The 52,054-nt window shown below is 47.5% G+C and carries 48 protein-coding genes, 1 tRNA gene and 1 pseudogene (1 of these 50 running past the window's edge); 29 read left to right on the forward strand and 21 right to left on the reverse strand.

Annotation, left to right across the window (positions count from 1 at the left end; all coding sequences use genetic code 11):
- The 4 genes from EOO50_RS06720 to EOO50_RS06735 form a co-directional block, all read right to left on the reverse strand.
- Window positions 1-606, reverse strand: the 5' portion of a protein-coding gene (locus tag EOO50_RS06720; RefSeq protein WP_290838804.1) for a hypothetical protein. The gene continues 444 nt to the left of window position 1, outside the view; the window shows 606 of its 1,050 coding nt (coding positions 1-606); it begins with the start codon at window positions 604-606; its stop codon lies beyond the left edge, outside the window.
- Between the two features lie 27 nt (window positions 607-633).
- Complete coding sequence (locus EOO50_RS06725) at window positions 634-1,365, reverse strand: hypothetical protein (RefSeq protein ID WP_290838805.1); 732 nt, start codon at window positions 1,363-1,365, stop codon at window positions 634-636.
- Entirely contained in the window at window positions 1,352-1,912 is a 561-nt protein-coding gene (locus EOO50_RS06730; protein ID WP_290838806.1) for an RNA polymerase sigma factor, read from the reverse strand. The genes EOO50_RS06725 and EOO50_RS06730 overlap by 14 nt, the downstream gene beginning before the upstream one ends.
- A 125-nt stretch (window positions 1,913-2,037) precedes the next feature.
- Complete coding sequence (locus EOO50_RS06735) at window positions 2,038-3,015, reverse strand: polyprenyl synthetase family protein (protein ID WP_290838808.1); 978 nt, start codon at window positions 3,013-3,015, stop codon at window positions 2,038-2,040.
- 125 nt (window positions 3,016-3,140) lie between these two features.
- On the opposite strand from EOO50_RS06735, the gene EOO50_RS06740 reads away from it, so the two are divergent.
- On the forward strand, window positions 3,141-3,974 hold the full coding sequence (locus EOO50_RS06740) for a hypothetical protein (protein WP_290838809.1): 834 nt from the start codon (window positions 3,141-3,143) through the stop codon (window positions 3,972-3,974).
- Window positions 3,975-4,047: 73 nt separating this feature from the next.
- Here EOO50_RS06740 and rlmN read toward each other — a convergent pair whose 3' ends face one another.
- Complete coding sequence (rlmN, locus tag EOO50_RS06745) at window positions 4,048-5,091, reverse strand: 23S rRNA (adenine(2503)-C(2))-methyltransferase RlmN (RefSeq protein ID WP_290838859.1); 1,044 nt, start codon at window positions 5,089-5,091, stop codon at window positions 4,048-4,050.
- A gap of 320 nt (window positions 5,092-5,411) precedes the next feature.
- On the opposite strand from rlmN, the gene EOO50_RS06750 reads away from it, so the two are divergent.
- Complete coding sequence (locus tag EOO50_RS06750; RefSeq protein ID WP_290838810.1) at window positions 5,412-5,906, forward strand: hypothetical protein; 495 nt, start codon at window positions 5,412-5,414, stop codon at window positions 5,904-5,906.
- A 60-nt stretch (window positions 5,907-5,966) separates the two neighbouring features.
- Window positions 5,967-6,608, forward strand: coding sequence for an O-methyltransferase (locus EOO50_RS06755; RefSeq protein ID WP_290838812.1), 642 nt, complete (start codon window positions 5,967-5,969; stop codon window positions 6,606-6,608).
- Here EOO50_RS06755 and EOO50_RS06760 read toward each other — a convergent pair.
- From EOO50_RS06760 to EOO50_RS06790, 7 genes are all read right to left on the reverse strand, one after another.
- Window positions 6,564-7,178: a phosphatase PAP2 family protein gene (locus tag EOO50_RS06760; RefSeq protein WP_290838813.1), complete on the reverse strand. Its 615-nt coding sequence runs from the start codon at window positions 7,176-7,178 to the stop codon at window positions 6,564-6,566. The two genes, EOO50_RS06755 and EOO50_RS06760, sit on opposite strands and share 45 nt — an antisense overlap.
- The gene (locus EOO50_RS06765) at window positions 7,178-7,501 is read right to left on the reverse strand and encodes a twin-arginine translocase TatA/TatE family subunit (RefSeq protein WP_290838814.1); all 324 of its coding nucleotides are present in this window, start codon (window positions 7,499-7,501) and stop codon (window positions 7,178-7,180) included. The genes EOO50_RS06760 and EOO50_RS06765 overlap by 1 nt, the downstream gene beginning before the upstream one ends.
- 74 nt (window positions 7,502-7,575) lie before the next feature.
- Entirely contained in the window at window positions 7,576-9,795 is a 2,220-nt protein-coding gene (locus tag EOO50_RS06770) for a M1 family metallopeptidase (RefSeq protein WP_290838816.1), read from the reverse strand.
- A 33-nt stretch (window positions 9,796-9,828) separates the two neighbouring features.
- Complete coding sequence (locus tag EOO50_RS06775; RefSeq protein ID WP_290838817.1) at window positions 9,829-10,329, reverse strand: DUF6702 family protein; 501 nt, start codon at window positions 10,327-10,329, stop codon at window positions 9,829-9,831.
- Between the two features lie 12 nt (window positions 10,330-10,341).
- On the reverse strand, window positions 10,342-11,082 hold the full coding sequence (locus EOO50_RS06780; protein ID WP_290838818.1) for a hypothetical protein: 741 nt from the start codon (window positions 11,080-11,082) through the stop codon (window positions 10,342-10,344).
- Window positions 11,066-11,827: a carboxypeptidase-like regulatory domain-containing protein gene (locus EOO50_RS06785; RefSeq protein ID WP_290838819.1), complete on the reverse strand. Its 762-nt coding sequence runs from the start codon at window positions 11,825-11,827 to the stop codon at window positions 11,066-11,068. The genes EOO50_RS06780 and EOO50_RS06785 overlap by 17 nt, the downstream gene beginning before the upstream one ends.
- Window positions 11,824-12,570, reverse strand: coding sequence for a hypothetical protein (locus EOO50_RS06790; protein WP_290838820.1), 747 nt, complete (start codon window positions 12,568-12,570; stop codon window positions 11,824-11,826). Before EOO50_RS06790 ends, EOO50_RS06785 begins: the two co-directional genes overlap by 4 nt.
- A 178-nt stretch (window positions 12,571-12,748) precedes the next feature.
- On the opposite strand from EOO50_RS06790, the gene pepE reads away from it, so the two are divergent.
- Window positions 12,749-13,459, forward strand: a complete 711-nt coding sequence (gene pepE / locus EOO50_RS06795) for a dipeptidase PepE (protein ID WP_290838821.1) — start codon at window positions 12,749-12,751, stop codon at window positions 13,457-13,459.
- A 10-nt stretch (window positions 13,460-13,469) separates the two neighbouring features.
- Window positions 13,470-14,119 (forward strand): annotated as a pseudogene (locus tag EOO50_RS06800) (DUF1349 domain-containing protein).
- A gap of 317 nt (window positions 14,120-14,436) precedes the next feature.
- On the opposite strand, the gene EOO50_RS06805 reads toward EOO50_RS06800, so the two are convergent.
- Window positions 14,437-14,509, reverse strand: a tRNA-Gly gene (locus EOO50_RS06805).
- Between the two features lie 185 nt (window positions 14,510-14,694).
- On the opposite strand from EOO50_RS06805, the gene EOO50_RS06810 reads away from it, so the two are divergent.
- Entirely contained in the window at window positions 14,695-15,132 is a 438-nt protein-coding gene (locus tag EOO50_RS06810) for a GNAT family N-acetyltransferase (protein WP_290838822.1), read from the forward strand.
- A 4-nt stretch (window positions 15,133-15,136) separates the two neighbouring features.
- Window positions 15,137-16,711, forward strand: coding sequence for a L,D-transpeptidase family protein (locus EOO50_RS06815; RefSeq protein WP_290838823.1), 1,575 nt, complete (start codon window positions 15,137-15,139; stop codon window positions 16,709-16,711).
- On the opposite strand, the gene EOO50_RS06820 is transcribed toward EOO50_RS06815, so the two are convergent.
- Complete coding sequence (locus EOO50_RS06820) at window positions 16,700-17,407, reverse strand: murein L,D-transpeptidase catalytic domain family protein (RefSeq protein ID WP_290838824.1); 708 nt, start codon at window positions 17,405-17,407, stop codon at window positions 16,700-16,702. The genes EOO50_RS06815 and EOO50_RS06820 overlap by 12 nt on opposite strands.
- 324 nt (window positions 17,408-17,731) lie before the next feature.
- On the opposite strand from EOO50_RS06820, the gene EOO50_RS06825 reads away from it, so the two are divergent.
- From EOO50_RS06825 to EOO50_RS06835, 3 genes are all read left to right on the forward strand, one after another.
- Entirely contained in the window at window positions 17,732-20,092 is a 2,361-nt protein-coding gene (locus EOO50_RS06825) for a DUF5916 domain-containing protein (protein WP_290838825.1), read from the forward strand.
- 71 nt (window positions 20,093-20,163) lie between these two features.
- Window positions 20,164-21,681, forward strand: coding sequence for a 2,3-bisphosphoglycerate-independent phosphoglycerate mutase (gpmI, locus tag EOO50_RS06830; RefSeq protein ID WP_290838826.1), 1,518 nt, complete (start codon window positions 20,164-20,166; stop codon window positions 21,679-21,681).
- 56 nt (window positions 21,682-21,737) lie between these two features.
- Complete coding sequence (locus EOO50_RS06835; protein WP_290838827.1) at window positions 21,738-22,337, forward strand: thioredoxin; 600 nt, start codon at window positions 21,738-21,740, stop codon at window positions 22,335-22,337.
- Window positions 22,338-22,539: 202 nt separating this feature from the next.
- Here the strand turns inward: EOO50_RS06835 and EOO50_RS06840 are convergent, their stop codons facing one another.
- Window positions 22,540-23,817 carry an acetyl-CoA hydrolase/transferase C-terminal domain-containing protein gene (locus tag EOO50_RS06840; protein WP_290838829.1) on the reverse strand — a complete coding sequence of 426 codons (1,278 nt, stop codon included), beginning with the start codon at window positions 23,815-23,817 and terminating at the stop codon, window positions 22,540-22,542.
- Window positions 23,818-23,935: 118 nt separating this feature from the next.
- Between EOO50_RS06840 and map the strand changes: the two genes are divergently transcribed.
- Together map and EOO50_RS06850 are read left to right on the forward strand one after the other, a co-directional pair.
- Window positions 23,936-24,757, forward strand: coding sequence for a type I methionyl aminopeptidase (gene map / locus EOO50_RS06845; protein ID WP_290838830.1), 822 nt, complete (start codon window positions 23,936-23,938; stop codon window positions 24,755-24,757).
- Entirely contained in the window at window positions 24,757-25,521 is a 765-nt protein-coding gene (locus EOO50_RS06850) for a class I SAM-dependent methyltransferase (RefSeq protein WP_290838831.1), read from the forward strand. The genes map and EOO50_RS06850 overlap by 1 nt, the downstream gene beginning before the upstream one ends.
- 299 nt (window positions 25,522-25,820) lie before the next feature.
- On the opposite strand, the gene EOO50_RS06855 is transcribed toward EOO50_RS06850, so the two are convergent.
- Together EOO50_RS06855 and EOO50_RS06860 are read right to left on the reverse strand one after the other, a co-directional pair.
- Window positions 25,821-26,273: an SRPBCC domain-containing protein gene (locus EOO50_RS06855; RefSeq protein ID WP_290838832.1), complete on the reverse strand. Its 453-nt coding sequence runs from the start codon at window positions 26,271-26,273 to the stop codon at window positions 25,821-25,823.
- Complete coding sequence (locus tag EOO50_RS06860; RefSeq protein ID WP_363331726.1) at window positions 26,270-26,839, reverse strand: SRPBCC domain-containing protein; 570 nt, start codon at window positions 26,837-26,839, stop codon at window positions 26,270-26,272. Before EOO50_RS06860 ends, EOO50_RS06855 begins: the two co-directional genes overlap by 4 nt.
- A gap of 123 nt (window positions 26,840-26,962) precedes the next feature.
- Here EOO50_RS06860 and EOO50_RS06865 point away from each other — a divergent pair, with 123 nt between their 5' ends.
- The 5 genes from EOO50_RS06865 to EOO50_RS06885 all read left to right on the forward strand — a co-directional run bounded on the left by EOO50_RS06865 (window position 26,963) and on the right by EOO50_RS06885 (window position 34,295).
- The gene (locus tag EOO50_RS06865) at window positions 26,963-27,940 is read left to right on the forward strand and encodes a helix-turn-helix domain-containing protein (protein ID WP_290838833.1); all 978 of its coding nucleotides are present in this window, start codon (window positions 26,963-26,965) and stop codon (window positions 27,938-27,940) included.
- Between the two features lie 293 nt (window positions 27,941-28,233).
- A complete protein-coding gene (locus EOO50_RS06870) occupies window positions 28,234-29,481 on the forward strand; it encodes a DUF5103 domain-containing protein (RefSeq protein WP_290838834.1) in 1,248 nt (415 codons plus the stop codon).
- Window positions 29,482-29,565: 84 nt separating this feature from the next.
- Window positions 29,566-29,952, forward strand: a complete 387-nt coding sequence (gene apaG / locus EOO50_RS06875) for a Co2+/Mg2+ efflux protein ApaG (protein ID WP_290838835.1) — start codon at window positions 29,566-29,568, stop codon at window positions 29,950-29,952.
- A 906-nt stretch (window positions 29,953-30,858) separates the two neighbouring features.
- Window positions 30,859-32,487 carry an L-glutamate gamma-semialdehyde dehydrogenase gene (gene pruA, locus EOO50_RS06880; protein ID WP_290838836.1) on the forward strand — a complete coding sequence of 543 codons (1,629 nt, stop codon included), beginning with the start codon at window positions 30,859-30,861 and terminating at the stop codon, window positions 32,485-32,487.
- A gap of 830 nt (window positions 32,488-33,317) precedes the next feature.
- Window positions 33,318-34,295: a T9SS type A sorting domain-containing protein gene (locus tag EOO50_RS06885; RefSeq protein ID WP_290838837.1), complete on the forward strand. Its 978-nt coding sequence runs from the start codon at window positions 33,318-33,320 to the stop codon at window positions 34,293-34,295.
- A 50-nt stretch (window positions 34,296-34,345) separates the two neighbouring features.
- Here the strand turns inward: EOO50_RS06885 and rsmG are convergent, their stop codons facing one another.
- Window positions 34,346-34,981 (reverse strand): 16S rRNA (guanine(527)-N(7))-methyltransferase RsmG, encoded by a 636-nt coding sequence (gene rsmG / locus EOO50_RS06890; RefSeq protein WP_290838838.1) that lies wholly within the window; start codon window positions 34,979-34,981, stop codon window positions 34,346-34,348.
- A 101-nt stretch (window positions 34,982-35,082) separates the two neighbouring features.
- On the opposite strand from rsmG, the gene EOO50_RS06895 reads away from it, so the two are divergent.
- The 9 genes from EOO50_RS06895 (at window position 35,083) to EOO50_RS06935 (ending at window position 44,742) form a co-directional block, all read left to right on the forward strand.
- Window positions 35,083-36,177: an acyl-CoA desaturase gene (locus EOO50_RS06895; RefSeq protein ID WP_290838839.1), complete on the forward strand. Its 1,095-nt coding sequence runs from the start codon at window positions 35,083-35,085 to the stop codon at window positions 36,175-36,177.
- Between the two features lie 194 nt (window positions 36,178-36,371).
- Window positions 36,372-37,559, forward strand: coding sequence for a pyridoxal phosphate-dependent aminotransferase (locus EOO50_RS06900; protein ID WP_290838841.1), 1,188 nt, complete (start codon window positions 36,372-36,374; stop codon window positions 37,557-37,559).
- A 230-nt stretch (window positions 37,560-37,789) separates the two neighbouring features.
- Window positions 37,790-38,956: a formate-dependent phosphoribosylglycinamide formyltransferase gene (purT, locus tag EOO50_RS06905; RefSeq protein ID WP_290838842.1), complete on the forward strand. Its 1,167-nt coding sequence runs from the start codon at window positions 37,790-37,792 to the stop codon at window positions 38,954-38,956.
- 182 nt (window positions 38,957-39,138) lie between these two features.
- Window positions 39,139-39,813 (forward strand): response regulator transcription factor, encoded by a 675-nt coding sequence (locus EOO50_RS06910; RefSeq protein ID WP_290838844.1) that lies wholly within the window; start codon window positions 39,139-39,141, stop codon window positions 39,811-39,813.
- The gene (locus EOO50_RS06915) at window positions 39,813-41,198 is read left to right on the forward strand and encodes a HAMP domain-containing sensor histidine kinase (protein ID WP_290838845.1); all 1,386 of its coding nucleotides are present in this window, start codon (window positions 39,813-39,815) and stop codon (window positions 41,196-41,198) included. The genes EOO50_RS06910 and EOO50_RS06915 overlap by 1 nt, the downstream gene beginning before the upstream one ends.
- Window positions 41,199-41,273: 75 nt before the next feature.
- Window positions 41,274-41,990: a hypothetical protein gene (locus tag EOO50_RS06920; RefSeq protein WP_290838847.1), complete on the forward strand. Its 717-nt coding sequence runs from the start codon at window positions 41,274-41,276 to the stop codon at window positions 41,988-41,990.
- A gap of 143 nt (window positions 41,991-42,133) precedes the next feature.
- Window positions 42,134-43,057 carry a bestrophin family ion channel gene (locus EOO50_RS06925; protein ID WP_290838848.1) on the forward strand — a complete coding sequence of 308 codons (924 nt, stop codon included), beginning with the start codon at window positions 42,134-42,136 and terminating at the stop codon, window positions 43,055-43,057.
- A gap of 103 nt (window positions 43,058-43,160) precedes the next feature.
- Window positions 43,161-44,036 carry an ACP S-malonyltransferase gene (gene fabD, locus EOO50_RS06930; RefSeq protein ID WP_290838849.1) on the forward strand — a complete coding sequence of 292 codons (876 nt, stop codon included), beginning with the start codon at window positions 43,161-43,163 and terminating at the stop codon, window positions 44,034-44,036.
- A gap of 112 nt (window positions 44,037-44,148) precedes the next feature.
- Complete coding sequence (locus tag EOO50_RS06935) at window positions 44,149-44,742, forward strand: dihydrofolate reductase family protein (RefSeq protein ID WP_290838850.1); 594 nt, start codon at window positions 44,149-44,151, stop codon at window positions 44,740-44,742.
- Between the two features lie 676 nt (window positions 44,743-45,418).
- Here the strand turns inward: EOO50_RS06935 and galE are convergent.
- The 3 genes from galE to EOO50_RS06950 are packed head-to-tail and all read right to left on the reverse strand — an operon-like array spanning window position 45,419 to window position 47,716.
- Window positions 45,419-46,432 (reverse strand): UDP-glucose 4-epimerase GalE, encoded by a 1,014-nt coding sequence (gene galE / locus EOO50_RS06940; protein WP_290838851.1) that lies wholly within the window; start codon window positions 46,430-46,432, stop codon window positions 45,419-45,421.
- Between the two features lie 4 nt (window positions 46,433-46,436).
- Window positions 46,437-46,586 carry a hypothetical protein gene (locus tag EOO50_RS06945; protein WP_290838853.1) on the reverse strand — a complete coding sequence of 50 codons (150 nt, stop codon included), beginning with the start codon at window positions 46,584-46,586 and terminating at the stop codon, window positions 46,437-46,439.
- Window positions 46,586-47,716 carry a DegT/DnrJ/EryC1/StrS family aminotransferase gene (locus tag EOO50_RS06950; RefSeq protein WP_290838854.1) on the reverse strand — a complete coding sequence of 377 codons (1,131 nt, stop codon included), beginning with the start codon at window positions 47,714-47,716 and terminating at the stop codon, window positions 46,586-46,588. The genes EOO50_RS06945 and EOO50_RS06950 overlap by 1 nt, the downstream gene beginning before the upstream one ends.
- A gap of 95 nt (window positions 47,717-47,811) precedes the next feature.
- Between EOO50_RS06950 and EOO50_RS06955 the strand changes: the two genes are divergently transcribed.
- The 3 genes from EOO50_RS06955 (at window position 47,812) to EOO50_RS06965 (ending at window position 51,804) form a co-directional block, all read left to right on the forward strand.
- A complete protein-coding gene (locus EOO50_RS06955) occupies window positions 47,812-49,056 on the forward strand; it encodes a glycosyltransferase N-terminal domain-containing protein (protein WP_290838856.1) in 1,245 nt (414 codons plus the stop codon).
- Window positions 49,040-49,486 (forward strand): GNAT family N-acetyltransferase, encoded by a 447-nt coding sequence (locus EOO50_RS06960; protein WP_290838857.1) that lies wholly within the window; start codon window positions 49,040-49,042, stop codon window positions 49,484-49,486. Before EOO50_RS06955 ends, EOO50_RS06960 begins: the two co-directional genes overlap by 17 nt.
- A gap of 176 nt (window positions 49,487-49,662) precedes the next feature.
- Window positions 49,663-51,804: a S46 family peptidase gene (locus tag EOO50_RS06965; protein WP_290838858.1), complete on the forward strand. Its 2,142-nt coding sequence runs from the start codon at window positions 49,663-49,665 to the stop codon at window positions 51,802-51,804.
- The last annotated feature ends 250 nt before the right edge of the window (window positions 51,805-52,054 follow it).

Genomic DNA, 52,054 nt, shown 5'->3' on the forward strand with positions numbered 1-52,054 from the left:
CCATTGCATCGACAAACCGTATTTCAAGTGCAAAAGGTTGTTGTTTTTTAGCAGACGCGTGTTCGCCGTAAGCCCGAGTTCGTAGAAATGCGAACCCCAGACGCGGTAGTCGGAATGCGCCATCGCGCCGTCGGTGAGAAAATGGTTGAGACCGAATGCGAAAACCAGTTGCGAAGTCGTGCGGTTTTCGCCTTTCATCGTATCGCGTTCCGTCGTGCTCGTTTCTACTTTGAAACCGCCCATCGGACTTGCCATTAACCGGTAACGGCGTGTCGAATCGCGCTCGGTGACTTTGCCTTCGACTTTTTCCTGAACGAGTTTCTTGAGCTCGTCCTGCGCGGCGGCCGTACGGCGTTCGATGTTGGCGGCGCGGACTTCAGCGAATTCGAGTTTCACCGAATCGGCTTGTTCAGACGTGATCTGACCCGATTCGAGTTGTTTGTTGACGCCGTCGACTTCTTCTTTCAAAGCCGATTTCTCCTCTTTTGTGATCAACGCGATCTTGTCTGAAATGACTTTGATCCGGTCTTCAAAGGTTTGCTGCGCGACCGATTTGCTAACAAAAAGGCACAGCGACATTGCTACGTAAATAATAACGCTTTTCATGGTGTTCGTGATTTTAATTGATGATGATTAGTGGTTTTCGTCGAGGTTGCGGTTCTCGACAGCTACTTTTACCTGTTGGTAATTCTTGTTGAGCGCGCGAAGTGCTTTTTGGCGCAACGTGAGTTTCTCCTCGGCCTGGCTGTCTACCTGCGACAATAAACTGCGCGCATTGACCTTTACCGAACCTTTGTTTTCCTCGCGTTTTGCCTGTGCAGCCGCCAGAAGCTCGTCAGCGTTCGGGCCGGTTGCAGCTTGATTCAACTGCGTTTTTTGATTGATGATTGCGTCGGGTTGACGTTCGGGCTGCTTTTCATTTTGATTGATGATCGTGTTGTCGGCGATCAGTTGCTTTTGCGATGAACGCGTTATCGCTTTTACTTTCCTGACCGATGGTTTCTTACTTTCGATTCCGCCCGACGAAGCGGCGATTTGCGCTTTCGGAATCACCGTCGTCACCGAATCGACTATCGCGGGTGCTTGCACTTCAGGTTTCTCAGCCGTTTGCGTCGCGATTGTGGTATTTTGATCAGGCGCCGTTGCCGTTCCTTGACGGAAAAACAGCGTCCCGATGAACAAAAAACCTAAAAAGCCCGCGGCGATATATAACCATTTGTAATTGCGTCTGATCGCGACGACTTTGGGTTGCGCCTCAGTTGCGGTCAACATCGCGTCAAGCCTGTCCCAAGCCGCGCCGCTTGGCTGGATTTCGCGTTGATTCAATTTCTCGCCAAACTCCTTCTCCATTTTATTCCGTGCCATACTGATAATTTTTTAGTTTGGAAACCTGTTCCTGCAATAGTCGGCGGGCGTGCGACAATTGCGATTTCGACGTGCCTTCGTTTATGCCCAACATCTCGGCGATTTCGCGGTGTTTGTAACCTTCGACGGCGTACAGGTTAAAAATCATTTTATATCCGTCGGGCAAATTGTCGATCAAACTTTGGATGTCGTCAACGCTCAATCCTGATTCGATGTTGTTGAAACTGTCTTCGACATAATAATGGTCGTCGAGAAAACTCACTTTCTTTTGGACGCGCAGCCACGAAATGCATTCGTTGACCATGATGCGTCGGATCCAACCTTCAAAACTTCCTTCGTGTTTGAAATTCTTGAGGTTCGCGAACACTTTCATGAAAGCCGTGATCATCAAATCCTCGGCGTGCTGTATGTCTTTTGCGTATTGTCGGCAAACGCTGAGCATTTTGGGAGAATACTGAGAGTAGATTTTTTGCTGCGCGTGCCGATTGTTTTCGACAGCCAGTGCGATGATCTCGTGTTGCTCCTGATGTAATGCGATTACCTTCAAAATGTTTTAGCGTGTTTCTATTGGCATAGACGATGGCTTTCAAAAAAGCGTTGCATTGAAGTGGCAAAATTTTTTGAAATAATTTACGAAGCCTTTATTTGCAAGGGTTCGCGTCAATAAAAATTTTATTTTTTTCGTTCGATGACGTAATTGACCATGAGTTCGAGCGCACTTTTGAACTCCGATTCGGGATATTTTTGCAACAGCACGAGCGCTTCTTCGCGAAAAGCTTCCATTTTTTGCTCGGCGTAGGCCAATCCGTTTTTTTCTTTGACGAAATTAATGACTTCCTTGACGCGCTTCTTGTCTTTGTTGTGGTTCTTGACCGAATTGATCACCCAACTTTTTTCCTTTGCCGAACAATTGTTCAACACATGGATCAGCGGAAGCGTCATTTTTTGTTCCTTGATGTCGATTCCGGTGGGTTTCCCGATCGCTTCTTCAGAATAATCGAACAAGTCGTCTTTGATCTGGAACGCCATTCCGATGAGTTCTCCGAACTTGCGCATGTTCTCGACGTCGGCTTCATCGTCAGTAACCGAACGGGCTCCGAGCGCGCAGCAGGAAGCGATCAATGTCGCAGTCTTCTTTCGGATGATTTCGTAATAGACATCTTCAGTAATATCGAGCCTTCTCGCCTTTTCTATCTGAAGCAATTCGCCTTCACTCATTTCACGGACCGCGACCGAAATTATCTTGAGCAAATCGAAGTCGCCGTTGTCGATCGACAGCAATAAACCTTTCGAAAGCAAATAATCGCCCACGAGCACTGCAATTTTATTCTTCCAAAGCGCGTTAATAGAAAAGAATCCGCGGCGTCGGTTACTGTCATCGACCACGTCATCGTGTACCAAAGTTGCCGTATGTATGAGTTCGATGACCGAAGCGCCCCGATAAGTGCGTTCGTTTACGTCACTCCCGGAAACCATTTTGGCGACGAGAAATACGAACATCGGCCGCATTTGCTTGCCTTTCCGATTGACGATATAATACGTGATGCGGTTGAGAAGTGCGACTTGTGAAGACATCGCCTCGTAGAACTTCGTTTCGAAAAGTTCCATTTCCTGCCGGATGGGTTGCTTTATTTGCGCGGTGACGTTCATTTACCTTTCAAAGATAGTCGATACGGGTAAAAGTTCAAAGGTTATATTCGTTGCGTTTTTTTTTAATCGCCTTAAACCAAATGCCAAAAGTTTCGTCTAGAAGCCAAACCGTAAACCAAAAAAATATGAAAACTAAATTTTTACTCGCAGTTGCTGCGCTTTCAATCGCTTTCGTTGGCTGTAACCGTGAAGACGATCCGGTGTTTAACGCGCAAACCGCCAAAGTAAGTGCCGAGATGGACGTCATTGCCGACGATGTTTCCCAAATTGCTGAAGAAGAATACAAAAATCAGGAAGCGAACGCCGGTCGCCCCGATAACGTCACGGCATTACTCCCGGCCTGCGCTACCGTAACCACTACTTTTGACGACTTTACCCAAACCTGGACGAGCGTGATCGATTTTGGGGATTCGAACTGCTCGCTCGCCAACGGAAATTCGGTAAGAGGCGAAATTACGGTTAGCGGAAGCTCAAATTTCGACCAGACGTCCTATGATGTCAGCTACACATTTAACAATTTCTATCACAACGACCGATTAGTCCAGGGAACTCGCGATGTCACGTTTACTTGGGAAAGCACGGCCGCACAGGCGGATCAGCACACCGTGGCGAACATCGACCTCGATTTGACCGTTACCTATCCGAATGGAAACGAATACCACAGGACCGGACATCGCATCCGTGAACTTATCGCAGGTTACGGCACGCCATTCAACTGGATCGACAATACGTATCAGGTTTCAGGACAATGGACGACTACAGGACCGAACGGAAGCTGGTCGAGTACTATCGGAACACCATTGGTTTACAACGTACAATGCGGCTACATCGCCAGCGGAACCCTCGAATTCACCACGGATTCGAACAACGCGCTGCTCGATTACGGCGACGGGCTCTGTGACTGGTTCGCCACTTTGACCATAAACGGCGGCAACGAGACCACGATTACTCTGAATTAATTAAGGTTAATTATATTCAACGAAAAACGCCCTCAGGACTGGGGCGTTTTTTTATGGTGTAAATTGAGGTAATTTATTCTTCTTTGTTGGCGAGTTGCCCGCAGGCCGCATCGATGTCTTTGCCTCGGCTGCGACGCACCTTTGCGACAATGTCGGCACGTTCAAGCGCTTTGATGTATGCATTTATCGATTCGTCCGACGCCTGCTGGAATTCTCCGTCGTCGATCGGGTTGTATTCAATCAGGTTTACTTTGCACGGTACGTATTTGCAGAATTTGACGAGCGCGTCGATTGAAGCCTTATCGTCGTTGATTCCGCCCCAAACCACATATTCGTATGTCACGCGACTCTTGGTTTTCACATACCAATATTCAAGTGATTCACGCAGTTCGGTCAACGGGAAATTGGTCGTGAACGGCATGATGCGGTTCCGGGTTGCTTCGATCGCCGAATGTAAAGAAACCGCGAGCTTGAATCTCACTTCGTCGTCGGCGAGTTTCTTGATCATTTTTGGGATGCCCGAAGTGGAGACCGTGATGCGTTTCGGCGACATGCCCAAACCTTCGTCCGACGTGATTTTCTCGATCGCCTTCATCACGTTCGGGTAATTCATAAGCGGCTCGCCCATTCCCATGAATACGATGTTCGACAGCGGACGGTTGTGGTACAATCGGCTCTCTCGGTCAATTTCGACGACCTGGTCATAGATTTCATCGGGATTCAGATTGCGCATGCGTTTCAATCGTGCCGTCGCGCAGAAATTGCAATCGAGCGAGCATCCGACCTGACTCGAAACACAAGCCGTCGTCCGCGTCTCGGTCGGGATCAAAACCGATTCAACAAGCAAACCGTCGTGAAGCCGCACGGCGTTCTTTACCGTTCCGTCTTCGCTTTGCTGCATCTTATCGACCTTGATGTGGTTGATCACGAAGTGTTTCTCGAGCATCGAACGCGTATCTTTCGACACGTTCGTCATGTCTTCAAAATTGCGCGCGCCCTTACTCCAAAGCCATTCGTAGACTTGGTTGCCACGAAACGCCTTGTCGCCGTTGGCCACAAAAAAATCGCGGAGTTTTTCCTTCGATAATGCGCGTATGTCTTTCTTTTCGATTTCCACGGTGCAAAGATAGGTAAAGTTAGGCGTTTGGAGTTTAGCGGTTAACATTTGCTGTTTTGACGGGAAACCTGTAGAAAATGGTAATCGGATTTAAGGCGTTTGTGTAGGCGGGCCAAATCGAATTGGTTTTGTCACTGTGAAAATACGATGGGGAAAAATGAGGGTAAATACTTCATAATCCCATAGAAAACAACAACTTAACGAACACCCTGTCAGGGTCCTTTTTATATTTTGTATTTTCAAAAAGTATCCGACCCACGCCAAAAACTTCCTCAAAAAAATAATTCAAAAATTAACTTTCATAACTTTGAAAAAAAACTATGCCACTTCGATTCTTATTCCTTGCGTTCATAATTTCATTCAGCGCACAAGCGCAAATCTCAGTTTCGTATTCCGAAAAACAAGATAAAACGATCCTGTTCTACAAAGTAAAAGGCATAGACAGCGTCAAGATTCCGGGAAAATGGGACGAAGACGTGCGCGATCTGACAAAGGCATTTTACCTAAAAAAAGACGACAAACACATTGCATTCCGCATCGATCCGAAGAAGAAAAAATACGCGACCGATTGCCTCAAATCCTACGTCTCCGACAAAACAAAATCCCTGAAAAGCTGGAAATACGATTTACTTTCCACCGACGGGTCAACTTATCAACTCTATAAGGTCACGAGCGAACGCCATCCCGATTTCAATCAAGTCGCAATATTGGCATGCCGAGGCGAATATACATACAACATAATCGCCTACGGTCCCGCCGATGATGCGGCCAAATCCCAATTCCTGATCGATCTCTTCCAACAAATTACACCTTAAAAAACTTCGCAGCCTTGCGCCTCCGTGTCAAATCGGGGGCAAACAAAAAAACATAACGACATGCATTTCATATCTGAAGAACTCGAAGCCTACGCTGAAAACCATTCCCAACGGGAACCGCAACTTTTGGCCGAACTCAACCGCGAAACCCACCAGAAAATCCTGCAACCACGAATGCTCAGCGGCCATTTGCAAGGACGCGTTTTGAGTATTTTGTCGAAGATCGTCCGGCCTGAAAACATCCTCGAAATCGGAACGTACACAGGTTACGCGACGCTTTGTCTCGCTGAAGGCCTGCGCGAGAAAGGAACCATCGACACACTCGACAACAACGAGGAACTGTTCGATTTCCAACGCAGATATTTCGACAAATCAGATTGGGGAACACAGATTCTCCAACACTTGGGAAATGCGCTCGAGATCATTCCGAACCTCAACAAGAAATACGATCTTGTCTTCATCGACGCCGACAAGGAAAACTACGCGAACTATTTCGAACTGATCGTCCCGATGATGACCAAAGGCGGCATCATTCTATCGGACAACGTTTTGTGGAGCGGAAAAATTCTGGAACCCGTAAAACCAAACGACAAGAGCACGATTTCGCTCCTCGCCTACAACGAAATGATCAACAACGATTCGAGAGTGGAAACGGTATTATTGCCCATCCGCGACGGGCTCACTGTTAGTCGGGTGATCTAAGTTGCCATGTTCGGGGAAGAATCGGTTGCGCAAATAGCCGTACAACCAAACGAGTAAAGAACCCATGAGGATTCCCCAAACGTATCCGCAAAGAATGTCTCCGGGATAATGCAATCCAAGGTAAATGCGGCTGTACGCGAAGATCAACGGCCAAAGGAAAAAGAATCCCATGTATTTCAAGTACGGTTTCAGCACGCGATAACAAAAGAACGCGACCGCCATGGAATTCGAAGCATGACCTGAAATGAAACTGAACGACTTGCGCTTCTGGACGGCGCGGATCAAATCGGCGAGTTCCGGATTGCTGCCCGGTCGGAGCCGCTGGATCGTATTCTTTATAAGGTTGGTCGTCTGGTCGGTAATCAACAAAAGCAACGCGATGCAGCCGATGATAAGCAACGCGTGTTTCCAACCCAAACGTTTAAAAGTCAAGTAAAAAATTATCGCGAAAATCGGAATCCAACTCGTGAACTTCGTGATAATGAGCCACAAACCGTCGTATTTCTCCGAACCCAAACTGTTGAGCCAGATAAATACGTCGCGGTCGAAATTTACGAGCGATTCGATCATCAACCTTGCCTTTTAATTGGGCCCGACGTGATGTCCTCGATTTCCTGACGCGTTTTCTCAAGATCCTCGGAATTGCTCATCAAGCTGTCTTTCGCCTTGTTGATCTCAGAATTTATCGAACCTTTCACATCGAGAAGCGACTTGTCGAAACCGTGATCTTCCGCACCCTTTTGAATCTCGCTTTTGATGTCGTTCGTCGCATCCTTGAGCTGACGCATTCCCTTTCCGAGCGCGCGCGCCATCTCAGGAATCTTATCCGATCCGAACAACATTAGCACGATAAAAATGATAAAGATGAATTCGCCTCCGCCTATTCCAAACATGGTAATTTCAATTAAGTTGCAACAAAGGTACGAAGTTGCGCCCGTTACAGTTTCCCGTTAACAAAATTTTCCCGTTAATCGAATTTTGATTTCTGCGCCTCTTTCGGCCAGGTGTTGTTCGAAAGGTCGATGTCGGCGGTTTCCTCTTTAGGATCGACGACGATTTTCGTGACCGGTTTTTGAACCGCGAACACTCTCGAAACCTCATCGTCGTTCTTTCTCCAGATTTGCGCCGGGAACGTTTGTGTCTCCGATGTTCCGTCCTCATAAACCAATTGCACGATCAGCGGCATCACCAAACCTCCGGGCTTGTTGAACGACACTTCATAGAAATATTTCGGCTCTTTCATCGTAGCGCGTTGTTCTGCTGTGAAATTCGCTTCGAGATAATCTTTCAGCGTTTGAATATCTTTTGACTCGAACGCTTTTTTCGCACTCGCGTCGGCCGTCATGTAAACGAGCGGACCTGACATCGTGCGACGGTTCCTGCGGTTTACCTCGGGCGTATCGAAATCCTTTGGCTTGTCGGCGCTCACGTAAAATTGCTTGACTTCCTTGATGCCGATGTCGTTGAAATCAGTCGAATAAAACCAACCCCTGAAGAACCAATCCAAATCTGTTCCCGACGCGTCTTCCATCGTCCTGAAAAAATCGTCAGGCGTCGGATGTTTGAATTTCCAACGGTTCGCGTAGGTCTTGAACGCATAATCGAAAGATTCGTGGCCCATGATCGTCTCGCGAAGGATATTCAACGCGGTCGCCGGTTTCCCGTACGCGTTGTTCCCGAATTGTTTGATGCTTTCGGAATTCGACATGATCGGCTCCAAACCACTCTGCGCGCCGCTCATGTACGGAACGATAAGCCTTGCCGGGCCGCGATCCACAGGGAATTTCGGGTCGAACGAAATCTCGGCAAGATATTCCAAAAACGTGTTCAAACCTTCGTCCATCCAGGTCCATTGGCGTTCGTCGCTGTTGACGATCATCGGGAAATAATTGTGTCCGACTTCGTGTATGATCACGCCGAGCATGCCGTATTTGACGCGATCGGTATATTTTCCGGATTCATCGGGACGGCCGAAATTCCAGCAGATCATCGGATATTCCATTCCCTGATCCTGGGCGTTTACTGAGATTGCCTTCGGATATGGAAAATCGAAAGTATGGGCCGAATACGTTTTCAAAGTATGGGCGACGGCGCGTGTCGAATATTCTTCCCAAAGCGGATTTCCTTCCTTCGGATACAACGATTCGGCCATCACGACCTTGCCACCGAGTTTCACGGCCATCATGTCGCAAATGAATTTTCTCGACGTCGAAATCCCGAAATCGCGCACATTCTCAGCCTTGAATTTCCACGTTTTTTTCTTGTCCGAAAAACCTTTTTCGATTTCAGTCGCTTCAGCTTGGGTACGGATGACTACGGGTTTGTCGAACGATTTTTCAGCGAGTTCAAAGCGTTTCATTTCCTCGGCCGAATACACGTCCTTGCGGTTTTGCAACATTCCCGTCGCATCCAGAAAGTGATCCGATGGAACCGTGATATTCACCTCGAAATCCCCGAACGGCAACGCGAATTCGCCCGAACCCCAAAACTGCATGTTCTGCCAGCCTTCGACGTCATTATAGACTGCCATTCGCGGATAGAACTGCGCCAGAACGTATAATTTGTTCTTGTCTTTCGGAAACAATTCATAACCCGAACGTCCGCCGTCGACCATGTAATTATTGATGTTGTACCACCATTTTATTGAAAATGATATTTTCTCTCCGTGTTTGAGCGGCGTCGGCAATTCGATGCGCATCATCGTCCAGTTTATCGTGTACGGCATCGCTTTCCCGTTCGAATCTTTCACATATTCGATCTTGAAACCGCCATCGAATTTTTCTTCAAGATATCGACGTGAAAATCCTGATGCGCTGATCGCTTTATCGGCCTTTGTACTTTCGGCCAATGGACTCAACGACGTTCGCGACGCTTGGTTCTGGTCGAGTTGCATCCACAAGTAGTCGAGCGGTTCCTGGGCGTTGTTGTGATAGGTGATGGTTTCGACGCCCGACAAGATCGATTTCTTGTCATCAAGCTCGATGTCCATTTTATAATCGGCTTTTTGCTGATAATAAGCCGGTCCGGGAGCGCCCGACGCCGTGCGATACATGTTCGGAGTCGCGAGCAGGTCGTACATCTGGCGGAATTTGTTCACATCGACGTGTCCGGCTTCCTTGGGTTTCGGCTGTTCCTGGGCAAATGCTGAAAGTGCCGCAAACAGGGCTAGGCAGGATAATTTTCTCATAGCTTAAAAAAAGGCAATTTAGTGGTAATGGAATCAGAACGCAAGTTTTCCGTTCGGATTGTCGATCGTGAGAAGCAAATTCGCTTTCTCGCCGTTTACGTTGGTTTGTATGATGTTTTGTTGTTCCGTTACAAAATCGAACAGGATTTTATTGCTGATGTCGAGTGATTTGACTTTCGCGACATCGGTGATCCTTAAATAAACGATCAGCACGTTGTTTTCCATTTCGAAACTGCGGTACTCGAGCGGTTTTTTGACGCCATCGATCGCGATCGTGAAATTATCCGAGATATATTTCGTCAACACGGGAATTTCATCGGCGGGAACTTTTTCATCGCCGAAGTGGAATTTCTTCTTGAACTTCTTTTCGAGCGCGCTGTTCAAATCGTCTACGAAAATGCGCGATGTGACTTGGATCATTTTCTTGTCCGACGCGAAGTTCACCTGAAAGATTCCCACATAAAATTTGTGTGCGAAACTCGAAAGCGTCACGCAAAGCAAAAGAAAAACGGCAACCGATGCGATTTTTTTCATCCGATAAAAATACTATTTCTTTTCAATTTCACCCTCGGCAGGCGTTTGGATGGTTTCGAGATATGCGGGCGCGAGCTGGGAAACGCGTTCCAAAAGAGCTGGCTTGTTCTTGAGATCGAGCGCTTTCACGACGTCGGTGTTATCGAGCAGATAAAACTTGAAACCCTTGATATATTCAACCGGAATTTTAAGTCGGTCGATGTAGAAATCGTCCTCATATTGAACGTCAAGCTTTTCCATCAGGCGTTCCTTCCGTTCGACCGCGACGCCTTTCTTGAGCATTTTCGTCCGACCCGACAAACCGTTCGCGATGATATCGACCGGACCCGAAGTCGCCGTGTAAACTTTCCGCTCGGCAGGCGTGTAGCGTTTTTGGCCTTTGGGCACGAATCCCATGGTTTCCGCGTCGATGTCTTTGTTGATCGTGACTTCGTCGAGCAGAATGCCGCGCGAAATGAGTTGGACGACAATGATTGGTTTTTTGAGCGCGTCGGCGTCAACCAAGAAACGCTTGTATTCGAAATTTTCGGCCACGAATACCAGCAAATCGTCTTCTTTCGCCTGTATTTTGAATTCGCCGTTCGCGTTGCTGATCGCGGTTTGCTCGTTGACGAGGTTGACGACTTTCACGTTCACCGCCGGAAGCGAATCTGAGATCACGCGCACCGTAATCCATTGCCCTTTTTCAATTTGGGCAAAAACGCTTGCTTGCAAAAGCAGGAACGCGAAAAGGATGTTATTTCTTGGTCTCAAGCGCGATGAGTTCGTTATATTTTTGGGCAAGTTGCGTGATTTCAAGGTCGATGCTTGGCTTTTTTCCAGTTTCGAGAGCCGATGTGAAATTCGCGTCTTCTACGATATAGTAAAGGAAACCGTTAACGTAATCGGCTGGGATTTTCAGCGTATCGGTGAAATAACCGGTTTCGTACATGCCCGAAATTTTCGCCAAAAATCGTTCCTTTTTCTCGGTTTTCACGTCTTTCTTGAGCATTTTCGTTCGACCCGTGATGGCGTTGATGATCGGATCGACAGGAATCGACAAACCCGCAACCATTCCAACCCACATCTCCGGTTTGAATTCCCCGGCCTGTTTGAGTCGGCGTTCGGCAACGGTGTATTTTTTTTGTCCTTTCGGGACCAGGCCCAAATCTTCAGGATTGATGTCGCGCAAGATCACGACCTCGTCGAGTTCGGTTGGTTTATAGATGAGTTTTACGGTGATTGCGCCTTTTTTGATGTCGTCCGAATCGATCAACCGCCGTTTGTATTCGTAATTGAGATGTGAAAAAACAAGTAAGTCATCCTCTTTCGCCATGATCGCGAATTCGCCCTGGGCGTTCGTCTGGACGACTTGCTCGCTGACGAGATTCATTACCGTAACCGACGGAACTGCTGTAGAATCTGAAATTACTTTTCCGCGCAACCTTTGTTCCTGCTGGCAAAAAAGCAACATCGGGAACAAGGTCAAGGCAAAAAGAAACAATTTTTTCAGTCTCACTTTTTAAGCGTTTTCTTGTATCGGGTCGCCAAAACGCCGAGCTGAAGTTGGATTTCCTCGTCGTTCTCAGATTGCAGTGTTTCCATGAATTTCTTGTCTTCGACGGCATAAAACAAAAAACCTTCGACGTGATCCGACGGAAGTTTCAACGTATCGATAAAATACTGCTTTTCATAGCGTTCCGACAAACGTTGTTTCCACGCTTGTTTTTTCTCGACTTCGGCTTCCTTCTTAAGTTGTGCCGTACGGCCTGAAAGTTTGTTCAGAACGCCGTCGGTTCCAATGGCCGTGTACGCTTGGTCAGCGGGGCGTTGTGACTTCGTGGTTGTCGCCGATTCTAGTTTTCGTTCAGCCTGCGTGTATTCTTTTCCTTGCGGCAATCCGACGGATTCCGATGTAATCTTATTCTTATCGACGACGACTTCCTTCAATTGTGTGCCGGTGGGATCAAGGTCTACAATCACCAATTCTTCGTCCATATCAAACGATGTAATCACCATTTTTCGCGTGATCGCGTCTGGGCTTTGGAACAACAACGTGTCATTCGCCCGGGCCGCGAGCGTGAAGAAACCACCGGGAAGCGTGGCTACTTTTTCGCCCGATGACATGTTTCGGATTCTTACCTCGCCATCTTCGGCCACCAATTCCCCAATGAGGACTTTACCTTGCAAAGACTTGCGTTTTTTTTGCGACCACGATAAGGCGCAGCACAGCAACAGGGCGATGAGTAGAAAACGTTTCATGTTTAGGTGATTGAGATGTTTGGGTAAATTTATTTGAGAATTGGCGAAAATACTCACAATCGGCTGGTAAAGTTATGTTAATAGTGGCTGGAGTGCTAAAGTGCCAAGGTGCTGAAGCGCGAAAGTTTTTGCAAGGCGGATTTTCGAATTTTAAAAAGGAAAGTCCGAACTTTGGAATATGAAACGACTTATTATCGCGAGTACTTCGACTTTGCACGGCGGCGGTTACTTGGAATATCTGCTCCCGACGCTAAAAACTTTCTTCAACGGCAAAAAAACATTGTTGTTCGTTCCGTATGCGCGGCCGGGCGGGATCTCGCACGACGATTATACGAATCGCGTGCGACAGGCTTTTGCGACAATCGGAATCGAGGTAAACGGATTGCATGAATTTGAAAACCCGATCGAGGCCGTCCAAAACGCCGAAGCGATCTTCACGGGCGGCGGAAACACATTTCTGCTCGTAACCCAATTGTACAAATTCGACGTGATGAACGCGATCGCCGACGCCGTAAAAAACGGAACGCCGTATCTGGGATCGAGCGCGGGCAGCAACATTACTGGATTGACGATGCAGACGACGAACGACATGCCGATCATTTATCCGCCGAGTTTTCGAACACTCGGATTGATGCCGTTCAATCTGAATCCGCATTATCTCGACGCCGACCTGCAATCGAAACACATGGGCGAAACGCGCGAAACCCGGATAAGGGAATTCCACCAGTTCAATTCGATTCCCGTTTTGGGTTTGCGCGAAGGAAGCTGGCTCGAGGTCGAAGGCGAGAAAATCACGTTGAAAGGCGATTTGCAGGCGCGGTTATTCGGCGCCGGGAAAGACGCACAGGAATTGGAAAGTGGCTCTGATTTGAGCAACATCGGACGATAAAATAAACGACATGAAAAAAATACTGATTGCCGCAATCGCGCTGTTCGCCTTGCAAAACGCATCGGCCCAAAGCCTCGAAAAGATGCAATGGTTCAACGAGCCTGAAAAATGGGAAATCAAAAACAACGCGCTTCAAATGTTCGTGACGCCACAAAGCGATTATTGGCGCATTTCGCATTACGGCTTTACGGTCGACGACGCTCCGTTTTACTACGCGACTTACGGCGGAGAATTCGAAGCAAAAGTCAAACTTACTGGCGCATACAAAGAGCGCTTCGACCAAATGGGGCTGATGGTTCGAATCGACGAGAAGAATTACATAAAAACAGGAATCGAATTCGTCGACGGGAAATATAACGTGAGCACCGTCGTCACGCATGGCAAAAGCGATTGGAGCGTCACGACCTTAGACAAAACGCCGCCGTTCATCTGGATCAAAGTCGTGAGACGATTGGACGCCGTCGAGATTTTCTATTCGTACGACGATAAAACCTACGTGATGACGCGAAACGCGCCGCTGCGTGACAACACTCCCGTAATGGTCGGATTGATGGCCGCCTCGCCCGATGGAAAAGGCTTCGACGCCAAATTTGAAAACTTCAAGGTGACGCACTACCTGACCAACGACGATTGGAATGGCTCAAGAAAAACGCCGAGTAAATTTGACGAGCAAGCCGAACAAAAACTCGAATTCGAAACGTTAAACCAGATTTGGTATGATGTCAAGAAATGCATCCGCGTTAGGGATTTGAGTGGAAATCCTTTTGCAGTGAAGTGCAACGGCGCTGCAAAAGATTGGAACGGAAGCCCGACGGCGGCTGGAAACTCGAGCGTAGTCGAATTGGGCGACTAAAATGCGAATAGCTTTTTAGACGCCAAATGCTATCAACTTTTTTCCAGCCGCCGGAACGCCCAAAACTTTGAACCCTAAACTTTCAAACAAAAAAAATCCGAAACTTTCATTTCGGATTTTCAAGAGCGGAAGACGAGGCTCGAACTCGCGACAACCAGCTTGGAAGGCTGGAGCTCTACCAACTGAGCTACTTCCGCATTTATCTTTTGGTGGGTGCAAATATAAGGCAATACATTTCTTTGACGCAAATTTTTTTTGCAAAAAATGTAAAGTTTTTTAGTTGATAATCCTTTGCCAACGCTTATCTGATTCCGTTTTAATTTGTTATACCTTTAATTTGATTTACAGATTTACAGATTTACAGATTCCGTAGAAAATATAGATGCCAACAATACGTGAAATAACTTCGGTCGAGACTTATGCCGTGCGACATCCTGTGCTGCGCCCGGGAAAACCTGTGGAAACATGCCGTTTCGACGGTGACGATCTACATTCGACGACGCATTTCGGGTTGTTCGACGACGATACATTGGCAGGCGTCGCATCGTTGTTCCAGGCGCCGCATCCGGGTTTCAACGAACCGAAACAATTCCAATTACGCGGAATGGCCGTGCTCGAAGATTTCCAGGGAAACGGTTTCGGGGATATGCTCGTCGAGGCAGCCGAAGACCAAACGCGCCGCGCCGCAGGAACGCTTGTGTGGTTCAACGCGCGCGAAAAAGCGATCGGGTTTTATGAGAAAGCGGGTTATAAAATCACGGGGAAACCGTTCACGATCGGCGATATCGGAATCCATTATGTGATGTTCAAACGTTTGTAGCCCGATGAAAAAGCTCTTACTTTTTTTCATATTCGCGGCCGTCTTCGGATGTAATAAAGACGCGAAGACAAAATCGGGCGCCGATAGTTCCGATGTGGAAATCGAAGCCGGAGGCATCGCCTTTGATTCGTCAAGCGTTACGAAATTCGACGACAAAGCGCTCGCGGCATTCTATCGCAAACTGGATTTCCACACGTTTTGGGTCGATTCAATCAAGAGAGGAAAAGTAATTTCGGTGCTTTCCAACGCCGAAATTGACGGTTTGGATCCGAAAGATTACTTCGTTTCCAAGATAAAAGGTTACGAAAAAAAGTATGGAACGCTATCAGAGGACGACCATTTGACGTATGATTTCCTGCTCACGCAATCGCTTCGGAAATACATCATCCACATTTCGGCCGGAAAATTAAATCCATACCATTTATACGGGAATTGGGATTTAAGACGGTTTGACGTCGACGTGAACAAACTTATTTTCGACGGAACTTCAGGCGATTCTCTCCAAAAAACGATCGCCCGTGCCGAACCGCAACACATCGTATACAAGCGACTCAAGAAAGCGCTCGCGTACATCGACACGTTCGGGAAAGACACGCTAAAACAGATCGTAATCACGCAGAAAATCCGCAGGAACGATTCGTCCCAGGCCGTCTTGCGGATCAAACGCCGACTTATGTTCTGGCACGACCTTCAAAAATCGGACAGCATCACTCCTATTTACGACAGGAAAACCGCGAACGCGATGAAGAAATTCCAGTTGCGCCACGGTTTAACTCCCGACGGCGTCATTGGAACCTCCACGGTCACGGCTTTAAACATGACTAAAATCCAACGTCGGCAGCAGGTCGTCGCAAATCTGGAACGTTGGCGCTGGTTTCCGCACGAAATGGGTAGGCAGTATGTGATCGTGAATATTCCCGCATATCGCCTGCACGTGGTCAAAAATGGCGATACGGTCGATACGAGACGCATCGTCGTCGGAAAGGAAAAGCGACGCACGCCTGTGTTGACGTCGACGTTTTCAGACATCATATTAAATCCGACATGGACGGTTCCGCCCACGATCATCAAGGAAGATTTGGGTCCCGACGCCGCGAAAGACACGAATTATTTCCGCAATCGCCGACTCACGATCTACAATTCGAAAGGCGTCGTCGTTCCGGCTTCGAAATGGAATCCTGAAAAACCGAATAATTATAGGTATGTGCAGGATCCGGGCGACGACAATTCGCTCGGAAACGTGAAGTTCAATTTCAGGAATCGGTTCACGGTTTATCTGCACGACACGAACCACCGCGATTATTTCAGTTTGAATTACAGAAGTTTGAGTTCGGGTTGCGTGCGTGTACAGGATCCGTTGCCGCTCGCCGCGTACCTGATCAACGATTCGATTCGATGGAACTTCGATAAAATAAATGAGGTGGTCGCCACAAAGGAAACCACCTACATTAAGTTGCGCAACAGGACAAACGTCCATCAGCTATATTGGACCGCCTGGATGAACAAGCGTGGCGAGCTCGAATTCCGCGCCGACATTTATAATCTCGACGCCGAGCTGTACCAAAAATTACGACAATAGTCTCGAGAAATTCTTCTCTCCGGAGCTGTGATAGATGAACAGGCACGACCTTCCTTTGATCGTGTTGATGATTTCAGAAGTAAGTTCCTGCGGAAGCGCCGGACAACCTTGGCTTCTTCCCAAGCGACGGTGCATCGCGATAAACGATTCCGAAACGTAGTCGGCCGCGTGCATGACGACGCCGCGAGAACGCGCATGGTCGTTTACGCCAGGTTGCAATCCGTCAAGTTTAAGCGATTTGCCATGTTTGCCGTTGTAGATTTCGCCCGTGGCGTAGAATCCGAGGCTGCTCATGTTCGACTCGGAACGGTTCGAAAACGTCGTTGCGAATTCGTCACCTGTGTTGCGGCCGTGGGCGACAAGCGAATTGTAAAGTACGGTATTCGTGGTAAGATCGATCACCCAAAGACGTTTGGTGTTCGACGACATGCTGAAGTCAACAAGCGTAAGGATGTCCTTTGTAACCAGACCTTTTTCCTTTAGCTTGTAGAAACCTTGGAGCGCTTTGTAGAAACTTTGTTTGTTTGGCATCGAAAAACTTCCGATGTTCAAATTTCCATACACATTTTCAATTTTCATTTCAATTGCCGACTTTGTTGTCGCGGCGATAGTCTTCTCAGGTGCTTTTGTCGTTGCATTGTTCGTAGTAAAGGCAAATGCAAAAAATAGCAGAACGGGGAAAATTTTGTAAATCATTGAACTTGTTACGTTTAAATTAGATTCAGGGGACGCCAAAAATAGGAATTAAAAACTACGGAACAAGTTTTTTTTGAAAAAAATTATCGATTAACTACAAATTTAATCGACGAAAAGCATTTCGTTGCCTACTCCATATTCCGAAAATGTCGGAATTCTCTACCTATTCATTGAAACGAATAACCAAAACGGCGTTTATGTGATTTTATTGTAAAAAAATTGTTTTTAAGAATTTAATACTACATTTGTTCACCCAGACGTCCCCGTTTAATGACCCGATTCTCAGCTATCTTACCTTTTTTGCTGCTTTTGTTTTGCCTTAAAATGGCGGGACAGAAAAAATCGCTTCAAGCCGTATCTGTTACTGAAAACATTACGATTAACGGCAAACTTGATGAAACCGTCTGGAATTCCGCGCCGATAGCGACTGATTTCGTGATGTTCGAACCCGACAACGGCAAACCGCTCGATCACTCAAAAAGAACCGAAGTCCGAATCCTATACGACAACAAGGCGATTTACGTCGCGGCCGTCATGTACGATGACGAACCTCAAAAAATGTTGCGCGAGATCACGGAACGCGACGACTTCGGGACATCGGAACACTTCGGGATTTTCATAAACGGTTTCAACGACGGACAACAGGATTACCGATTCTTCGTAAGCGCCGCGGGCGTTCAAATGGATGCTTTGGCGACTGAAGCGACCGAGGATTTCTCGTGGAACGCGATCTGGGAAAGCAGCGTCAAGGTCACCGATTTCGGCTGGGTCGTCGAAATGCGGATCCCGTACGCGGCCTTGCGTTTCTCGCCCGAAGCCAAACAAACCTGGGGACTGAACTTCTTCCGGGAATTGAGACGTTACCGCCAAAAATACACGTGGAACCGCGTCAACACGCAAATCGGTGCGTTCATCCCACAGGCCGGAATCCTCGAAGGCATCGAAAACATCAAACCACCGACGCGCCTGTTCCTGATTCCGTACGCTTCCTATTATTATGATTACACCGACCACGAAGCCGGAAACACGTTCAAGGCCGGGCTCGACATCAAATACGGCATCAACGATTCGTTTACGCTCGATGCGATTCTGGTCCCCGATTTCGGACAGACCAAATTTGACAACGTCGTGTTGAATCTCACGCCATTCGAACAGCAATTCAACGAAAATCGTCCGTTTTTCACTGAAGGAACCGACATCTTCAACAAAGGTTCGCTGTTGTATTCGCGCAGGATCGGCGGTCCGCCGGTAGCCGATGTCGTTCTCTCGCCTGACGAGGAAATCATCGAAAGCCCGAACAGCGTCGATTTGTTGAATGCCTTGAAACTCTCGGGTCGCACGAAAGGCGGTCTCGGAATCGGCGTCTTGAACGCGGTTACCGAACGCACGTTCGCCAAGATCCGAAACACGGTCACGCAGGAAACGCGTGAAGCACTCGTCTCGCCATTGGTCAATTATAACTTGCTCGTACTCGACCAGCGTTTCGGGGGGAATTCATCGGTTTCGCTCGTGAATGCGAATACGTTCCGCGAAGGGAATTTCCGCGACGCGAACGTTTCGGCACTCGTCTGGGACTTGAACACAAAAGCCAACACGTACAAACTCGCAGGCGATTTCAAGTATAGCACGATCAATGAAACGGTCGGGTTTGAAAACGGGTACGACGGCTTCAAGACCGCGGTCAACTTCATAAAAACCCACGGCAACCATCGGTACGATTTGCTCGCGAAATACATTTCAAAAGACTACGACATCAACGACATGGGCATCGCGTTCATCAACAATTACTATAATTTTTACGCGAATTACAACTATCGGATCTTAAACCCGACGAAGACGTTCAACAGTTTCCGATTCGACCTTTCGTCTTCGATCGAATTCCAGAACCAGACAGGAAAAGTCCAGGATTATTACTGGATCGCGTCGACGAATTTCAACAGTAAGAAGAACGACTATTGGAACGCGTCGATAAACGTGCATCCGATCACGTCCTACGATTTCTACCAGCCGCGAGTCGATGGCCGTTACTCGTACAACCCGAGAACCGCCTCGTTCAGCACGTTGTTTTCGTCGAACTACAATCGCAAATTCGCGATCGACGTGAATCCGTACGTGAGTTTCGCCGACGAACAGGACAGAAACGTATTCGAATTCTATGTAAGCCCGCGCTATCGCATCAACGACAGGGTTTTATTGGTCTTGTCGGGCGATTATATTTTCCACACGAACGATCGTGGTTTCGTGGATTTCGACGGCACCGACATCCTGTTCGGGGAACGCGACCGCAAAACCGTCACCGCCGAACTTTCAGGCCGCTACTCGATCAACAACCGCATGACGTTCAACCTTACGGCGCGTTATTACTGGAGTTATGCCGAGTACGACGAATTGTTCACGCTCAGGAACGACGGTTTCCTCAACTATCTCACGAACAATCCTGCGACGGTTTCTCCTTACGATGAAAACCTCAACCTGTGGAATTTCGACTTGACGTATTCATGGTGGTTTGCGCCCGCGAGCCAGATTTCGGTCTTGTACCGAAACAACGCGTTGGATTATCGCACGGCGATTGAAAATAACCTTGGCCGAAACGTCGATAATCTGTTCTCGAACAACCTGAATTCGGTGTTTTCAATAAGCGTCCGATATTTTATCGACTACAATTCGCTGAGACGCAAATCTTAACGAACAATTTGCAGACGCAAGCTTTACGAGGTTTTCCAAATCCCGTATCTTTGTTCAAAACCTCTAAAGACATGAACAATAAAGTGATCCTGATGATCCTTGACGGTTGGGGAATTGCGCCCGACAAGAAAGTTTCAGCACCTGATAATGCGAACGTTCCTTTTATCAATTCCCTTTCCCAAAAATACGCGCACGCGACCTTGCGCACCGACGGACTGAATGTCGGTCTTCCCGAAGGCCAGATGGGAAATTCCGAAGTCGGACACATGAACCTCGGCGCGGGCCGCATCATTTACCAGGATTTGGTGCGAATCAACCTTGCCGTCGAAGACAAATCGATCGCGAATGAAAAACCGCTCGTCGACGCGTTCCAGTATGCGAAAGACAACAACAAAGCCGTGCATTTCCTGGGTTTGGTGTCTGATGGCGGCGTCCATTCGCACATCAACCACATAAAAGGTCTCGTCGATGCCGCCGATTCGTTCGGGCTCCAGGACGTTTTCATCCATGCTTTCACCGACGGACGCGACGTCGACCCGAAATCGGGAGCGTTTTTCCTGGGCGATCTGCAACATCACATCCAGGATAAAAGTGCGAGAATCGCTTCGGTCATCGGACGATATTACGCGATGGACCGCGACAAACGCTGGGAACGCGTCAAAAAAGCCTACGATTTGCTCGTTCATGGAATCGGAACGCCGACCACGAACATCGACCACAGCATCCATGAAAGTTATAACAACGGCATCACCGACGAATTCATCGATCCGCTCGTAGTCGTCGACGAAAACCAACAACCGATTTCAGTAATCAAGGAAGATGACGTCGTGATTTTCTTCAACTTCCGAACCGACCGCGGCCGTCAACTCACCGAAGCCTTGTCACAACAGGATTTCCACGAACAAAACATGCACAAGCTGAATCTGTATTACGTAACGATGACGAATTACGACGATACGTTCAAGAACGTGCACGTGATTTACGATAAGGACAACATTACCGAAACACTCGGGGAAGTCGTTTCGAAAGCAGGGAAAAAGCAAATCCGGATCGCCGAGACCGAAAAATACCCGCACGTGACGTTTTTCTTCTCGGGCGGACGCGAAGAACCCTTCGAAGGTGAAACGCGCATTTTACGCAATTCCCCGAAGGTCGCAACCTACGATCTTCAACCAGAAATGAGCGCATACGAACTTGCCGACGCGCTTGTTCCCGAACTCGAAAAAGAGGAAGTCGATTTCGTCTGCCTGAACTTCGCGAACGGTGATATGGTCGGACACACAGGCGTGATGGAAGCCGCGATCAAAGCGTGCGAAGCCGTAGACAAATGTGCCGAAAAAGTAATCACTGCCGCGTTGGCTCACGGCTACACGACCATCGTAATCGCCGACCACGGCAACTGCGAAACCATGATCAATCCTGACGGAAGTCCGAACACGGCCCACACGACGAATCCGGTGCCGATGATCCTGGTCGATCCCGATCGCAAACACATAAACGATGGAATTTTAGGCGATATCGCTCCGACGATTTTGAACATCTTGGGAATCCAGCAGCCTGAAGCGATGACGCGACACTCGTTATTGTAAATTTTTTTTGCCGCGATCCGAGGCTACAGCTTAAGGTCGCGGCTAATTTTTTACACATGAAGAAAATCTTGTTGTCAGCGATTTTAGCGTTCGCTTTCGGATGCAAAACGCAAAATTCAACCACAGTGAAAACCGAGTCAAAAAACGAAATTTCCAGACTTTCCAAAACGTCCGACGGTGATCTGCTTGGACAAGGAAATGTGAAAGATTTGTTCGGGGAACCGTTTCGCGCTGGGTTCTCGGCGGGTTACGACAGTTACAAACCCGATGTGGAAACCGTTTCCAAATTGCGCGATCTGACGAACGGGATCTCGGTGAAGATTTTCATGGGAACGTGGTGCGAGGACAGCCAAAACCAAGTCCCGAAATGCTACAAAATCCTGCACGATGCCGGATTCGATAAAAATGACGTTACGTTGATTTTCGTCGACCGAAGCAAAACAACGCCCGAAAAACTTGAAGCCGGATTGAACATCACGAATGTGCCGACGTTTATCTTCAACAAGACGACGCAATTGGCAGGAAAAGAAGGGCCGCGCGGAGAAACCATTGCGAAAGAACTCAACCGCATCGTGGAATCGCCTCGCGAAACCTTGGAAAAAGACATGCTTAAAATTTTGTCGAACCAGCCGTATAAACATACGTACGCCGACTGAGAAATCGCCCGATTACAAAAACGTTCGCATAGATTCCATGACGGGAACAGGATTTTACTCGAAAACGGCCTGGCGATCATCGCGTTTTACACGATCGGCAAATACAAGATCCGCGGCATTTTTTTATAAGGCTTTCGCAAGCCGAAAAAAAATCCCATCAAACCAGGCGTAAGTCAAGGGCCGTAAAATCGAACCGCTCGATTTACACACAATTGGCCAGCAACTCGAAATATTCGCGTTCGATACTTTCGCGATGCGCGGGATGTGCGATCGAAATCATCGACTTCGCGCGTTGTTTGAGCGTTTTCCCGTACAAATCGGCAATCCCGTATTCGGTAATCACATATTGGACATGCGAACGCGTCGTCACGACACCGGCTCCGGTCTTTAGGAAAGGCACGATGCGGCTTTCCCCTTTTTTAGTCACCGATGGCAGCGCGATAATCGCCTTTCCACCTTCGCTCAACGCGGCGCCTCGAATGAAATCCATTTGTCCGCCTACGCCCGAATACATTTTGCGTCCGATGGAATCCGCGCAAACCTGGCCCGTAATATCGACTTCGATTGCCGAATTGATCGCGACCATATTCGGATTCCTGCGAATCACCGACGTATCGTCCACGAATGACGATTCACGCATTTCAATAAACGGATTGTTGTCGACGAAATCGTACAACCGCTTTGACCCGATCAGAAACGTCGCAAGCGCTCGCCCTTTCAAAACCGACTTTTTGCTGCAATCGATGATGCCTTTTTCGATCAGGTCTATCACGCCATCTGAAAACATCTCGGTGTGCAGGCCCAGATTTTTGTGGTTCATCAAGTTCGACAAGGCCGCGTTCGGAATGGAGCCGATTCCCATTTGCAGCGTGCTTCCGTCATCGATTAGTGAGGCGACGTGCGCTCCGATTTTCGCTTCGACATCGGATATCACACTCATCGGCTGGCTGTACAGATCCGCCTCGGCATCGACCATGAAATCGATTTTCGACATCGGGATCAGACTGTCGCCGAACGTTCTCGGCATTTTGGGATTCACGGCCGCGATCACGAACTTCGCATTTTCGATCGCCGCCAAAGTCGCTTCGACCGAAACGCCGAGCGAACAATAACCGTGCATATCGGGCGGAGAAACCTGGATGAAGACCACGTCGAGCGGCACGACTTTCTTCCTGAACAAGCGCGGCAATTCACTCAAGAAAACCGGCGTATACGAACCGTTTCCCGCCTGCAACGTATGCCGTACGTTTTTGCCGATGAAAAATGAATTAACGTGAAAACTCTCTGACAGCGCAGGATCGGCGTAGGGAGCCGCGCCTTCGGTATGCAAATGACATAGCTCGACGTTTCGCAGTTCCGATGCGCGATCGGCCAATGCTTTCGTCAATATATTCGGCGTCGCGGCTGCGGCCTGAACGTAAACCCGCTGATCAGACTGTACGACCTGAACGGCCTGGGCCGCTGAAACAAATTTGCTCATGATATGATTTTAAAACAAAATTAGATTTCCCGCGTTTTGCAAAACATGACATTTCTCATGAACAGCATGATTTTTAATTAACTCTAAAGTTGTATTTTTGCACCCTAAATCTTTTGAGATGATTATCCCTAAAACCCGCGAACAGATCGAATTGATGCGTGAAAGCGCCTTGTTGGTTTCTAAAACCCTGGGCATGATCGCGGCCGAAATCAAGCCCGGAGTCACGACTTTGCAACTCGACAAAATGGCCGAAACGTTCATTCGCGATCATCAGGCGGTTCCCGGATTTTTAGGATTGTACGGTTGTCCGTCGACGTTGCTTACAAGCGTAAACGAACAAGTCGTACACGGTTTACCGACCGATCGCCCTATCGAGGAAGGCGACATCGTATCGGTTGACTGCGGCGTGTTGAAAAACGAATACTACGGCGATCACGCGTTCACGTTCGCGATCGGGGAAATCGCGCCCGAAACCAAGAAACTGCTCGACATCACCAAGCAATCATTGTACGTCGGAATCCGCGAACTAAGAGCCGGAAACCGCGTGGGCGATGTTGGGAATGCGATCCAGATGTTTACTGAAAAAGAAGGCTACGGCGTCGTTCGCGAGCTCGTCGGGCATGGACTCGGCAAAAAAATGCACGAAGAACCTGAAATGCCCAATTACGGGAAACGCGGGAAAGGCAAAATGTTCGTCGAAGGAATGGTTGTCGCGATCGAACCGATGATCAACATGGGCGTCCGAAACATAAAGACCTTGAAAGACGGCTGGACGATCGTAACTGCCGACAAGAAACCAAGCGCGCATTTCGAACACGACGTCGCGATCATAGACGGGAAGCCGGAATTGTTGTCGACGTTCGCTTACATCTACAAAGCGCTAGGAATCGAAAGTGATGAGGAAAACGAATTCCGTCGCGAGGCGCTCGTACTGGCGTAATGAAGAAACTTTTCAAATTCATACTCAACACGATTCCGCGCCCGATATTGATCAGGTTGAGCTACATCGCGCGCCCGATCATGGCTGCGATCTTAAGCGGGGATAAATTCACGGATCCCATCGACGGCAAGAGTTTCAAGAGCTTTTTACCGTACGGATACGGCAAGCAACGCAACAATGTTCTATCGCCGAGTACGCTATCACTCGAGCGCCATCGCCTGCTTTGGCTGTATTTGAACAACGAGACCGATTTCTTTTCGGCTCCCAAAAAAGTGTTGCACTTCGCGCCCGAACAAGCATTTTACAAGTTGTTCCGAAACCAGCAAAACCTCGATTATACGACTACCGATTTGTATTCGCCTTTGGCCGATGTGAAAGCCGACATCTGCAATTTGCCATTTAAGGATAATGAATACGATTTGATCTTGTGCAACCATGTTTTGGAACATATTCCCGACGACACTAAAGCGATGCAGGAATTGTACCGCGTGATGAAGCCCGGCGGCATGGGCATTTTCCAGATTCCGCAGGATTTGAACCGAGAGAAAACTTTTGAGGACGATTCGATTACCGACCAGAAACAACGCGCCGAGATCTTCGGTCAATACGATCACGTTCGCGTGTATGGACGCGATTATTTTGACAAGTTGCGCAGTATAGGATTTAGGGTTGTCGAGGAAGATTACACTGCGAAAATCGCACCTGAACTTGTGGAGCGGTATTGTTTGGCGCCTGGGGAGATTATTCCGGTGGTGTTCAAATAAATTCGTTGTTCTTTGTTCGTTATTGGATATTCATTATTCATTATTCATTATTCATTATTCATTATTCATTATTCATTTATTTTCTCGCCACGAAGGCACGAAGGCACGAAGGCACGAAGGCACGAAGTTTTCAAAGACTCAACGTTTTTTGTTTTTTTTGATTTGGATATTGGATAAAGGAAGCCTCGAAACGTAAGCTTTTTTTCTTGCCACGAATACACGAATTCAAATTCAAATCCTTCGCGCCTTCGTGCCTTCGTGCCTTCGTGTCAGCCCGCGGCAGCGACACACGTCCCATTTCACCGAAACATCCTAAACTTCAAACTCGGATTCCCTTTCCCACTCTCAATCAAACTTTTCAAACTCCCGATATATTCGCCCCAAGCGTTCGAACAATCTTTATAACACTCGATTTTAGGAAGCAAACCGATATGCGTAAACCCGACAATTGTCTGTCCATTTTCGGTAGAAATATCAAACACGATTTTCGTCCCGTTCCATTCCTGCTTGTTACCAACGAAATTCAACTGGCTTTCAGTCGTGAACCAAACAATTTTTTTGTCGGGAATGATTTCGATGATTTTGTGTTTCGAATAATGCACGTCCCAAAATTGCACTGAAAATTCGTCGCCTTCATTCTGGGTTTCTCCGACCAAGGAATCGGTCCACCACTCTTTTACCGAAAGGATTGCCTTGAACGCTTCACGAGCCGACGCGTTCACTTTAAAACTCACATGAAAATCCTCCATCATTTCTTTGCGGCTTTCCCGGCCAGATATTCGTTGAAACCGCCTTCTTTCGGGTTCGGCTGCCCTTTCCCGGCCACGATCAAATTGCGCAGACTGTTCTCGATGTATTGCGTCCACGCGTCGTTGCAGATTTGGAAACATTCGTCTTTAGGAGTGAGTCCGTGGTGCGTAAAGATCAGTTCCGTTTTACCTTCCTTTTGGGAGATTGCGAATTCGATTTTCGTGCCGACCCATTCCGATTGATCAGTCACAAAACTGAAATGATTTTCCAAAACTTCCCAAACTACCTTTTTGTCGGGAACCAATTCGACAATCTTGATCTTGCAGATGTGGACGTCTTTGTAATGATAATTCCAAATCGAATTAAGCTTGTCGGTTTCTCCCACGATTTCCTCGCTCCACCAGGCACGCGGATCGTTCACTGCGTCGAAAACGTCGTGAGGTGTCTGACTTACGATGATGCTGGTTCTAAAATCCTGTGTTTCCATGGCTGATTTCTTTGTTTGTGAATTGCTGTTGTTAGACGTCATAAGTAATACGACGACCGATATAATAAATTGAATTTTCATGATGATCCGATTGCGTTTCACAAAGTTAAATCTGAAATACGACCTTGATAATGTGCGAAATAGACAATCCGACGGGTTGATTTGGACAACACTTGTCGTTATCTTTGCGTAAAACCGATCGTCATGAAACATCTAACCATCGTCGTTCCGAACGGAAAAGGAAACAATCTGAGCAGCATTGTCGGCGCGTACAAGCTTTTCGCACGAGCCAACGCGTTTTTCAAGGATTCGGGAAAGGCCGAAGTTTTCAGCATCGACGTCGCGGGAATTGCGCCACAGGTCGATTATTACGATGGATTGTTCTCAGTTAATCCGCATAAAAACGTGTCCGACATCGCGTCGACCGACCTCATCATCGTTCCATCATTGAACCACGATTACGAGAATTCTGTCAGGCAAAACACCGAATTGACGAACTGGATCGCCAAACAATATAAAAACGGCACCGAAGTCGCGACGATCTGCACGGGCGCTTTTTTGCTTGCCGAATCGGGATTGCTCGACTCCAAAAGTTGTTCTACACATTGGGCAGCGGCCGACAATTTCCGTACGCGTTTCCCCAAAGTCAAACTCCAGCCCGATCAACTGATCACCGACGAGAAAGGAATCTACACGAACGGCGGCGCGTATTCGTTCCTGAACCTGATGTTGTATCTGATTGAAAAATATTATGACAGGCCGACCGCGGTTTTCCTGTCGAAGGTGTTCCAAATTGAAATGGATCGCAAGAACCAGTCGGGATTCATCATTTTCAAAGGCCAGAAACAACACGCCGACGAAGAAATAAAACAAGCACAAACATTCATCGAAAATAACTTGCAACACAAGATTTCGATCGAGGAACTTTCGTCGCGGTTTTCCATCACGCGCCGGAATTTCGACCGTCGGTTCATAAAAGCAACGGGGAACACGCCGATCGAATACGCACAGCGCGTCAGGATCGAATCGGCCAAACGCTCGCTCGAGACGAGCCGGAAAACCGTAAGCGAAGTCATGTTCGACGTGGGTTACGCCGATGAAAAAGCGTTCCGCGAAGTCTTTAGGCGAATCACTGGCTTTTCCCCAATCGAATATAAAACGAGATACAATTCCCGCCATTAAGTTTCGCGTTCGGCTAACGTAAACATGAACCGAAGATTGACGAACATCGAACCTCAAACGTTAGCCCGGATGGAAGCGGTCAGCCTTTTGCGGCGATCGCTTTTTTTTGCCGAAGCGCCGAAGCGACCGACGGAAGCTCTTGGCGCGAGTTGCAAAAAGGGCGATCGCCGCAAAAGCTGGTAGCGGACAGCCGGATCATGCTCCTGACACTAAGTAGTATATTTTGTGCGTTTTACTTTGCGCCTTGCACTTTGCACGCCATTCACTATATTTACGAATCTCAATTTTTTACCATGACAAGATTCCTCGCGGCAGCTTTGTTGTTGCTTTTCGGTCCGGCTTGGGCGCAGGTCGAAACTGAAATCCAGCCTCCGTACAATATAAAGTCGGTCGCGTTCCAGCAATCGGCGAACCAGAATACGATTCCGATTTTCGCGATGAACGATTCGTTTACGATCATGTTCGACGATTTGTTCGGCAACGAGGCGAATTATTATTACCAGATCGTGCATTGCGATTATGACTGGAAACCGTCTCAGCTCGTGAAGAGTGAGTATTTGTCGGGGTTCGACGATATCCGAATCCAAACCTATACGAATTCGTTCAACACCTTGCAGATTTATTCCCACTACACGCTTTCGATCCCGAACAGGCAGACCCAACTTCGCGTGAGCGGGAATTACGTGCTTAAGATTCTCAACGAGGATCGCGATGTCGTATTTTCACGCAAGTTCATCCTGTATGAGGATTTGGTCGCCGTTCCGATGCAGGTCAAACGCGCGCGAACCCTGGACGTGATCAATTACATGCACAACTTGGATTTTGCGGTGAAGTCCCAGACGATCGTTTTCCAGAATCCGCTCAAGAACGTCAAGGTCATGCTCATGCAGAACGGTCGTTTCGACAATGTGATCACGAACATCAAACCGCAATACACGATCGGGAACGATCTGATTTACAAGTACGACAAGGAAACCCAGTTTTGGGCCGGGAACGAATTCAATTATTTCGAGAACAAGGACGTTCGGGCCGCGGCATTCAACGTCGCGAAGATCGATTCGAACGGCTCGCTTTACAACGCGTATTTGTTTACGAACGACGCGAGAGGCGACAAACCGTATACGTATTATCCTGATCAAAACGGAAACTTCCTGCCGCTTGTCGTAAACCGCGACAATCCGAATATCGAAGCCGATTACGTTTGGGTTTACTTTAGCTTATCGGCGCCTCAGGCAATGGCGAAGGACATTTACGTAAACGGCATGTTCAACAATTATCAGCACACGCCCGAATACAAGATGGATTACGACGAAAAATCGGGTCTGTTCAGGAAAGCGATAATGATCAAACAGGGTTTTACGAACTTCCAATATGAGATCGTGAACAAGGCCGGGAAAGTCGACAATGCCAACGCGGTCGATGGGAATTTCTACCAAACCGAGAGCAATTATTTCGCGATCGTGTACTACCGAGAGAACAATTCACGTTATGATCGCGTAATCGGGAAAGGCATGGCGAGCTCGGTCGACATCATCAATTGACGAAAATTTCACACTGAAATTCACGTATATACGCTATTTTTTGTAAATTTGGCATAGTCTAAAAACTAGCTTTAGCATAACTTCATGGTTTCACAAATAACGAGAGGCATAAAAATTTCGGTCGCGACGACTTTTGAAGGCACGTACTTCAAAAATCACAAGATCCACTATGCATTTTCGTATCATGTGACGATTGAAAATCACGGCAAAGATTCGGTCCAGCTTACGACCCGCCACTGGGAAATCTTCGATTCGCTCAACGACATCGAAACCGTGGACGGAGAAGGCGTGATCGGGAAAAAACCGGTTTTGAAACCCGGAGAAACCCACACGTACAGCTCAGGTTGTTTGCTCGCTTCGCCTTTTGGAGCGATGCGCGGGTATTTCAATATGATTAATTTTACTTCGACGCGTTCTTTTCGCGTGATCGTGCCGACATTTAGGTTGAGCGCGCCGTTTGCGATTAATTAGACGAATGATGAAAGACGAACGACGAAGGACTCGCTTATCGTTTGTTAACTTCAACCTTGCGCTTGAGCGCGCCTTTTGCGATTAGTTAGACGAATGACAAAAGACGAACGACGAAGGACTCGCTTATCGTTTGCTAACTTCGACCTTTAGCTTGAGCGCGCCTTTTGCGATTAGTTAGACGAATGACAAAAGACGAACGATGAAGGACTCTCTTTCGTTTACAAACTTCAACCTTGCGCTTGAGCGCGCCTTTTGCGATTAATTGGACGAATGACAAAAGACGAACGACGAAGGACTCGCTTATCGTTTGCTAACTTCGACCTTGCGCTTGAGTGCGCCTTTTGCAATTGATTAGACGAATGATGAAAGACGAACGATGAACGAGTCGCTTATCGTTTGTTAACTTCTAGCTTTAGCTTGAGCGCGCCTTTTGCGATTAATTTGACGAATGATAAAAGACGAACGATGAAGGACTCGCTTATCGTTTGCTAACTTCAACCTTAAGTTTGAGCGTGCCGTTTGCGATTAATTGGACGAATGACGAAAGACGAACGACGAAGGACTCTCTTTCGTTTACAAACTTCAACCTTGCGCTTGAGCGCGCCTTCTGCGATTAATTGGACGAATGACAAAAGACTAAAAAACAAATGGCTCATTGATGGTTTTGCACATCCCTTTTCTTTATAAAACGTTACATTTTATATTTTCCGAATAACCTCCCTATGCAGTTTTCTCCTTTGCCTTAAAAATCAGTCTTTCCTTATCAATTCCTATTTCAGTCCTTTGTCTTTCGTCTTTAGTCTTTCGTCATTGGTCTTTCGTCTTTGGTCTTTCATCTTTCGCCTTTCGTCAAAGATTCCATATCTTTGCGCGACGAAAAACACTTCACGCTAAACACTATACAACATGCCAAAAGGATTCTTCCACGTACCAAAAGCCGTCAACGAACCGGTAAAATCATACGCCCCGAATTCACCTGAAAAAGCAGCCGCTCTCGCCGCCTACCGCGAAATGTGGAACGCTCAGATCGAAGTGCCGCTTTACATCGGGAGCGAACAAATCAAAACAGGCAACACGCGCAACATGACCGCGCCCCACGACCACAAACATGTCGTCGGGAAATACCACTTGGCTGAAAAATCACACGTCGAGAAAGCCATCGCGAATGCTTTGGAATCGCGCAAAAAATGGGCACAACTGCCATGGGAACAACGCGCGGGAATTTTCCTAAAAGCCGCCGAACTCATCGCGGGACCCTATCGTGCGAAAATAAACGCCGCGACAATGATCGCCCAATCCAAGACGATTTTCCAGGCCGAGATCGACGCCGCTTGCGAACTCATCGACTTCCTGCGTTTCAACGTCGAATTCATGACTCAGATCTACAACGACCAGCCAAAATCGACGTCGGACATGTGGAACCGATTGGAATATCGTCCGCTCGAAGGTTTCGTGTACGCCGTGACGCCGTTCAATTTTACAGCGATCGCAGCGAACTTGCCCGCGAGTGCCGCGTTGATGGGCAACGTCGTGATTTGGAAACCGAGTGATTCGCAAGTATTTTCGGCAAAAGTTATCATCGATGTGTTTAAGGAAGCAGGCGTTCCTGATGGCGTGATCAATGTCGTGTTCGGTGATGCGCAGATGATTTCCGAAACGGTTTACGCGAGCCCTGACTTCGCGGGAATCCACTTTACGGGATCGACTCACGTGTTCAAGGACATCTTCAAACACATCGGGAACAACATCGAAATCTACAAGACATATCCACGAATCGTCGGCGAAACCGGCGGGAAAGATTTTATCGTCGCGCATCCAAGCGCCAATGTTCGCCAGGTCGTGACGGGAATCGTACGCGGTGCTTTTGAATTCCAGGGACAGAAATGTTCGGCGGCTTCACGTGCTTACGTCCCGAAGAGTTTGTGGCCTGAGGTAAAATCGGAACTTGAAAAAGACATGAAGTCGATGAAAATGGGAACTCCTGAAGATTTCTCGAATTTCATTACGGCGGTGATCCACGAAGGTTCGTTCGACAAATTGGCGAAAGCGATCGACGACGCAAAAACTTCGTCGGACGCTGAAGTCATTATCGGTGGAAACTATGACAAGTCTGTCGGGTATTTCATCGAACCGACCGTGATCCTGACGACCAACCCGAAATATACGACCATGGAAACCGAATTGTTCGGACCTGTGATCACGATTTACGTCTACGAAGATGCGAAATGGAGCGAAACATTGGAACTCGTTGACCAAACGTCTCCATACGCGTTGACCGGAGCGATTTTCAGCGCCGACCGATACGCGATCAACGAAGCCACGAAAGCACTCGAGAACTGCGCCGGGAACTTCTACATCAACGACAAACCGACCGGAGCCGTCGTGGGAATGCAGCCGTTTGGAGGCGCGAGAGCTTCAGGAACCAATGACAAGGCGGGCTCGGCCCAAAACTTGTTGCGTTGGGTTTCACCGAGAACGATTAAGGAAACGTTCGTTACACCGACTGATTATCGTTACCCGTTTTTGGGAGAGTAACATTTTTCGAATGTCGAAGTTTAAGGTTTTGTCTTTTGCCACGAAAACACGAAGACACGAAGGCTCAAAGATTTTTAGGATCCGCTTCACAGCGGATTTTTTTTTATTTTCCTACCTGACTGTGATATTGGCAGAACAATTAAAAAAAAACTTCCTGTCTTCGTGTCTTCGTGTCAGCCAGCGCAGCGTTTTAAAAAAATACTTCGTGCCTTCATGCCTTCGTGTCAGCAAGCGCAGCGTTTAAAAAACAAAAACTCCGTGTCATTGTTCCTTCGTGCCTTCGTGTCAGCCAGCGCAGCGCTTTAAAAAAAAACTTCCTGTCTTCGTGCCTTCGTGCCTTCGTGTCAGCCAGTGCAGCGTTTTAAAAAAACAAAAACTTCATGTCCTTGTGCCTTCGTTTCAGCCAGCGCAGCGCTTTCAAAAAAAAACTTCCTGCCTTCGTGCCTTCGTGCCTTCGTGTTAGCCAGCGCAGCGTTTTAAAAAAAAACTTCCTGTCTTCGTGCCTTCGTGCCTTCGTGTCAGCCAGCGCAGCGTTTTAAAAAAACAAAAACTTCGTGCTTTCGTTTCAGCCAGCGCAGCGTTTTTAAAAAACAAAAACTCATGTCCTTGTCCTTCGTTTCAGCCAGCGCAGCGCCATTAAACAACGAACACTTCATGCCTTTGTAGCCTCAGCGCACCATTTTCAAAAAAACCCAACCTTCGCGCCTCCATCTTTTTACCAGCCACCGCAACATTTTTCAAAACATCCAATACAAAACCCTAAAAACCAACAAAAAACAAAATATCCCCACCACTTTTTTCATACTTTTGAAACAACTCAAAACACTTCAATGAAAACAAAACTACTCTCTCTTCTAGCGCTTGCCTCAACCGCAATTTACGCGCAAACTCCAGTCGACCGAATTTTCCCCGACGACGATACGGTTTGGGAAATCACGACTTCAGGCACGCCACTCAACGAGCCGTCGGGCGCGAACCAAACCTGGGTTTTCGACCAATTGCTAAGCCTCGGCTCGACCGTCTATAATCAGGGAACCCCGACGGCAGCGCAAGTTTCGACATATCCGACCTCGACCGGTGTTTTGGAAGCTACCGACGCCGGAAGCATCTTCTACAAAAATGTCGGTAGCACGCTCTCCATAACTGGGGTCGCGGCTGAAGACCTGAATATCAATTACAGCACGAACAACGCGGCGGTGGGCGTTTTCCCGATGAGTTTCGGATACTCGAATTCCGACACGACTGCGGGAACGTATTCAGGAATGGGTTATTCGGGAACATTTTCAGGAAACATCAGCACGACCGTCGACGCTTGGGGAACATTGACCGCGAATATTCTATATGTAACGTCGCCGATCGCCGTGACGCGCGTGAAAGTCGTACAAACACTGTCATTGAATTATTTGATTTTTACGGGAATCGGGACGGCGACACAAACCATCAACACCTATTACAACCAGACGACAGGCCCGATTTTCAGGACGACGTCACTTGTGATCAGCGTGCCCCAACTCGGCATAAACGAAAGTTCGGTAACGTATGAATCGCTAATGGCCGGACTCTTGACTGCACCTCAAGCGTCGGTCGAAAAAATAGGCATTGCTCCGAATCCGGTCAAAAATGCGCTTCGATTTACAGGAAATGCCCAAATCGAATCGGTTGCTATCTTTGATGTTACGGGAAAACAATTGTTATCGGTAAGAAATCCTGGCGCCGAAATCAATGTCGATGGACTTTCAAAAGGTGTTTACATCGCAAAGATCAAAACCGCGACGGAAAGCCAGACACAAAGATTCGTCAAGGAATAAAGAAACACATCTTATGAAAAAGCCGCAGCGATCAAACTGCGGCTTTTTTATTAGTTTTCTCCTTTGCACTTAACGGGAAGATGCACGACTTTCTTGGTCTTGAAAAATTCGTTGTCGAAAAAATCCGGAATCTCGAACAATGTGATTTTTTGGTAATCTTTGAGTTCCTCCGACAAATCGCCTCCTTTCAAATACAAAATCCCGTTCGCCAACTCGTGTTTTTGCGTTTTGGCGATCTTGTTCTTTACCCACGAAACGAAATCGGGCATATTCGTCACGGCTCGGCTTACGATGAAATCGAAGTTGCCTTTCACGTTCTCGGCGCGTATCTGCTCGGCTTTCACGTTTTTCAGACCGAGTGCTTCGGCCACGGCTTGCACCACTTTTATTTTCTTTCCTATGACATCTATCAGGTAAAAGTCAGATTCGGGGTGCAAAATTGCGAGCGGAATTCCAGGAAAACCTCCGCCCGTTCCCACGTCCAGTATTTTCGATCCGGGCTCGAACGGTTGGACTTTTGCAATGGCGAGTGAATGCAAAACGTGGCGCGTGTACAATTCGTCTATGTCTTTGCGCGAAATCACGTTGATCTTCGCATTCCAATCAGTATACAGTTCCTGAAGTTTCGCGAATTGTTCTGTTTGGTTTTCAGTCAACTGCGGAAAATAACGTAGGATTTCTTCCATCTCACAATTTTTTGCAAAAGTAACCAATCGCGGGAAATTTTTTGCTGTTATAAACGTTTAGACTCTTTATTAATAATTACCTTTGGCATCATTTTCAACCCATGAATTACACCCTTCCTACTTTTAATACGCAAGACACCGTAAAATTCTTCCGTACGTTGAATTCGCGCGTGAACGCATACTTCAAGGAAAACAACCTACAAAAAACCGGAAACTGGAAAATCCACTTGAAAACCATCATCTTGTTTTCGATTTTCCTCGCTCCGTATTTCGTAACCATCTCGCTTAATCTGCCGTTGTGGGCGCATTTGTTGCTGAGCATCGTAATGGGCGTCGGCATGGCCGGAATCGGGATGAACGTGATGCACGACGGCAACCATGGTTCGTACTCATCGAAAGGTTGGGTCAATAAATTCATGGGCGGAACGATCTACGTTTTGGCCGGAAACGTGTATAACTGGCAAGTACAGCATAACGTTTTGCATCATACGTATACGAACATCCACGGTCATGACGAAGATCTCGACGCGGGCCGAATCATCCGGTTCACGCAGGATGCGAAATGGCACCGATTCCATAAATTCCAGCATTACTACTCGGTTTTCCTATACGGATTGCTCACATTCAACTGGGCGATTACGTCCGATTTCAAGCAAATGCGCAGTTACCTCAAACGCAAATTGTCTTACGGAAAATGGAAAAGCCCAGCGTTCCACTGGACGGCGCTCGTCATCACAAAAATGATTTACTTCTCGATCTGGATCGTACTTCCGATCGCTATGGGATTGCCTTGGTGGAAAGTACTTTCAGGATTTTTCGTAATGCATTACGTCGCGGGATTGATCCTAAGCATCGTGTTCCAATTGGCGCACGTCGTAGAGGAAACCGCGAATCCTGCGCCCGATGAAAACGGCTCGATGGAAAACACATGGGCGATCCACCAATTGCATACGACGGCCAACTTCGCGCCTAAAAACAAAATCGTGAATTGGTTTACGGGCGGATTGAACCACCAGATCGAACATCACATTTTCCCGAACATCAGCCACGTGCATTACACCAAAATCGCCGAAATCGTGAAGCAGACCGCCGCCGAATGCAACTTGCCATACCACGAATTCAAAACGATGCGCGGCGCCGTTTCAGCCCACTTCAAGCATTTGAAGGAATTGGGGATGAAGCCCGCGGGAGCGTAATTTAGTTCGTAAATTCTAGGCGGGAAGCCCGGATAGTCGATACGAACGAATCGCCAAAAAATGAAATTTAGAAAATAGTTATCGAATCAGAAAAGCGGAATATTAAACCTACGTAAATCATCGTCAGCACGAAAGTCCTTCGTCATTTGTCTTTCGTCCTTCGTCAAAAACAAACACAAAACACCTAACCACAAATGAACCACTTGCTCTCCGACAGGATCAACAGCCTCGCCACGTCACAAACCCTAGCCATGGCAGCGCTCGCCAGAGAACTTAAAGCACAAGGAAAAGATATTATCAGCCTGAGTTTGGGCGAACCCGATTTCAACACACCCGATTTCATCAAGGAAGCCGCAAAAAAAGCGATCGACGATAACTATTCGACATATTCACCCGTTGACGGTTACGTCGAACTTAAAGAGGCGATCTGCCGCAAATTCAAACGCGACAACGACCTCGATTACAAACCTGCGAACATCGTCGTATCGACAGGCGCAAAACAATCGTTGTACAACATCGCCCAATGCATGCTAAACGACGGGGACGAAGTAATCTTGCCTGCGCCATATTGGGTTTCGTATTTCGAAATCGTGAAAATGGCGGGCGGAATTCCGGTCGAAGTTCCGACGTCGGTCGAATCCAACTTTAAAATCACGGCCGACGAACTCGCAAAAGCCATCACGCCGAAAACCAAAATGATCTGGTATTCCTCGCCCTGCAACCCAAGCGGATCGGTTTATACGCGCGAAGAATTGACGGCATTATCGAAAGTTTTGGAAAATCATCCGAACATATTCGTGGTTTCGGACGAAATCTACGAACACATAAATTTTGCCGGAAACTTCTGCTCGATCGCTTCGATTCCGGGTATGTTCGACCGCACGATCACCGTCAACGGCGTAGCGAAAGCCTTCGCGATGACAGGTTGGAGAATCGGCTACATCGGCGCGCCGGAATTCATTGCGAAAGCGTGTACGAAAATGCAAGGACAAGTAACATCGGGCGCAAACTCGATCGCACAAAGAGCTACGATCACCGCCGTTGACGCCGATCCGTCGGTGTTGAACGAAATGGTTTCGGCTTTCAAAGGCCGTCGTGACCTCGTCGTCAAAATGATCCAGGACATTCCGGGCATGAAAATCAACGTTCCTGACGGAGCTTTCTACGCATTCCCCGACGTTTCATCGTATTTCGGGAAGACATTGCGCGGCAAGTTGATCAAGAACGCCGACGATTTGTCGATGTATCTTTTGGCCGAAGCCAACGTTGCCTGCGTAACGGGCGATGCGTTCGGAAACCCTGATTGCATTAGACTTTCATACGCCACGAGCGAAGAACAACTCGTAAAAGCGTTCACACAAATCAAAGAGGCATTGGCCTAAACAAATACGGCCTCAAGAAATTGGGGCTTTTTTATTTTTATTTGGGCGTTGCCTGCGGCCGGGCTTTCCGTTGCAATCTTTTTCAAACCTCAAAGGTTTTCAAAACCTTTGAGGTTTCTAAAAAGGATTTCCACTGTAATCCCTAACGCAAATCGTCCTCCGAAACAACAACCAACTCCAGACCGAGACCAAACCATGAACCTCGCACCCTGAACCCTGAACCCAAAAACATGCAACACAAAATACTCCTCCTCGGCTCCGGCGAACTCGGCAAAGAATTCGTTATCGCCGCCCAACGAATCGGTCAAAAAGTAATCGCCGTCGACAGTTACGAAAACGCCCCGGCCATGCAGGTCGCGCACGGTTTCGAAGTCATCAATATGCTCGACGGAGACGAACTCGATCGCATCGTCGCCAAGCATAATCCCGATTTTATCGTTCCCGAAATCGAAGCGATCCGCACCGAACGCTTCTACGATTATGAAAAGCAAGGCTTTAAAGTCGTGCCGTCGGCTAAAGCGGCGAACTTCACGATGAACAGGAAAGCGATCCGAGATCTGGCGGCGAAAGAACTGGGATTGAAAACCGCGAATTATCGGTACGCGACCTCATCGGACGAATTGAAAACGGCCGTTGTCGAAGTCGGAATTCCGTGCGTCGTGAAACCGTTGATGTCGTCGTCGGGAAAAGGCCAGTCGACGATAAAATCGCAAGACGATATCGAAAAAGCGTGGCAATATGCGGTCGAAGGTTCGCGTGGCGACGTCGTCGAAGTCATCGTCGAGGCATTCGTGAAATTCAATTCTGAGATCACGTTGCTGACCGTCACGCAAAATGTCGGCCCAACTCTATTTTGCTCGCCGATCGGACACCGACAGGAACGCGGCGACTACCAGGAAAGTTGGCAACCCGCGCAGGTTTCTGAAAAAGATTTGTACGAGGCCCAGGACATGGCTGAAAAAATTACCGAAGCGCTCGGCGGCGCAGGATTATTCGGCGTTGAATTTTTCCTGGCTAGCGACGGCGTTTATTTCTCGGAATTGTCGCCGCGCCCTCACGACACGGGAATGGTCACGCTCGCCGGAACGCAAAACTTCAACGAATTCGAATTGCATTTACGCGCGATCTTAAGTTTGCCGATTTTCGAGATCCGATTGGAAAAAGCCGGCGCGAGTGCGGTAATCCTTGCGTCCGAAAATTCCGAAAACCCGACTTTTACGGGAGTCGAGGAAATCGCGGCACTTCCAAAAACCGATTTTCGCCTTTTCGGAAAACCAACTTCCCGTCCGTATCGAAGAATGGGCGTCGCTTTGGTGAGCGATTCGCTCGAAACGCCTGTCGAGGAAATAGTTGAGAAAGCCAAGTCGGCCGCCGCTTTGGTGAAAGTACACGCGTAACCTATCAAGTATATTATTATAAATCCGCTTTTTTCAGGAAATCACTGAATTAGGCGGATTTCCTTTTTATATCCGCAAAAGTGTCGTTTTAATTGGCATTTTAAAGAAATTTTAAGGCTTCAACGTTTATTTTTGAAGCATCCGGAATTTTCAATCGAACATCCGGAATAAAATGCCACTCAATGAAATTACTGATCGTAGAAGACGAACCGAATTTGCTGTCGGTGATCCGCAAAGGATTCTCGGAAAACGGACATTCCGTAAGTGCCGCACTCGACGGATCGACGGCGTTGGTGATGCTTGAAGATCACACGTTCGATGCCGTGATCCTCGACATCATGCTGCCCGACGTGAACGGCATCGAGATCTGCCGACGTCTGCGCGACGCCCAAAATTTCGTTCCTATCCTATTATTGACCGCGCTTTCAAGCACTGAAAATATCGTGACCGGATTAAACGCCGGCGCCGACGATTACCTCGCGAAACCGTTCAAATTCACCGAACTCGAAGCGCGCGTGAATGCGTTGGTGAGACGCGCGGGACACGATCAGAAACCTCAGGACACGATTACGATCGACGACTTGCACATCGACAACCGCACGAAATCCGTCAGACGCGGCGAAGACACGATCCAGCTTACAGCGAAGGAATTCCGGCTGTTGCATTACCTGGCGAAGAATTCGGAAACCATCGTATCGCGCGACCAAATCCTCGACAATGTCTGGGACATCAATTTCGACATGACCACGAACGTCGTCGACGTGTACATCAATTATCTTCGCAAAAAAATAGACAAACCTTACAAGGAAAAACTCATCCACACGATCAAGGGATTGGGTTACGTAATGAAAGCCTGATGCAGATACGAAAGAAAATTACCGCAACCTATATCGCTTTATCGGCCGGCAGTACGCTGTTGCTCTGCCTTGTGGTGCTTTTCCTTTTCAAGCAGAACAACCAATATTATTTCCTCAAGCGTTTGCAGGACAGGGCGAAAATCGTTTCCTCGATCCACTATCAAAACGATCCCGAGAAAGCTCGTTACTACCGCGAATTGAAAAAGACCGGGCTCGAAGAACTCATCGATGAGAATGATTTCGTGCTTGCGGTCAACGGCAAAAATTCATTCGAGTACAACACCGAATTGCACCTTCCGCCCGAATTCTTCAAGGAAGCACTTTCAAAAGGTTCCTCATGGGTCGAAGACGACAGCCGCTACCACTACGCGCAACTGTTCGAGGAAAACGGCAAAAAATATCTCGTAATCATAACGGCTCGCGACCGACGTGGGAATACGAGCACGTTGTACATCGTCCGGATCATCATTTTCGGAGGAATCGGTTTTGTGATACTGGCCTATTTTCTTGGGCGTTTCCTCGCGCGAACGGTCATGAATCCGGTGTCGAAGATCACACGCGAAGTGAAACGCATCAGCGCCTCGAACCTTCATAACAGGCTTCCCGAACCCGAACGCGCCGACGAAATCACCGAACTCGCCACGACGTTCAACAACATGCTCGACCGATTGGAGACCTCGTTTGAAATTCAGGCGAACTTCATAAACAATGCATCGCACGAATTGAAAACACCGATTACGACGATCATCGCCGAGACCGAAATCATGCTCCAAAAGCAACGTCAGCCCGACGAATACATCGAATCGCTATCGAACATCAACAACCAGGCGACCAAACTCGGCAACTTGACCGAAAGCCTGCTAAAGATGACGCAGACCGGTTTTGACGGAAACAAACAGGTTCAGGACGTGGCGCGCCTCGACGAAATCTTAATGGACGTGAAATCAGATTTGGATACCATTTATCCGACGAACAATGTCACGTTGCGCCTCGACGAAATGCCCGACAACGAAGAATGGCTATTGATTCCGTGCAACAAACCGCTGCTCGAACTCGCGTTGTCGAACATCATTTCGAACGGCGTGAAATATTCGGATAATGGCGTGGTTTTCGTCGCGCTCAAAGCCGACCGCAGTAAAATGGAAATCCGTATTTCAGACATCGGCATCGGAATTCCCGCTGAAGACATTCCGCATTTGTACGAACCGTTCTTCCGAGGCAAGAAGGCGACGCGTTACACGGGTTACGGGCTCGGGCTTCCGCTTGCGTCGAAAATCATCCGCATGCACAACGGCGAACTCCAGATACAGTCGGAACCCGACAAAGGCACGATCGTGAACATCACGTTCTCGCGCAACATTAAAACTTCTAATGTAAATTCTTAGGAAATTCTAATCGGGTTTTAACCTGACGCTAATCCCGAGGTGGTTGCTTTGTACCATAACATAAACAAGGCAGCCATGAAAAATATCCTAATCCCAACCGCTTTGAACGCCGATACGGCCGCTGCGGTTTCTCATGCCGTGAAACAATCGTCGGGAAGTTCGCTGACTATCTCTTTGCTCTATTTGAATGAAACGCCCCAGACGCCGTCGGCAGCGGGTTGGCTCAGGCAAGCGAGAAACGGCTACAGTTCGCAGCAACAACAAACGCTCGAGCAATGCCGAAAATTGGTTTCAGGATCAAACTGCACGCTGAAATTCCAGACGCAATATTCACTTTCAGCTCCTTTGCTCAAAAATCTGATGGAAGCGCTTGAAATCGGGTTGGTAATCATGACCGATTCTTTCCGCAATTCCGACAAGAAGATCAACCGATACGCTACGAAGCTTTTAGGCAATTGCAAATGTCCGATCCTTCATTTGGGAGAAACGGCGAGCAACGGTTTCAACAAGGCATTGTATATCGAAAAAACGCGCTCTCGCCTGCAGGTCGAGGAATTGCAGCAATCGCTAGGTGCCCAATTCTCTTTCCGGATCGTGAGCCAGGCGAAAGTCGAGGATGGAGCCGAGGATTTGCTTGTTCCGATGCTCAGCCAAGCCATTCATCAAAATGACATCGACTTGTTGGTCGAGACCAGGAAACCCGAAAGAATCCGCCTCGGAAAATCCGATAAAGTCGGACTGCCTGAGAGTTTTGGACTGCCAGTACTTTCAGTTTACGAAGAAATATCGTAGTCGAAAGTCTTAACCTTTTCGAGTTTGAAACTAAAGTTTAAAAAAACAAAAAACGCTCTCTTAACAAATTCGCGATTAAGAACGGCTTTACGACTTTAAGACCATCTAAATACCACATTATGCTGCTCAAGAAAAAAATACCCATGAAATACGTACTGGGCAAGATCAAAGTTGAACTTGCGCTGGTCATCATCTACTCGACCGCTTTTTGGTTGTTCCACTACTTTTACGCGGGCGTTCCGCTGAACATACCGATTGCCGTTCCCACGATCGTAGGTACCGTAATCTCACTTTTGCTCGCGTTCAAATCGAATCAGGCATACGACCGTTGGTGGGAAGCCCGAATCGTCTGGGGATCGATCGTAAATGACTCGAGATCGTTGTTGCGACAGGTAATCGCGTTTTATAAAGACCCTGATTTCTCGGCCGAAGCCAACAATTTCAAGGAAAGTTTCGCGAGACGACAATCGGCTTGGTGTTACAGCCTCGGACAAGCGCTGAGAGGAAAAGATCCGATAAAACCGATCAAATCTTTACTCGAAGACGAGGAACTTCAATTCGTAAAACGCCACAAACACGTTCCGAACGCGCTGCTCATGCTGCATGCGAAAGAATTGTCGCGCGCCACGGCACAAGGCCGATTCAACACATTCCAACAAGTCGAGATCGACAACACGCTCACACGCCTTTGCGAATCGATGGGAAAATGCGAGCGCATCAAGAACACGATTTTCCCCACAACGTACAGCATGTACATCCGATTCACGCTTTGCCTGTTCGTCATTTTGTTGCCTTTCGGGATCGCCGAACACTTGGGATGGCTCGTAATTCCGGTCGTGAGCACGATCGGAGCCGCGTTCTTCCTCGTCGAGAAAATGGCGATACATCTGCAGGATCCGTTTGAAAACCGTCCGACCGATACACCGATGACGGTCATCTCGAACAACATCGAAAACAACCTGTTGCAAATGGTCAACGAATTCCGCGACGAGTACGAGGAAATCGAAGCCAATCAACCGAAGCTGCATCACATCCAGCCGATCAAAAACGCTTATTTCGTTCTTTAATATTTAGTTTGCGCTAAGAGCCCGGTTTTCACGCCGGGCTTTTTTTGTTTCCATCGGGCGCAAAAAAATGTAAATTTGCGTGTTCTAAAATAGCAGCAACAATATGAAAGCATACGTTTTTCCGGGACAAGGCGCCCAATTTACTGGAATGGGAAAAGAATTGTACGAACAATCTGATTTGGCGAAGGAACTTTTCGAACGCGCCAATGAAATCCTCGGGTTCCGGATCACCGATATCATGTTCGAAGGCACGGCCGACGAATTGAAAGAAACCAAAGTGACGCAACCTGCGGTTTTCCTACATTCTGTCATCCTCGCCAAAACCATGAACGAGAGTTTCAAGCCTGAAATGGTCGCGGGCCACTCGCTTGGGGAATTCTCGGCATTGGTCGCGAACGGCGCGCTTTCATTTGAAGACGGACTCAAACTCGTCTCACAACGCGCGTTGGCGATGCAAAAAGCCTGCGAAATCACGCCTTCAACGATGGCTGCCGTTCTTGGACTTGAAGACGAGAAAGTGGAAGAAGTTTGTGCGTCTATTGACGGGATAGTCGTTCCCGCGAATTATAATTGTCCGGGGCAACTTGTGATTTCGGGCGAAACATCGGCGGTTGAGAGAGCTTGCGAAGCGATGAAAGCCGCAGGCGCGAAACGTGCGTTGATCCTTCCCGTCGGTGGTGCCTTCCATTCCCCGATGATGGAACCGGCGCGCGAAGAACTGGCCGCGGCAATTGAAGCCACGACATTCTCTACCCCGATTTGTCCCGTGTACCAAAACGTGACGGCAAGCGCTGTTTCAGATCCATCGGAAATCAAGAAAAACCTCATCATCCAATTGACGGCTCCCGTAAAATGGACGCAATCGGTGCAGCAAATGATCAAAGACGGAGCGACTTTGTTTACCGAGGTCGGTCCCGGAGCGGTCTTGCAGGGATTGATCAAGAAAATCGACAAAGAAGCCGAAGTTGCGGGAGCTTGATTTTTAGTTCCGGACTTCGGCCGACATTTCCGGCCACTTTGATTGTCGCATTTACACCGCAACCATTTTCCTAATAATTTCGAGATTTGTGAAACAATCAAATTGAAAGGATATGAGAAAAATAGTCGTGTTATCTATGATTACGCTCGATGGAGTCATGCAAGCACCTGGCGGACCTGAAGAAGATACGTCAGGTGGATTTGAATTCGGCGGTTGGAGCGCGCCTTTCGGGGACGATGTCTCGCATAAAATCATGAAGAAACTCATGCAACCGTCGGATCTTTTACTCGGGAGAAAAACCTTTAAGATCTGGGAAGATTATTGGCCGAATCACACCGAGTTCTGGCCTAGCATCAACGACGTCACGAAATACGTTCTGTCGTCAACAGTCGAAAATACCGATTGGCAAAACACAATTTTCCTCAAAGATTTGTCGGACATCAAAAATCTCAAGAACTCCAATGGCGGCGATATTCAGGTTTGGGGTAGCGGTGAACTCATTCAATTGTTGCTAAAAAACGATTTGGTCGACGAACTCTGGCTGATGATTCATCCGCTGACTTTGGGCAAAGGAAAAAAACTATTCACAAGCGGCGCAATCCCGGCGGCTTTCGAAATGGTCGAAGGAACGGTTTCGCCGAGTGGATTGATTTTGGCGAATCTTAAACGATCGGGAGAGGTGGAAACGGGGAACGCGGGTGGTTAATTGATAATTGACAATTGATAATTGATAATTGGGTTTGCGGTAAGATCGAATTTACTCTTCGATTGGAAAAGACGCGGTTGGTTAATTAATAAGTAATAATTAATAATGCGTGCGCGGTGGAGTCGCGTCTGTTCTCTGAAATGTAAAGAAACGTGGTTAATTAATTGATAATTGACAATTGATAATTGGGTTTGCGGTAAGATCAAATTTACTCTTCGATTGGAAAAGAACGCGGTTGGTTAATTAATAAGTAACAATTAATAATTAATAATGCGTGCGCGATGGAGTCGCGTCTGTTCTTTGAATTGTAAAGAAACGTGGTTAATTGATGATTGACAATTGACAATTGATAACTGGGTTTGCGGTAAGATCAAATTAACTCTTCGATTGGAAAAGAACGCTGTTGGTTAATTAATAAGTAATAATTAATAATGCGTGCGCGGTGAAGTCGAATCTATCTGATTCGAAAGAAATGCGGTTGCTTAATTAATAAATAAAAATTGATAATCGACTGAGCGGTGATGAAATCGCATCCATTCTCCAATAGAAACGCCACGTCCGAACAACCCATTCCAACATTCGTCCCTAAAAAACAAAAACGCCCAAGTTTCCCCGGACGTTAATTATTAATTGTTAATTGTTAATTATCAATTGTCAATTGTCAATTGTCAATTACCTAAGATCGAATCTTCTGCTCCCATTTCCAAGCGCTACTCAAACCATCCTCAAGCGTAGATTGCGCCTTCCAGCCCAACACGTTGTTGGCTTTGTCAGTATTTGCGTAGGCCGAAGTGATATCGCCTTCGCGTCGCCCTACGATTTGATACGGCAACGATTTTCCGCTGACTTTCTCGAAAGTGTTGATGACTTCGAGAACCGTGCTTCCCGTTCCGGTTCCGACGTTGAACGTCTCGACCTTATCCGCATTTTTCTTGTTGAGTAAACGTTGCAGAGCGACAACGTGCGCTTTGGCCAAATCGACAACGTGAATGTAATCGCGAACGCAAGTTCCGTCAGACGTCGGATAATCGTCTCCATAAACCGACAATTGTTGGCGCAATCCCATTCCCGTCTGCGTGATGAACGGCACGAGGTTTTGTGGGACACCGATAGGCAATTCCCCGATTTCGGCACTTGGATGCGCTCCGATCGGATTGAAATAACGCAATAAAATCGCGTTGATGTTCGTCACTTTGGTAACGTCGGCAATGATTTCCTCACCGATCTGTTTCGTATTTCCGTATGGAGAAGCGGCCGGTTGGACCGATGCGTCTTCGGTAATCGGCATTTTTTCGGCTTGACCGTAAACCGTACAAGACGAACTGAAGATAAAGTGCGCCTCGGGTTTCTTCGACAATTCCTGCAACAAATACACAAGCGTGTTGATGTTGTTCTCGTAATACAAAAGCGGATTTTCGACGCTTTCGCCCACAGCTTTCGAAGCCGCGAAATGGATCACGCCGCTTACGTCGCTATGACGCGCGAAGAAATCCTGAACGCTCGCTTTCTCGCGAAGGTCGAGTTTTTCAAAAACGGGTTTTTTACCGCTGATCGCCACGATTCCGTCCATCACCTTCTCAGATGAATTCGAAAGGTTGTCGATGATCACGACCTCAAAACCTTCATTTTGCAATTCGACCACAGTGTGCGAGCCGATGAAACCTAAACCTCCTGTTACGAGTATTTTCATGATTTTATTGGTTTGGACTGCCAGTTTCGGCAGCCGGTTTTTGTTTGGGTAAATATGCTTTTATAAGATACTTGGTTCCAAAAAACGTAAGCGCGAAAACGACTACGAATAATGCGATCTGCTTGACGAGTTTCGATTTTGCGTTGTCTTCCATTACGAAAGGAATTCGAGGACTTTGGACGTGATGAAATTGACCTGCTCTTCGTCAAGTTCCGTATGCATCGGCAACGACAATACCTCTTTCGCGAGTTGGTTCGTCACGGGGAAATCGGCTTCGTCGTAACGCGAATCGGCATAAGCTTTTTGTGCGTGAAGCGGAATCGGATAATAAATTGCGCACGGAATCCCATTATCGAGCAGATGCTGCATCAATCCATCGCGGTCAGCATCGACGATCCTCAACGTATATTGATGGAACACGTGACTGTCCTGATCGCCAGTGATTACCGGCGTAACGATATTTTTGTGGTTAGCGAAGGCCGATGAATATTTCGCCGCCGCCGATTGACGCGCGCTGTTGTATTCGTCGAGTTTCGGCAATTTCGTATTCAAGACCGCAGCCTGGATACTGTCGAGACGTGAATTCACACCGACTACATCGTGATGGTAACGCACGTACATACCGTGGTTCACGATGCCGCGAAGTTTGTGCGCGAGTTCGTCGTCGTTCGTGAAAATCGCGCCTCCGTCTCCATAACATCCGAGGTTTTTCGACGGGAAAAACGAAGTCGAAGCCACGTCACCGATCGTTCCGACCTTCTTCTTCATACCGTGCGGATATTGGTAATTCGCACCGATCGCCTGGGCGTTGTCCTCGATCACGAACAAATCGTGTTCGCGCGCCAATGTCATGATCGCGTCCATATTCGCCGCCTGTCCGAACAAATGCACGGGAACGATGGCTTTGGTTTTGGATGTGATCGCTTTCTTGATCGCGTCGATTGAAATGTTGAACGTATCGGCGTCGACGTCGACCAAAACAGGCGTGAGTTGCAACAATGCGATGACTTCTACGGTTGCGGCAAACGTAAAATCGGCGGTGATGACTTCATCTCCGGGTTTCAGGTCGAGTCCCATCATCGCGATCTGCAAAGCGTCGGTTCCATTCGCGCACGGAATCACGTGTTTCACGCCGAGATATTCCTCAAGATTCTTTTGAAACGCTTGGACCGCAGGCCCGTTTATATACGATGTCGTGTCCAAAACTTCCTGGATGGAAGCGTCGACCGTGTCTTTTATATGTTCGTACTGACCTTTGAGGTCAACCATTTGTATTTTTTTCATGCTGCCGTTTTTAGCCACGCAAAACTACTAAATAACTGCCGCGCGACAATGGAAATTCTACAAACTGCCGTATTTTAGCGACACAAATCACCTGCATGTTTATTCTGTACGACATACTGATCGCGATCGTTGGCTTATTGTTGGTTTTCATTGCTTTGCTGAATTCCAAGATGAAACTTTTCGTGAACGGACGCAAAACGGTCTTCGCCACTTTACAACAAAAAATCAAGCCGACCGACAAGACAATCTGGTTCCACGCCGCATCTTTGGGCGAATACGAGCAAGGTTTACCCGTGATGCTCGCGATGAAGGAAAAATATCCCGCGCATAAAATCGTGCTTTCGTTCTTTTCACCTTCGGGATTTGAAGTCCGAAAAAACAATGCGATCGCCGACGTCACGGTCTATCTGCCGCTCGACACCAAAAACAACGTGAAGCGATTCCTCGACGCCGTCCATCCCGAATTCGTGTTCCTGATCAAATACGAGTACTGGCCGAATTACCTGCGCGAACTCAAGAACCGCAACATCCGAACGTTTCTGATCTCGGGAATTTTCCGCGAAAAGCAGGTGTTCTTTAAATGGTACGGAAGTTTTTACCGCGAAGCGCTGAACACGTTCGAACACTTTTTCGTGCAGAATTCGAAGTCGAAGGAACTCTTGGCCAAACTCGGAAAGCACAACGTTACGGTTTCAGGCGATACGCGATTCGACCGCGTGGCTGCGATTTTAGAAAAGGACAATTCGCTCGATTTCATTTCGGAATTCAAAAACGACACAACCACGATCGTCGTGGGAAGTTCGTGGCCCAAAGACGAAAATTTGCTCGTGAACTACATAAATTCAACGCCGAAAAACGTCAAGTTCATCATCGCGCCCCATAATATAAAAGGCTTGCAGATCGAACAACTCGCGAAAAGCATTTCGAAAAAAACGGTTTTATTTTCTGACAAAGACAACAAAAACTTGTCTGATTACGACGTATTCATCATCGATACGATCGGAATATTGACGAAGATTTACAGTTACGCCGACATCGCGTACGTGGGCGGAGGTTTCGGAAATCCGGGTGTCCACAATATCTTGGAACCCGCGACTTTCGGCGTTCCGATCGTCATCGGACCAAACTTCTCACATTTTGCCGAAGCGACCGCACTCGTTGAAATGGGCGGCTGCATCTCGATTTCCAATCAGACACAACTTGGGGAAACCTTCGATTCGCTCATCGAAAACGAAGACGAACGATTTGAAAAAGGCCACATTTGCGCGACCTTTGTGCAGATGAACAAGAACGCGACGCCGACGATCATGAAACATTTTAGCGATGACGACGACATATAATCCGATTTCAAGTTCCGACATCGAAACCATCGTGGCCATGATGGTCGATTTTTACGCGATCGACGGTTATCCGATCGATGTCGAAAAATCAAAGTTGCTTTTTGACGAATTTATTTCGGACGAAAAACTCGGAAAAGCATGGCTGATCGAATATGAGAATAAAACCGTTGGCTATGTGATCTTGACGTTCGTGTTCAATTTCGAATACGGCGGAAAAATCGCCTTCGTGGACGAACTATATATTAAGGACGAAATGCGCGGAAAAGGCATCGGTAAGGATGCGATAGATTTCGTAAAACAACAAGCCGTTGAAATCGGGTTGAAATTGTTGTATCTCGAAGTCGAACCGCACAATTCAACCGCGCAAAAATTATATCTCGATAAAGGTTTCGCGATGCATTCGCGTCAACTGATGTTGTTTAAATTTTAATTAACAATGAATAATTAATAATGAACAATTGACAATGGACAATGGATAATGGACAATGGACAATTACTCGTCAACAAAAACAAGCTGTTCCGGACAACCGCGAATTATTCATTATTAATTGTTAATTATCAATTGTCAATTGTCAATTACCACCTAAAAACCATAATCCCCATAAAATGAAGTTACTCAAATTCCTAATCCTATTCCTATCCGTCCAAACTTTCGCCCAACAAGGCGGCATGTGGATTCCATCGTTGCTTGAAGGCATGAACGAAAAAGAGATGAAAAGCCTGGGCATGAAAATGACTGCGAAGGACATTTACGACGTGAACAAATCGAGCTTGAAAGACGCAGTTCCACAGTTCAACGGCGGTTGTACGAGCGAAGTTATATCTCCCAAAGGTTTGCTTCTCACGAACCATCATTGCGGTTTTGACGCGATCCAAAACCATTCAACCGTCGCGCACGATTATTTGCAGGACGGATTCTGGGCGTATAAAATGGAAGACGAATTGGCGAATCCCGATATGGTCGTGATGTTCATCGTCCGAATCGAAGACGTGACGACGAAAGTGCTCGAAGGCACGCAAACGCTTACATCAGAAGCCGACAAACAAAAGAAAATCCAAGACAACATAACGGCTCTGTCGAATTCTTTGCCAAAGGAAAGCTGGCAGGAAAACAAGATCCGCACGTTTTTCGAAGGCAACCAATATATGTTGTTCGTGACCGAAACGTTCAGGGATATCCGTTTGGTCGGGGCGCCGCCATCGTCGATCGGGAAATACGGTTCGGACACTGATAACTGGGTTTGGCCGCGTCATACGGGCGATTTTTCATTGTTCCGAATTTACGCCGATAAGAATAACCGACCTGCCGCCTATTCAAAAGACAACGTTCCGTACACGCCGAAACACTTCCTTCCGGTTTCGCTGGACGGAATCAAGGAAGACGACTTCACGTTGGTCTTCGGGTACCCCGGAAGGACGACCGAATATTTACCGGCTGTAGCCGTCGAGCAGATCGTAAACGAACTTAATCCCGCGAAAATTGAAGTACGCGACGCGGCTTTGAAAGTCGAGGACGGTTTCATGAGAAAAGACCAGGCGATCAAGATCCAATATGCGTCGAAATATGCAGGCATTGCCAATTATTGGAAGAAATGGATCGGGGAAACCCAGGGTTTGAAGAAGTCGAACGCCGTCGGCATCAAGAAAAAACAGGAAGCCGAATTCACGCAACGAGTCAACAAAGCGGGGAAACAAGCCGAATACGGAAACTTGTTATCAGACTTCGAAACCAATTACAAGGAAATCGCTCCTTATGCGTTGGCTCGCGATTATTTCCAGGAAATCACGTTGCGCAACACCGAATTGCTCAGCGTCGCCTACAAAATGTACCAACTCGAGCAAACATTTAAATCCAGAGGCGAGCAATCGTTCAATGACCGACGCAAGAATACGATCGATCAACTTGGGGATTTCTACAAGGATTTCAACAAAAGTGTGGACGAGAAAGTGTTCGAGCAGTTGATCGGAATCTATTCGAAGAAAGCGCCCGAACAATTTTTGCCCGCAAGTTTGAAGAACGTCGATGCCGCGAAATTGACGGCCGAAGTCTATGGACAATCGCAACTCACAAGTTACGACGGCTTGAAGAAACTGCTCGACGGCGACGCGAAAACAGTCATGGCGAAACTCGAAAACGACAAGGCGTTCAAGTTGGTGAAAGATATCGCGGAAACCTATTGGGAAAAAGTCGCTCCGAAATACGACGAGATCAACTTAAAGATTTCGGCCTTGCAGCGCACATACATGAAAGCACAGCTCGAACTCAACAAAGACGCGCGCCTGTTTCCTGACGCGAACAGCACGTTGCGCGTGACCTACGGAAAAGTAAAAGGCTATAACCCGAAGGATGCGACGATCTACACACCGGTTACGTATTTGGACGGCGTGATGGAAAAATACATTCCCGGCGATTACGAATTCGATGTCCCGAAAAAACTCATCGACCTATATAATAATAAGGACTACGGCCAATACGGTGAAAATGGGAAGATGCCGGTTTGTTTCATCGGGACGAACCACACGACCGGAGGAAACTCAGGAAGTCCTGCAATCGACGCGAAAGGCAACCTCATCGGGCTTAATTTTGACCGGGTTTGGGAAGGAACGATGAGCGACATTTACTATGATCCGGCGATTTGCAGGAACGTAATGGTCGATGTCAGGTACGTACTTTTCATTATAGATAAGTTCGCGGGAGCTAAAAATCTCATCGATGAACTCAAACTCGTACACCCAAAAAAGAAGTAATTTTCTAAAAATCAAATTGTTACATTCGTTTAGATAAGTTTATATTTTTTTTAAGAACCAAACGGCTTTTGGCACGATGCTTGCTAAAAAGGGAGCGGGCAAAACGTTAAGGTTTTTTTTTAAAAAAGATTGAAAAATATTTTTCCATATTAAAAAATTTATATCTTTGCCTCGAATTAATAATTAACCTTTTATAATTAAGTAAGATGAAAAAAGTATTTTTAAGCTTGGCTATGATTGCTGCATTGAC

This window comes from Flavobacterium sp., assembly GCF_004211145.1.
Lineage (GTDB): Bacteria > Bacteroidota > Bacteroidia > Flavobacteriales > Flavobacteriaceae > Flavobacterium.

Excerpts from the sequence above, each read along its gene's own strand:
- EOO50_RS06900 (WP_290838841.1), top strand. The coding sequence starts at position 36,372 with ATGAACCACTTGCTCTCCGACAGGATCAACAGCCTCGCCACGTCACAA.
- rsmG (WP_290838838.1), bottom strand. The coding sequence starts at position 34,981 with ATGGAAGAAATCCTACGTTATTTTCCGCAGTTGACTGAAAACCAAACA.
- EOO50_RS06910 (WP_290838844.1), top strand. The coding sequence starts at position 39,139 with ATGAAATTACTGATCGTAGAAGACGAACCGAATTTGCTGTCGGTGATC.
- EOO50_RS06760 (WP_290838813.1), bottom strand. The coding sequence starts at position 7,178 with ATGATCGAATCGCTCGTAAATTTCGACCGCGACGTATTTATCTGGCTC.
- EOO50_RS06925 (WP_290838848.1), top strand. The coding sequence starts at position 42,134 with ATGAAATACGTACTGGGCAAGATCAAAGTTGAACTTGCGCTGGTCATC.
- apaG (WP_290838835.1), top strand. The coding sequence starts at position 29,566 with ATGGTTTCACAAATAACGAGAGGCATAAAAATTTCGGTCGCGACGACT.
- EOO50_RS06810 (WP_290838822.1), top strand. The coding sequence starts at position 14,695 with ATGCCAACAATACGTGAAATAACTTCGGTCGAGACTTATGCCGTGCGA.
- EOO50_RS06950 (WP_290838854.1), bottom strand. The coding sequence starts at position 47,716 with ATGAAAAAAATACAAATGGTTGACCTCAAAGGTCAGTACGAACATATA.
- EOO50_RS06835 (WP_290838827.1), top strand. The coding sequence starts at position 21,738 with ATGAAGAAAATCTTGTTGTCAGCGATTTTAGCGTTCGCTTTCGGATGC.
- EOO50_RS06840 (WP_290838829.1), bottom strand. The coding sequence starts at position 23,817 with ATGAGCAAATTTGTTTCAGCGGCCCAGGCCGTTCAGGTCGTACAGTCT.
- galE (WP_290838851.1), bottom strand. The coding sequence starts at position 46,432 with ATGAAAATACTCGTAACAGGAGGTTTAGGTTTCATCGGCTCGCACACT.
- pepE (WP_290838821.1), top strand. The coding sequence starts at position 12,749 with ATGAAACGACTTATTATCGCGAGTACTTCGACTTTGCACGGCGGCGGT.
- EOO50_RS06825 (WP_290838825.1), top strand. The coding sequence starts at position 17,732 with ATGGCGGGACAGAAAAAATCGCTTCAAGCCGTATCTGTTACTGAAAAC.
- EOO50_RS06815 (WP_290838823.1), top strand. The coding sequence starts at position 15,137 with ATGAAAAAGCTCTTACTTTTTTTCATATTCGCGGCCGTCTTCGGATGT.
- EOO50_RS06955 (WP_290838856.1), top strand. The coding sequence starts at position 47,812 with ATGTTTATTCTGTACGACATACTGATCGCGATCGTTGGCTTATTGTTG.
- purT (WP_290838842.1), top strand. The coding sequence starts at position 37,790 with ATGCAACACAAAATACTCCTCCTCGGCTCCGGCGAACTCGGCAAAGAA.
- EOO50_RS06775 (WP_290838817.1), bottom strand. The coding sequence starts at position 10,329 with ATGAAAAAAATCGCATCGGTTGCCGTTTTTCTTTTGCTTTGCGTGACG.
- EOO50_RS06820 (WP_290838824.1), bottom strand. The coding sequence starts at position 17,407 with ATGATTTACAAAATTTTCCCCGTTCTGCTATTTTTTGCATTTGCCTTT.
- fabD (WP_290838849.1), top strand. The coding sequence starts at position 43,161 with ATGAAAGCATACGTTTTTCCGGGACAAGGCGCCCAATTTACTGGAATG.
- EOO50_RS06855 (WP_290838832.1), bottom strand. The coding sequence starts at position 26,273 with ATGATGGAGGATTTTCATGTGAGTTTTAAAGTGAACGCGTCGGCTCGT.
- EOO50_RS06765 (WP_290838814.1), bottom strand. The coding sequence starts at position 7,501 with ATGTTTGGAATAGGCGGAGGCGAATTCATCTTTATCATTTTTATCGTG.
- EOO50_RS06960 (WP_290838857.1), top strand. The coding sequence starts at position 49,040 with ATGACGACGACATATAATCCGATTTCAAGTTCCGACATCGAAACCATC.
- EOO50_RS06860 (WP_363331726.1), bottom strand. The coding sequence starts at position 26,839 with ATGAAAATTCAATTTATTATATCGGTCGTCGTATTACTTATGACGTCT.
- EOO50_RS06725 (WP_290838805.1), bottom strand. The coding sequence starts at position 1,365 with ATGGCACGGAATAAAATGGAGAAGGAGTTTGGCGAGAAATTGAATCAA.
- EOO50_RS06895 (WP_290838839.1), top strand. The coding sequence starts at position 35,083 with ATGAATTACACCCTTCCTACTTTTAATACGCAAGACACCGTAAAATTC.
- pruA (WP_290838836.1), top strand. The coding sequence starts at position 30,859 with ATGCCAAAAGGATTCTTCCACGTACCAAAAGCCGTCAACGAACCGGTA.
- EOO50_RS06735 (WP_290838808.1), bottom strand. The coding sequence starts at position 3,015 with ATGAACGTCACCGCGCAAATAAAGCAACCCATCCGGCAGGAAATGGAA.
- EOO50_RS06945 (WP_290838853.1), bottom strand. The coding sequence starts at position 46,586 with ATGGAAGACAACGCAAAATCGAAACTCGTCAAGCAGATCGCATTATTC.
- EOO50_RS06920 (WP_290838847.1), top strand. The coding sequence starts at position 41,274 with ATGAAAAATATCCTAATCCCAACCGCTTTGAACGCCGATACGGCCGCT.
- EOO50_RS06865 (WP_290838833.1), top strand. The coding sequence starts at position 26,963 with ATGAAACATCTAACCATCGTCGTTCCGAACGGAAAAGGAAACAATCTG.
- EOO50_RS06870 (WP_290838834.1), top strand. The coding sequence starts at position 28,234 with ATGACAAGATTCCTCGCGGCAGCTTTGTTGTTGCTTTTCGGTCCGGCT.
- EOO50_RS06790 (WP_290838820.1), bottom strand. The coding sequence starts at position 12,570 with ATGAAACGTTTTCTACTCATCGCCCTGTTGCTGTGCTGCGCCTTATCG.
- EOO50_RS06915 (WP_290838845.1), top strand. The coding sequence starts at position 39,813 with ATGCAGATACGAAAGAAAATTACCGCAACCTATATCGCTTTATCGGCC.
- EOO50_RS06750 (WP_290838810.1), top strand. The coding sequence starts at position 5,412 with ATGCCACTTCGATTCTTATTCCTTGCGTTCATAATTTCATTCAGCGCA.
- EOO50_RS06885 (WP_290838837.1), top strand. The coding sequence starts at position 33,318 with ATGAAAACAAAACTACTCTCTCTTCTAGCGCTTGCCTCAACCGCAATT.
- EOO50_RS06740 (WP_290838809.1), top strand. The coding sequence starts at position 3,141 with ATGAAAACTAAATTTTTACTCGCAGTTGCTGCGCTTTCAATCGCTTTC.
- EOO50_RS06755 (WP_290838812.1), top strand. The coding sequence starts at position 5,967 with ATGCATTTCATATCTGAAGAACTCGAAGCCTACGCTGAAAACCATTCC.
- EOO50_RS06770 (WP_290838816.1), bottom strand. The coding sequence starts at position 9,795 with ATGAGAAAATTATCCTGCCTAGCCCTGTTTGCGGCACTTTCAGCATTT.
- EOO50_RS06965 (WP_290838858.1), top strand. The coding sequence starts at position 49,663 with ATGAAGTTACTCAAATTCCTAATCCTATTCCTATCCGTCCAAACTTTC.
- EOO50_RS06850 (WP_290838831.1), top strand. The coding sequence starts at position 24,757 with ATGAAGAAACTTTTCAAATTCATACTCAACACGATTCCGCGCCCGATA.
- gpmI (WP_290838826.1), top strand. The coding sequence starts at position 20,164 with ATGAACAATAAAGTGATCCTGATGATCCTTGACGGTTGGGGAATTGCG.
- EOO50_RS06935 (WP_290838850.1), top strand. The coding sequence starts at position 44,149 with ATGAGAAAAATAGTCGTGTTATCTATGATTACGCTCGATGGAGTCATG.
- map (WP_290838830.1), top strand. The coding sequence starts at position 23,936 with ATGATTATCCCTAAAACCCGCGAACAGATCGAATTGATGCGTGAAAGC.